This window comes from Streptomyces sp. NPDC018610, from assembly GCF_044391765.1.
GTDB lineage: Bacteria > Actinomycetota > Actinomycetes > Streptomycetales > Streptomycetaceae > Streptomyces.
Genome location: NZ_JBISAL010000002.1, coordinates 181,271 through 237,325, shown reverse-complemented (window position 1 = coordinate 237,325; position 56,055 = coordinate 181,271). Strand labels below are relative to the sequence as shown.

Genomic DNA, 56,055 nt, shown 5'->3' with positions numbered 1-56,055 from the left:
GACGTATTGGAGCTGGTCCTCGACAGGGGACTGGTGATCGACGCGTTCGTGAGGGTTTCCCTGGTTGGCATCGAGATCCTCAAGATCGACGTGCGCGTCGTCGTCGCCAGCGTCGACACGTATCTGCGCTTCGCCGAGGCGTGCAACCGGCTCGACCTGGAGTCCGGCCCGCACAAGAGCCCGGGCCTGCCCGACATCGTCGGCGAGGTCACCGAGTCCGGTGCCCGCGGCAAGTCCAAGGGGGCGCTGTCCGGCGCCGCCCAGACCGTCTCCGAGGCCTTCAAGCAGGCCCGCTCCGAGGGCGAGGGCGAGTCCCGGCCGCGGACGCGCAAGGCCACGGCGGCCCGCCGTAAGGAGGAGCAGGAGTGAGCACGTACGTCTACGGGATCACAGCCGCCTCGCACGCGTCGCTGCCCGACGGCACGAGCGGTGTCGGCGAGCCGCCGAGGCCGGTGCGGGTGCTGACGGCGGGAGACCTCGCGGCCGTGGTCAGTGACGCGCCCGAGGGGCTGCGCCCCAAGCGCAAGGACCTGCTCGCCCACCAGAACGTGCTCGCCGAGGCCGGGGCGGCCGGCTGCGTGCTGCCCATGCGGTTCGGCAGCGTCGCCCCGGACGACGACGCCGTCGTCGGTGTGCTCACCGAGCGTGCCGAGCACTACGCCGAGCGGCTGCGGGCGCTGGACGGCAAGGTCGAGTACAACGTCAAGGCGAGTCACGTCGAGGACGCGGTGCTGCACCGCGTGATGGCGGAGAATCCCGACATCCGGGCCCAGGCGGAGGCCAACCGCCGGGCAGGCGGCGGGAGTTACGACGACAAGATCAGGCTGGGCGAGCTGGTCGCCGCCGCCGTCAAGGCGCGCGAGGCCGACGACGCCGCCCAGGTGGTGCGGGCCGTGGAGGCGCAGGCCGCGGCGGTCAGCGAGGGGCCGGAGTCCACTGGCTGGCTGGTCAACGCCTCCTTCCTGGTCGACCGGGACGCGGCGGCCCGGTTCCTGGAGACCGTCGATCAGGCCCGCAAGGACCTGCCGCATCTGGAACTGCGCGTCAACGGGCCGCTGCCGCCCTACAGCTTCGTCGAGCCCGGTCCGGCCGAGCCGGCGGGCACCGCGGCGGGGGCCGACGCGGGAGCGGAGTGAGCCATGGGACTGATCTCGGAGGTGCTGCTGCTGCCGTTCGCACCGGTGCGCGGTGGCGCCTGGGCGATCAGACAGGTGCTGCACGAAGCGGAGCGCATCTACTACGACCCCGCCACCGTGCGGGCCGAACTCGCACAGCTGGAGGAGCGCTTGGAGGCGGGCGAGATCACCGAGGAGGAGTTCGACCGCCAGGAGGACGAGCTGCTGGACCGGCTGGAGATCGGCATGGGCGGCGGACCGGGGACGGGTGAGGGGACGGCACGATGAACCGAACGGCAATCGGCCTCGCGGTAGGGGCCGGCTATCTGCTGGGACGCACGAAGAAACTGAAGATGGCCGTCGCCGTCGGAAGTCTGGTCGCGGGCAAGAAGCTGAACCTCACCCCGCGCGGAGTGGCGGAGCTGGTCAGCAAGCAGCTCAAGGACAATCCCCAGTTCAAGGAGATCGGGGACCAGCTGCGCGAGGACATGAGGGGTGTCGGCAAGGCGGCCTCCGGGGCGATGGTCGAGCGGCAGATGACCGCGCTCGCCGACCGGCTGCAGGGCCGCACGGCGCAGGTCCGCGACGAACTGGCCGGCGTCGTGCGTGGCGGCGGCAAGGGGGCCGCCGGGAAGAAGGGCGGCGACGACGCCGAGGAGGACTACGAGGATGAGTACGACGACCGCGAGGGCCGGGAGGCCGAGGCGGAGTCGGACGACTCGGACGAGGAGGCGGAGGAGGAGTCCGCGGACGGCTCCGGGAAGGCCGGCGGCCGGCGCGAGGGCGGTCCGGCCCGCAGGGCGGCCGCCAAGGCGCCCGCGAAGAAGGCGCCGCCCGCGGGGCGCGCGGGCCGCCCGGACCAGGGCGCCGCACCGGCCAAGAAGACCGCGAAGAAGGCGGCGAAGAAGGCCCCCGCCAAGAAGGCGGTGGCGAAGAAGACGGCGGCCGGCCAGTCGGCCGCGAGGAAGACGGCCGCGGCCGGCGGCGCCGAGCGCGCCTCCCGGACCCGGTCGCCGAAGGGCGGTGGTGACCGATGACCGAGGCCCTCGGAACCGCGAAGTCGGCCGCGGGCAAGGCGGCCAAGGACAACCCGCTGTCCGCGCTGGCCCACAGCGAGGCCGCCGACCGGCTGAAGGAGGAAGCGCAGGAGTACCTGTCCGCGCAGGCCGAACGGCTGCTGGCCGGTCTCGGCCGCAAACTCGGCGAGACCACCGGGAAGCTCAATGACATCGCAGAGGGCAACAGCCCCGGCTTCGCCAAACTCGCGCTCGAAGGCGGTCGCAAGATCGCCGAGGGCAAGGGGCCGGTGCGCTCCGCGCTCGAGCTGGGAGCCTCCCACGCGAAGGACAGCGTCATGGGCGCGCTGAAGAACCTCGGCGGCGGCAAGGGCAAGCGCAAGCGCGGCGGGGGCAACAAGCCCACCGTCATCATCGAGGCCATCGACGTGGGCGTGCCCCAGCGCACCGCCTACGACCAGTGGACCCAGTTCCAGGACTTCAGCACCTTCGCCAAGGGCGTCAAGAGCGCGAGCCGCGCCGACGACACCACCTCGGACTGGCAGGCGAAGATCTGGTGGTCCAACCGCAGCTGGAAGGCCAAGACCACCGAGCAGATCCCCGACTACCGCATCCAGTGGTCGTCGGAGGGGGCCAAGGGCACCACGAAGGGGGTCGTCTCCTTCCACGAGCTGGAGGAGAACCTCACCCGCGTCCTGCTCGTCATCGAGTACTACCCGAGCGGTCTCTTCGAGAAGACCGGCAACATCTGGCGCGCCCAGGGCCGCCGCGCCCGGCTCGATCTGAAGAACTTCGCCCGCTTCATCACCCTCAAGGGAGAGGCGGAGGACGGCTGGCGCGGCGAGATCCGCGACGGCGAGGTCGTCCGAAGCCACGAGGACGCGGTCGCCGAGGAGGAAGAGGCCGCCGAACAGCCCGAGGAATCCGAGGAATCGGAGGAATCCGAGGAGTCTGACGAGTCCGAAGGGCCCGAGGAATCCGACGAGTCCGAAGGGTCCGAGGAATCCGACGAGTCCGCGGGCGCCTCCGCTGAGGAGGAGCAGCCGCAGGGCGAGGAGGCCGGCTACGAGGACGAGGAGGAGGAAGAGGAGGAGCCGTACGCGCAGGACGAGGAGGAGGGCGACTACGCCGAGGAGGACGACGGCGACTACGAGGAGGAGCCCGGCGACGAGGCCGAGGGCGAGTTCGAGGAAGAAGAGGAAGAAGAGGAGCCCGCTGAGGGCCACGAGTACGCCGAGGGCGGGAGCCGTCGATGACGACGCCGAGCCGGCTGCCCGATCCCTACGGCCCGAGCAGCGGCGCCAACCTCGCCGACATCCTTGAACGGGTGCTCGACAAGGGTGTCGTCATCGCCGGCGACATCCGCATCAACCTGCTCGACATCGAACTCCTCACGATCAAGCTCCGGCTCGTGGTCGCCTCGGTCGACAAGGCCAAGGAGATGGGCATCGACTGGTGGGAGAGCGACCCGGCGCTCTCCTCCCGGGCCCGCCGTGACGAACTCACCCGGGAGAACGCCGAGTTGCGCGAACGCCTGGCCCGGCTGGAGGAACTCGGCCTGGAGCGGGGCGCGGAGCGCACGGGACGTACGCTCCCCAAGGAGGCACCATGAGCGGACTGCGGTACGTCTACGCCATCTGCCGCCCCCTCGACGCGCCCCTGCAGGCGCAGCTGACCGGAGTGGCCGGCGCGCCGGCCAAGCCGCTGCACCACCACGGCCTGGTCGCCGTCGTCAGCGAGGTCCCCGAGCGGGACTTCGCCGAGGATGCGCTGCGTGCCCGTCTGGAGGACCTGGACTGGCTCGCCGCCACCGCCCGCGCCCACCAGGGCGTGATCGACGCGCTCACCGTCGTCACCACCCCGCTGCCGCTGCGGCTGGCGACCGTCTTCCGGGACGACAGCGGGGTGCGGTCGATGATCGAGTCCCGGGAGGAGCACTTCCAACGGACCCTGGACCGGCTCTCGGGACGGGTGGAATGGGGGGTCAAGGTCTATCTGGAGTCCGAGGGGGCGCAGGAGGGGACCGCGCCGGAGCAGACCGCTCCGAAGGCCGCGTCCGGCCGCGACTACCTGCGTCGGCGGCGGCAGCAGACGAGGGCGAGCGAGGACCTGTGGCAGAAGGCCGAGACGTTCGCGACCGGGCTGCACGAGCGGCTCGCCGCGTTCGCCGAGGACTCCCGGCTGCACGCACCGCAGAACGCCACACTGTCCGGGGCCGCAGGCCGCAACGTGCTCAACGCCGCCTATCTGGTGCCGCGCGCCCGCTCCGAGGAGTTCGTCGAACTCGTCGACCGCACGAAGGACGACGCGCCGGGGCTGCGCGTCGAACTCACCGGCCCCTGGGCGGCGTACTCCTTCGCGGGTGAACTCCCTCAGGAGGAGCGGGCATGACGGTAGTCGAACGCCGTGAGATCGCCCTGGTCGACCTGCTCGACCGGCTGCTGGCCGGGGGAGTCGTCATCACCGGGGACGTCACCTTGCGCATCGCGGACGTGGATCTGGTCCGCATCGACCTCAACGCGCTGATCAGCTCGGTGAACGCGCAGGTGCCCTCGCCGTTCGAGATGTCGGAGGAAGCGCCGTGAGCCGGCCCAGGCGGATGGAACTCGAACCCGACACGGTCGAGCGCGACCTCGTGAAACTCGTCCTCACGGTGGTGGAGTTGCTGCGCCAGCTCATGGAACGGCAGGCGCTGCGCCGTTTCGACGAGGGCGACCTGACCGAGGAGCAGGAGGAGCGGATCGGTCTCACGCTCATGCTCCTGGAGGACCGCATGGCCGAACTCCGGGACCGCTACGGGCTGCGGCCCGAGGATCTCAACCTGGACCTCGGACCGCTGGGACCGCTGCTTCCCCGGGACTGAGCCGGGGGCCCAGGGGCGCGCCGGCCCGGGAGGGCCGCCCCGCCCCACGGCCGGCGACTCCCGGCCCCGGGCGCGGCCGGGACTCGCCGGCCGTGCTCAGGCCTGCTTGCGGCAGAGGATCTCCCCGTGCAGGACGGCGAACCAGCCGTCCTCCCGCTCCCCCCACTCCCGCCACGCCTGTGAGACCGCCCGCAGCCGCGCGTCGGTCGCGTGCCCGCCGCCGGTGGCGCGCTCGGCGTAGGCGGAGGCCAGGGTGCGGTCGGCCCACAGGCCGCTCCACCACTCCCGCTCCTCGCGGGTCGCGTACGTCCAGGTGCTGGACGTGGCGGTGACGTCGGTGAAGCCCGCCGCCAGCGCCCAGGAACGCAGCCGGCGCCCGGCGTCCGGCTCACCGCCGTTGGCGCGCGCCACCCGCTCGTACAGGTCCAGCCAGTCGTCCAGTCCCGGCACCTCGGGGTACCAGGTCATCGCCGCGTAGTCGGCGTCCCGGACGGCGACGAACCCTCCGGGCCGCGTCACCCGGCGCATCTCGCGCAGCGCGCGCACCGGGTCGCCCACGTGCTGGAGCACCTGGTGGGCGTGGACGACGCAGAACGTGTCGTCCGGATAGTCCAGGGCGTGCACGTCGGCCACCGCGAACTCCACGTTGTCCAGGCCCCGTTCGGCCGCAGTGGCGCGGGCCCGGGCCAGGACGCCGGCCGCCTGGTCGACGCCCGTGACGTGCCCGTCCGGCACCAGCTCCGCCAGGTCGGCGGTGATGGTGCCCGGCCCGCAGCCGATGTCCAGGACCTTCATGTGGGGCTTCAGCGAACCGAGCAGGTAGGCAGCCGAGTTGGCGGCGGTGCGCCAGGTGTGCGAGCGCAGCACGGACTCGTGGTGCCCGTGCGTGTAGACGGCCGTCTCCCGCTGGTTCGGCATGGCTGTGCCCCTTCTCGTCACCTGCCCCCGCGAGGCCCGCGGCCCCGGGGCGGTGAGCTTCACGGTACGCGCGTGCGCCGAATGATGAGACCTGCGTATCGCCATATGGACTGACGCGATGTCAAGGGCACAGCGTCCGGCGTTGTTCGGTCACCGGTCGGGCAGCGGCCGGTACACCGTCAGCGCCTCGGGCAGCTTCTCCAGCCACACCTCGTCGTCCACCTCCGTGACCTCTCCGTCGTAGGCGAGGAGCGTGCCGGCCGCGACGCCGCTCAGCCGCAGCCGGCGCACCTGGACCGCCGCGTGCGCCGGCGAGCGGGTGAGCGGTCCCGCCAGGGCCGCCGACAGCAGTCGCAGCGCCGGCCTGCGGCCCCCGTGCACCACCCGGACGTCGAGCACCCCGTCGGCCAGGTCGAGCCGGCGGCCCGGGGCGAGGCCCATGCGGTGGTACGTGCCGTTGCCGGCGAACAGCAGCCACAGCGGGTGGCGCCGCCCCTGGAACTCCGCCTCCAGCGGATGACGGTCGGCGCGCAGCACTCGCAGCGCCGCCAGCACCCCGGCCGGCCAGCCGCCGATCCGGTCCGTCCAGCGTTCCCGCTCCCGCACCAGCTCCGGGTACACGCCCAGGCTGAAGGTGTTGAGGAAGATCCCCCGCCTGCGTCCCGAGCCGAAGCGGCCGACGTCCACGCGTACGCCGTCGCCCCGCTCCACCGCCCGGGCCAGGTCCCGCGCGTCCTCCACGCCGAGGTCGTAGGCGAAGTGGTTGAGCGTGCCGCCGGGCAGCACGGCGAGCGGCAGACCGTGCCGCAGGGCGGCCTCGGCCGCGGTGTTCACGGTGCCGTCGCCGCCGCACACCCCGAGCACCCGGGCGCGGCCCGCAGCCCGCTCCAACTCATCGGCCACGTCTTCCGCTTCGCACTCGACGACCTCCGCCTTCGGCAGCGCGTCGTGCAGCGCCCGAGCCCGGTCCGCGGTGCCGGAGGCCTTGTTGGCCACCAGCACCAGGCCCTCGCCCTCGGGCAGCGCCGGCACCTCGGCCCGCGGCCGGGCCGGGAGCGTGCTCTGCGCGCGCGTGGGCACCAGGCCGCGTACGGCGAACGCGGCGCCCGCGCCCAGTACGGCGCCCGCCAGCACGTCGCTCGGGAAGTGGACCCCGGTGTACACGCGGGACAGCGCCACCGAGGCGGCCACCGGAGCCACCGCCGCGCCCCAGGCCGGGGACTCCAGGGCGACGCCGGCCGCGAAGGCGGCGGCCGAGGCCGCGTGCCCGGAGGGGAAGGAGGTGGTGATGGGCTGGCGCCCCAGCCGGCGCACCAGGGGCACCGGGTCGATGACGGGCCGCGGCCTGCGCACCGAGCGCTTGCCGAGCGTGTTGACGGTCAGCGAGGCCAGGGAGAGGGAGGCGAGGCCCCGGACCGCGGCCCGGCGGGCGCGCGGGGTGCGGCTGGCGGCGATCGCCGCGGCCGTGGCGAACCACAGCACGCCGTGGTTGGCGCTGCGGCTCAGCCGCGGCAGCACGGGCTCGGCGCCGGGCCAGCGGCGCTCGGCCGCCACTTCGAACAGCCGGCAGTCCAGCGCGAGCAGCCGTTTCAGCACGGTGTGGGCGCCGGATTTCGGGACGGTGAGGTCGACGTCTGGGCTCATACAGGCACCGCTACCCTGAAGCGGCCGTTTCTTGTGCGCACCGTCCGCCGTACGCGGCCGACCGCCGCCCGCCGACCGCCGCGCGGGGCGCCGACCCCGCCGGGACCGCGCATCCACCCGGGGACCGAGCGAGGCCCGGGAACCGAGGAAGGCCGGGCGGCGGGGAAGGGCCCTGGGAACGGCGAGCGGCCGGTGACCGGCGAAAGCCGGGGGACGGGTGACGACCAGGGACGGGCGAAGGCCCGGTGGCCAGGACGGGCCCCGGAGCGGGGCAGAGACCGAGCCGGTACGGCCGGCCGGGGCGATAAGGGTTTGCCCGGGGCCCCGGGCGGCCCGCACAATGCGTGACCATGGGACATCTGGAAGCCGCGCACCTGGAGTACTGCCTGCCCGACGGGAGGACGCTCCTCGGCGACGTGTCGTTCCGGGTGGGCGAGGGAGCCGTGGTCGCCCTCGTCGGACCCAACGGCGCGGGCAAGACCACCCTGCTGCGGCTGATCTCCGGTGAACTGAAGCCGCACGGCGGCACCGTCACGGTGAGCGGCGGCCTGGGCGTGATGCGGCAGTTCGTCGGGTCCGTACGGGACGAGACGACCGTACGCGACCTGCTCGTGTCGGTCGCCCCGCCACGCATCCGGGAGGCCGCGCGGGCCGTGGACGCGGCCGAGCACGCCCTGATGACCGTCGACGACGAGGCCGCCCAGCTCCAGTACGCGCAGGCACTCTCCGACTGGGCCGAGGCGCGCGGCTACGAGGCCGAGACGCTGTGGGACATGTGCACCACGGCCGCGCTCGGCGTGCCGTACGACAAGGCGCAGTGGCGGCAGGTGCGCACCCTCTCCGGCGGCGAGCAGAAGCGGCTGGTGCTGGAGGCGCTGCTGCGCGGCACCGACGAGGTGCTGCTGCTCGACGAGCCCGACAACTACCTCGACGTACCCGGCAAGCGCTGGCTGGAGGAGCGTCTGAGGGAGACCCGCAAGACGGTCCTGTTCGTCTCCCACGACCGCGAACTCCTCGCCCGCGCCGCCGAGAGGATCGTCTCCGTCGAACCCGGCCCGGCCGGCGCCGACGCCTGGGTGCACGGCGGCGGTTTCGACACCTACCACGAGGCCCGGCGCGAACGCTTCGCCCGCTTCGAGGAACTGCGCCGGCGCTGGGACGAGAAGCACGCCCAGCTGAAGAAGCTCGTGCTGAACCTGCGCCAGGCCGCCACCGTCAGCCACGAGCTGGCCTCCCGCTACCAGGCGGCCCAGACCCGGCTGCGCAAGTTCGAGGAGGCCGGCCCGCCGCCCGAGCCGCCCCGCGAGCAGGACATCCGGATGCGCCTGAAGGGCGGCCGCACCGGCGTCCGCGCCGTCACCTGCGCCGGCCTGGAGCTGACCGGCCTGATGCAGCCCTTCGACCTGGAGGTCTTCTACGGCGAACGGGTCGCCGTCCTCGGCTCCAACGGCTCCGGCAAGTCGCACTTCCTACGGCTGCTGGCCGGCGAGGACGTGGCGCACACCGGCGCGTGGAAGCTCGGGGCGCGGGTGGTGCCCGGGCACTTCGCCCAGACCCACGCGCACCCCGAACTCCAGGGCCGCACCCTGCTGGACATCCTGTGGAAGGAGCACGCCAAGGACCGTGGCGCCGCCATGTCCCGGCTGCGCCGCTACGAGCTGACCGGCCAGGCCGAGCAGACCTTCGACCGGCTCTCCGGCGGCCAGCAGGCCCGCTTCCAGATCCTGCTGCTGGAGCTGGCGGGAGCGACGGCCCTGCTCCTGGACGAGCCGACCGACAACCTCGACCTGGAGTCGGCCGAGGCGCTCCAGGAGGGCCTGGAGGCGTTCGACGGGACCGTCCTGGCCGTCACGCACGACCGCTGGTTCGCCCGCTCCTTCGACCGCTTCCTGGTCTTCGGCAGCGACGGCAGGCTCCGCGAGACCCGGGGACCGGTCTGGGACGAACGGCGGGTGGAGCGGGCGCGGTAGGCGCGCCGCTCGCCCTCGCCCGCGCGCGGCGGGGCGCGCCGTTCAGCGGCGCGCCCCGCCGGGTGTTCCGGGCGTCTCACTTCCAGCGCAGGATCGCCCCCAGACCGCCGGCCGGCGCGTCCTCGCCGGTCGCCGAACCGGCCGGCGCCAGCGACAGCGCCGCCGCGTCCGTGGTGACCGCGGAACGGATCAGGGCGTCGTCGGCGCGGGCCGGCCAGGAGTTCTGCTCGCCGAGGATCTTCAGGTCCGTACGGCGCACCGCCACCTGGTCCGGGTCCTCGCCGATCCACACCTCGCGGTGGGCGTCGGCCCCCTCCGGGCTGATCAGCAGCTCCTCCAGCCGGTGCTCGCGGGCGGCCTCGACCAGCGCGGGCACACCCTCGACGGCGCCGGAGCGGCCCTCGTCGTCGGGGGCGCGGGCGGCCCGGAACCGGTCCAGCTCGCCGTCGAGCCGCCGGCGCGCGTGCTCCGCCCGGATCTCCTCCACGTCCTCGTCCAGCAGCCGGCTGCCGGCGCCGTGGACGGCCTCCACCACCTGGTCGTGCAGCCGCTTGGGCAGCCGCTCGCGCACCTCGTGCCGCTCCCGGTCGTCACCGACCATGATCAGCAGATCCGCCCCGGTCTCCTCCTGGCAGACACTGAGCGCGTCGGCGATCTCCGCCGCGTTGTGCTCCCAGGTGTTCTCCACCTTCAGCTGGAAGTGCCGCTCCGACCAGTCGACGCTGCTCGTGCGGTGGATGGGCCACTGCTGCCCGACGACCGTGCCGGCCTGCTCCCGGCCCAGCGCGCTGCGCAGCTCGAAGTCCGCGCCCTTGCGGTCCACGTACGCCACGATCGCGACCGGATCCTCGCCCGCCAGCTCCAGCAGCGGTCCCACCCGCGGCAGCGGCGCCCACTCCGCCCAGCTGCCGCCCCGCGGCGGCCGGGCCAGCCGCGGATCGAGGACCACCCGGCCGGCCCGTGCGAACAGGGCCCGGCCGTGCGGGTCGGGGGAGTGGCGCAGGTCCTCGATGGCGCTCTCCACGGCCCGGCAGGTGTCCTCGTCCGCGCCCTGCCGCGCCAGCTCCCGGGCCATCGCCTGGGCCGTCAGGTGCACCTCGTGGGCGGTGTCCTCCGCACGGCGGGAGGTGTCGACGTACACGGAGGCCCAGGGGCCCGGGTGTTCGTACAGTGGATGCAGAAAGGCGAGATCCATGGCTCCCTCCCGGAGGCCGCTCGGTGGTAGTGCACGCCGGGCGGGTACCCGGACCGCATGAACGAACACGACGAGCGGGGCAACACCATGACCGGAGTCGACCCGGGCCGGCTGGACGACCAACAGCTCATGAAGGAGCTGGAGACCATCCACCGCACACGTCACGACACGCTGCTGTACGGCTCGAACGACGCGCTGCGGGCCCACAACGAGCGGATGGCGCAGCTCGAGGGCGAGTACCTGCGCCGCAACCCGCGCCGTCCGGTCGCCGCGGGCCGCACCCGCGAGGGCGCCCGGGAACGCGGCGCGGGCGAGGCGACGGCGCCCCACGCCTGACGGCGTCCTGGTTCCGCCTGACGGCGTCCTGGTCCGGGGACCCGACGGCGCTCCACGCCCGACGGCGTCCTGGCCGGGGGAGGGGCCGTCAGGCGGACCGCTCCGACGGCCAGGCGGCCCGCTCCCACGATCGTGCCCGCCGGCGCGCTTCCTGCGGCGCGCCGACGGGCACCCTCATGCGATGCGGCCTGGCGTCAGCCGGCCTTCCGGTGCTCGGCGAACACGTCCAGGAACGTCTCGCAGAACGCCTTCAGGTCGTCCGGCTTACGGCTGGTGACCAGCTTGTTGGGGCCGTTCGAGCAGACCTTCACCTGCTCGTCCACCCAGGTGCCGCCCGCGTTGCGGATGTCGGTGCGCAGACTCGGCCACGAGGTGAGCGTCCGGTCGCGTACGACGTCCGCCTCGACCAGCGTCCACGGCGCGTGGCAGATCGCGGCCACCGGGCGCCCCTGCTCGAAGAAGTCCTTCACGAACGCGACGGCCTTCTCGTCGGTCCGCAGGAAATCGGGGTTGGCCACGCCGCCCGGCAGGACGAGCGCGTCGAAGGAGTCGGCGGAGGTGTCCCCGACGACCGCGTCGACGGGGAACGTGTCCGCCTTGTCCAGGTGGTCGAAGCCCTGGACCTCCCCGGGCTTCGTGGACACCAGCACGGTCTCGTGCCCGGCGTCCTCGGCCGCCTTCCGGGGCTCGGTGAGCTCCACCTGCTCGACGCCCTCGGGTGCGGTCAGAAATGCGATGCGCATGATGGTTCGAAATCCTTTCGTCGTCCGCCGGGGGTCACTCGTCCCCGGCGGCTCGTACCTGGCCGGCGGCGGCTGCCCACCGTGCGTTCCGGGGCGTGCCGTACGGCTGTCCGGCGCGCCGTAGGGCCGAGCGCGTCCCGCCTCACGGCGCCGCGCCGGCACCCCGACCGACGCCCGAGCCGGCACCCGGACCGCCGGCACCCGGACCGCCCGGGCCCGAGCCGGCACCCGGACCGCCCGGGCCCGAGCCGGCACCCGGACCGCCCGGGCCCGAGCCGGCACCCGGACCGCCCGGGCCCGGGCCGACGGCCCTGGTGGCGGCGACGTCCGGGCCGCGGTCCGTACCGTCGTCCGGCTCCGCCCGCCCGATGCCGGCGAGGGCCGAGTCCGGGTCCCGGGCCTCGGCGAGATCGCTCAGGCTCACCATGCCGACCGGCAGGCCGTCCTCCACGACGGGCAGCCGGCGCACGGCGTGCTCCCGCATCAGGGCGACCGCCGCCCGCAGCGGGTCGTGCGGTCCGACGACCAGGGGATCGGGCGTGCACACGGCCCGCGCGCTCACCGTCTGCGGGTCCAGGCCCTCGGCCACGGCCCGCACCGCGATGTCGCGGTCGGTGAGCACACCGACCACCTCCTGCCCGTCGGCCACCACGACGCCTCCGATGTCCTGGGCGCGCATCAGCCGGGCCGCCTCGACGAGCGAGGCGTCCGGACGCACCGCCACCACACCCGGTGTCATGACGTCCCTGACGAGTTCAGCCCTCACGTCGGGCCCCACCTGCCTTTCCGCCCCTCTGGGGGCTACGCGCGGTCCTCCCGCGGAGGCCGCTCGGTGTGGGTCAGTTCCTTCGCCAGTTCCTGGACGTTGGCGTACTGCGCCTTGCGCGGCAGCCGCTCCAGTGCCTCGATGAGCGCGTCGGGCGCGTTCTTGCGGCGCAGGGTGCGGGCCAGATCGGCCGGGCCCGCGGGGAACGCCGTACGGCCCAGGTTCCGGGCCAGCTCCAGGCGCACGGTCTCCAGGGACGCCCGGGAATCGCCCGGCGCCACCGGTCCGCCCCACACCTGCGGGTCGTCCTCGGCGGTCGGTTCCGGGTCGTGCCACTCCTCGCTCCGCGTGGGGTGGCCGGACCTGAGCAGGCCCTGCAGCTCGTGCTTCATCTCGTCGTCACGGTGGACACTCAGCCGGTCGCTGCCTCGCTGCATGTCTCCCTCCACATCGTCGGGGTGGCGACCGCGTACCCGTGCACGCGGAGCCGACACGGCCGGAAGAGGGGTGTTTGCCCGCGGTCGCGTGGGGCAGGGGCACCCCCAGTGCTTCGGGCCGGAGGCACGTCCGTGGGAGCGGCGCGGCAGGACCGCTCACACGCCGCGGTCGTCCGGTCCGGCGTCCGCGCTCCCGCGGTGACCGTCCACCCAGAGCACTTCTCAGGGAGCTGCGACGCACCATGGACACGCGACCGAGCGCGAGGCACCACCCGCACGACGACGCCCCCGAGACCGCCGACGCCTTCCGCAGGCTCTCGGAACTCGACCCGGGGCCCCCGCGCGACGCCCTCCGAGACGAGATCGTCGAGGCCTGGCTGCCCATGGCCGAACGGCTCGCCGCCCGGTTCCGCAACCGCGGCGAGAGCCTCGACGACCTGCGCCAGATCGCCGCCCTCGGTCTGGTCAAGGCGGTCGACCGCTACGACCCCGAGCGCGGGCACGCCTTCGAGAGCTACGCCGTGCCCACCATCAGCGGCGAGATCAAACGGCACTTCCGCGACCACATGTGGACCCTGCACGTCCCGCGCCGGGTGCAGGAACTGCGCAACCGCGTGCGCTCCGCCGACCAGGTCCTCTCCCGGACCATCTCCGGCCGCAGGCCCACCGTCGCCGAGATCGCCGAGCGCGCCGACCTGAGCGAGGACGACGTACGCGCCGGCCAGGAGGCGCTGGAGAGCTTCACCGCGCTCTCGCTGGACGCGGAGCTGCCGGGCGCCGAGGACGGCTACCGCCTGGGCGACTCCCTCGGTTCGCCCGACGCCGCGCTGGACACCGTCGTGGACCGCGAGGCCGTCAAGCCGTGGCTCGCGGCGCTGCCCGAACGCGAGCGGGCCATCCTGCGCATGCGGTTCTTCGACGACATGACGCAGAGCCGCATCGCCGAGCGGCTGGGCATCTCGCAGATGCACGTCTCCCGACTGATCAGCCGCTGCTGCGACCGGCTCCGCGAACAGGTGATGCGGGACGCGGCGTAAGCCTTGCGGGCCTCGCGGGCCTTGCGGGGCTTGCCGGGCCTGTCGGCCCTGTCGGCCCTGTCGGCCCTGTCGGGGCGGAGGGCCCTGGCCCTTCCCGCCTGCCGGGCCCGCCCGGCTGGGTCCGCCGGACCCGTGGACCTGGCTGACCGCGCGCCGGTGCGTCCGTGTCGTCCGACCGGCGGTGCGGGGGGCGACGGCTCGCCGTCCGGGGGTCCCGTCGTCGCGGCGGCGGGCGTCACCCGATAGGTCGTCGGTGTCCCGCGAATGGGGCTCGGCCGCGCGCGGCGCCGGGGGCGAGGGGCTGTGATGGCAGCGGAGAGCACGGAACTCCGTGCCGCCCGCGCCGCCGGTCCGAGGAGCCCAGCCCATGCGCCGAACCAGCCCCCGCGTCCTGCCCGCCGCCGTCCTGGCCGCCCTCATAGCGGGCTCCGCCGCGACGGCCGCGTACGCGGCCCCGGCCGCCGGACCCGCACCGCACCCGGACGTCCTGCGACAGCCGCTTGGCCCGGCCGGCGCCGTCGTCCGCGCCGGCTGCGCTCCCGGCGGTGACGCCATGGCCCGGGAGGCCCCGGCCCCGGTCCCGCTCGCCGCCCGAGGCGCCGCGCCCGCCCCCTGCCCGGCCGCGCCGAGGGGCGGGGGAGGCCAGGAACGCGCCGCCGTGCCGCGGGCCGCGCCCGACGGTCCCGGCGACGACGTCGCACAGGACGTCCCCGGGGATCCGGCCGGGGATCCGATCCTCCAGGACGCGCTCGCCCACGACCCGGCACGCGACGGCTCCGTACGCGAAGCCCCGGCCCCGGACGACTCCGCCGGCGAGGACCCCGCGCGTGAGGACTCCGCCGGCGAGGACCCCGCGCGTGAGGACTCCGCCGGCGAGGACCCCGCGCGTGAGGACTCCGCCGGCGACGCGGGCCGCGTCCCGTACGGCTACGACCCCGGTCGCGACCCGGCGACCGGGTCCGCCCCCACCCGTGCCCCGTCCCGCAGCGCCGCCCCGGCCGCCCCCGACGACCCCGCCCGGCCCACCGGGACGCCCTCCCGCGCCCCCGGCCGCGACGAGGGCTCCGGCTCCGTCCCGCACGACCAGGGGGCGTCGCGTACGCCGGGCCGCGACTCGACCTCCCACGACACCGACGACCCCGCGCGTCCTCCGGCCGGCCACGCCCCCGGATCCGACTGCGCCGACGCCGACATGGCCGACCCGTCCTGCGCGGGCGCCGCGGCCCAGCACGGTGTGCAGGCCGGCACGGGCGGCTCGTTCACCGCGTCCCTGCCCGCGCTGATCGGCGGCGGCGTGCTCATCGCGGTGTCCCTGTGCGGCGCGGCGCACCGCGTGTGGCGGCGCAGGGCGGGTGGCTGACCCGGCGCGGGGAGGTCGATGTCCGGACCGCTGCGGCGCCCGGTGACGTTCGCGTCCGCCCCGCGCGCCCCGTGCGACCCATGGGACCGCGTCCGAGTGGGTACCCGCACCGCCGAGGACGCGGCCCCGGCCGTATCGGCCTCGCCGTACGGACGGACGAAGGGAACCGACGAGACGGGCAGGACGGACGAGGCGGCCCCGACCGGCCCCGGTGGACGGACCCGCGCGGTGCCCGGGCGACCCGGGCGGGCCGCGCGGTCCACCTCACCGGGACCTCCCGGGACCCGGCCGCGACAGGACCCGGACACGGCATCGGCGACAGGACATGGCATCAGGGACTGTGCGGAGGTACCCATGCGGCGGACGGACCGGGAAGGCCAGGGCCCCGTCCGCTACGGGCCGTCGGCCCTCCCCGACGACGGACTGCCGGTCCTGCCCGAGCTGTCCGCCGTGCTCGCCGGGGCCGCCGGCCGGATTCGGGACAGGCCGATCGGCGGCTGCCCGGAGCTCCTGGACGCGGCCGGCGGCTACTGGCTGCGCCGCGGGCTCGCCACCCGGCCCGACCGCCTGGCGGCGGCCCCCGGCGCACCCGCACTGCTGCTCGCGCTGACCGCCGCGCTCGGCGGCGACGTCCTGGTGCCCCGGCCCTGCGCCGCCTGGTGGGCGCCGTACGCGCGCCTGCTGGGCAGACCCGCCTTCCCCGTGGCCACCCCGGCCGAGAGCGGCGGCGTCCCCGACCCGTACGCCCTGCTGGAGACCGTCCGCAGGGTCAGGGCGGAGGGCGGCGACCCGCGGCTGCTGGTCCTGTCCGTCGCCGACGACCCCACCGCCACCGTCGCGCCGCCGGAGGTGCTGCACGAGACCGTCGAGGCCGCCGCGGGCGAGGGACTGCACCTGGTCAGCGACGAGACCTGGCGCGACACCGTACACGCGCCGCACGAGACGGTGCTGGTCAGCCCCGCCGAGATGCTGCCCGAGCGGGTCACCGTCGTCACCGACCTCGCCGGCGCGCTCCTGCCCGGTGGCTGGCCCGCCGCCGTCGCCCGCTTCCCGGGCGGCGCGACCGGCGCCGCGCTGCACGCGCGCGTGCTGGACGTGCTCACCGCGCTGGACGCCCGGATCGCCGAACCCGTCGCCGCCGCGGCCGCCTGGGCCCTGGACGAACCCGACCCCGTGACCGCACGCCTGACCGCCACCGTCCGGCTGCACGCGCACCTGGCCCGCGCCGCGCACGCCGCGGTCGTCGCCGCGGGCGCCCTCGCCCGGCCCCCGCAGGCCGGCCGGCACCTCTACGCCGACCTCGGCCCGCTGCGCCCGGCCCTCACCGCCCGCGGGGTCGGCGACGCGCAGGAGCTGGAGGAATTCCTCGGCGCCCGGCTGGGCGCGCCCGCGCCCGGCGGCCAGCGCTTCGGCGACGACCTCGGCGCACTGCGCGTACGCCTGTCCACGGCGGCGCTGCTCGACGACGCCACGGACGAGGAGCGCACGCGGTGCCTCCAGTCGCCCGAGCCACTGGAACTGCCTTACGTGCGGGCCGCGTTGATCTCCATGAAGTCGGTCTTCGACGATCTTCGCGACGACGCTCAGCGATGGGAGCATCCCCGATGACGCAGCAGTCCGAGCCGACCACGTCCACGACCACGTCCCCCTTGACGGCCACGGCCGCGTCCGCGCCCCCGTCGGCGAGCCCCGGCGCGGCGGACGGGCCCGGCGCCCGGAGAGCGGACGAGCCGCCGGCCACGTCCTCCACCCTCGCGCCCCCGTTCGCGCCGCCGCCCGGGAGCGCCCCGTACCCGCCTCCCGCCGCCCCCCGGCCGCCGGGCGAGCGGCGGATGTGGCCGCGCACCTTCCACGACCGGCTCACCGCACCGCTGCCCGGGCTGAAGGCGCTGGCCAGGTTCGCCCGTGAGGGCGCCGTACGCCCCGGCAAGGAGGGCCTGGCCGACGTCCCGCTGCTGCCCTACGAACCCGGCCCGCTGCCCCGGGTGGACGCCCGCACCGTGGCCGTCACCTGGGCGGGGCACGCCAGTTGGGTGGTGCGGATCGGCGGGCTGACCGTGCTGACCGACCCGGTGTGGTCGCGCCGCATCATCGGCACCCCCGCCCGCATCACCCCGGTCGGCGTCCCGTGGAGCGCGCTGCCGCCCGTCGACGCGGTCGTCATCAGCCACAACCACTACGACCACCTGGACGCGCCCACGCTGCGCCGACTGCCGCGCGACACCCCGGTGTTCGTGCCCGCCGGGCTCGGCCGCTGGTTCCGCCGCCGCCGGTTCACCCGCATCACCGAGCTGGACTGGTGGGAGGCGGCCGAATTGTCCGGAGTCCGCGTCGACTTCGTGCCCGCCCACCATTGGTCCAAGCGCACCCTCACCGACACCTGCCGCAGCCTGTGGGGCGGTTGGGTGCTCACCGCCCCCGACGGGCAGCGCGTCTACTTCGCCGGCGACACCGGCTACGGCCACTGGTTCTCCCGCATCGGCGGCCGCTACCCCGGCATCGATCTCGCGCTGCTGCCCATCGGCGCCTACGACCCGCGCTGGTGGCTCAGCGACGTCCACTGCGACCCGGAGGAGGCCGTCCAGGCCGCCCAGGACCTCGGCGCCCGCCGGATGGCCCCCATGCACTGGGGCACGTTCGTCCTGTCCGCCGAACCGGTGCTGGAACCCCTCACCCGGGTCCGCGCCGCCTGGGAGAAGGCGGGCCTGCGCCGCGAGGACCTGTGGGACCTGCCGGTGGGGGCGTCCCGGGTGCTGGACTGACGTCCGGGGCGGGACCGTCCCGGCGGCCGACGGCACGAAGAGCGGCCACCGGCGCCCACGGCCGCCCCCGGTCAGTTCGAGGACCGGTGGGCCGGCGCGCCCGGTCAGTTCGAGGACCGGTGGGCCGGCGCGGACTGCCGTATCCGGCGCCAGACGCCGGGGGCCGCGCCCACCAGCACCGTCAGCAGGATCGCGGCGGCCACCCCCTCCCAGGGCTCCTCGAACAGGGCGCCGCCGAGGATCCCGATCACCTGGTACGTCACCGTCCAGGCCAGACAGGCCGGAAGGTTGCCGCGGGCGAAGCGGCGCAGCGGCCACTTCGCCAGCAGACAGGCCAGCATGACCGGTATGCGCCCGGCCGGCACCAGCCGGGACAGCACCAGCACCGCCACCCCGTGATCGGCGAGTTTGCGCTGCGCCTGCTCCAGCCGGTCCTGGGGCGCCCGGGAGCGGATCGCCTCCAGCCAGCGCGAGCCGTTCTTCGAGCCGAGCCCGCGCCGCCCCAGCCAGTACAGCGCCGCGTCCCCGCAGAACGCGGCCAGCGACGCCGTCACGAACACCAGCGCGAGCGACAGGGGTGCGGTCCGGTGCCAGGCGACCACCGCCGCCGAGGAGACCAGCGCGCCCGTGGGCACCACCGGCACCAGCGCCCCGATCAGCACCAGCAGGAACAACGACGGGTACCCGAAGGCCTGCTGGGTGGTCTCCGTCGGCACCACCGACGACACGGCGGCGGCCAGTCGTATCACCGTACGACCTCCAGGCGCACGCTCTCGCCGTGCGCCAGCCGGTGCACCGCCACGCCGGGCGCGCGCAGCGCGGCATGGCGCACGAACTCGTCACCCGGCGCATGGAACTCATGGGGGCGCACGGCGTCCATCCCGATCGGCCAGTACGTGCCGTAGTGCACCGGCACGGCGGTGCGCGGCGCGAGCCGGGCGAGCGCCTGCGCCGCGCGCCCCGCGTCCAGATGCCCTTCCCCGAGGTACGGCCCCCAGCCGCCCACCGGGAGCAGCGCGGCGTCCACCGGCCCCACCTCCTCGGCCATCGTCTCGAACAGGCCCGTGTCCCCGGCGAAATACGTCCGCGCCCGCCCCTCGACGACGTAGCCGAGCGCGGGGGAGCGGTGCGGGCCCAGCGGCAGGCGCCGTCCGTCGTGCGCCGCGGACACCACCCGTACCACCACCGGGCCGACCTCGACCCGGTCGCCCGGCGCCACCTCGGTGATCCTCAGCCGGCCGGGCCGCCCCAGCCGGCGCAGCCCCGGCACCGCCCTGGGCGCGCCCCGGGGCACCAGCAGGCGCGTGCCCGGCGCGAGCCGGGCCAGCGAGGGGAGGTGCAGATGGTCGGCGTGCAGATGGGAGACGAGCGCCACGTCCGCCTGCCAGGCGTCCGGCGGCGGCAGCGCGCCCTGGCGCCGGCGCAGGTGCGCGAACCGGCGGGCGAACAGAGGGTCGGTCAGCACGCGCACGTTCGAATCCTCGACCGTACAGGTGGCGTGACCCCACCAGGTGATCTCCACCGGCACCTTCTTTGCCTCCTTCGCGCGACTCCCCCCGACCCTACGCGCAGCGGTAGGGTCGGCGGCGAAAACCCGGAGGTGAGGGGGACGCCATGGGAGAAGTGCCCGATCCCCGCGGCGGGGCCGCCGCGACACCGGTCCGCGTCACGGCGATCGCCAGCCTGACGCCCCTGGAGGAGCTGAACGACGAGCCCTTCCTCGTGGACTCCCGCGGCCAGCACGCGATGTGCGCCCAGTGGGCCGCCGAGCACGGCTACGTGGTCGCGCGCGAACTGCTCGTACGCGGACTGCGCACCGACCACTGCGCGCTGTGGGACGGCGTGCGGCCCGGTGTCGACCTGTTCGTCGCCCCCAGCCGGCGCGTGCTGGAACGGGCGCTGTCCTCCGTGGAGGAGTTCACCGCCGAGTGCGCGCGCCGCGGGGTACGGGTGGAGACGGTCGGCCAGGCCGAGCCGTGCTACGACGCCCAGATGAAGGCCCGGGTGCACCGCCGCCTGTCGATGCCGACCGCCGGCTACGACGGGCGGTAGCGGCCGGGGGCGTGGGCCGCGGAGCCGGCTCCCGTGCGGCCTGCCGGCTCGGTGACCCGTCGGTGCGTGCGCCTCGCCGGCCCGTCCGGTCCGCTGTCGCCGCGCGTCCCGGGTCCGCGGGCTCAGGGCCGCCGCGGCCCACCACGGGTCCAGGGCGCCCTCGACACGTATGACAAGCTGGGGCGGGCCCGTGCGGACGACCGGGCCGGGACGTGAGGTGTGTCGTGCGTGGCGGGTGGTGGCGGCGGGCCGCCAGTCAGGTCGGGCGGAGCGTCGCGGTGTGGGCCGTCTCCACGGTCACCATGCTGGTGCTCGCCGGGATCCTGCCGGACTTCCAGCTCCAGTCGCCCGACGGCGACAGCGCGACCACCATCGCCATGACCGCCGCCCTCGGCGCCGGGGCCTTCGGCGTCCTGTCGGCCGTCGTCTGGCCGCTGCTGGTCCGGCTGCTGCTGCTCGTGCCCGCGCTCGTGCTCGGCCTGCTGGTCTTCTTCCTCAACGGCTCCCTGCTCCTGCTCGCCCTGCGCGTCAACCCCTCCGGCCGGCCCGAGGCGGCGCCCGAGACCGCCGTCATCGTGGCCGCCGTGATGTCCGCCGTCGCCTCCGCCACCGGCGCCGCCCTCGCCGTCCGCGACGACGACGCCTACCGCAGCCGGCTCCACCGGCTCGCCGACCGCCGGCGCAGAAGGCTGCCGCCGTGCTCCACCACGCCCGGCACCGTCGTCATCCAGCTCGACGGCGTCGGCCACGACGTGCTGCGGGACGCCGTGGACGAGGGCCTGATGCCGACCGTGGCGCGCTGGCTGGGCGTCCGGACCGGCCAGGAGCCCGCCCGGCCCACGCACCGGCTCACTCCCTGGCGCACCGACTGGTCCAGCCAGACCGGCGCCAGCCAGCTCGCCATCCTGCACGGCACCAACCACGACGTCCCCGCCTTCCGCTGGTACGAGAAGGACACCGGCGAGGTGATGGTCTGCAACCGCCCGAGCAGCGCCGTCGAACTCCAGCGCCGCGCCGTCGCCCGCACCGGCCACGGCGGACTGCTCGCCGACGACGGCGCCAGCCGCGGCAACCTGTTCAGCGGCGGCGCCGGAGAATCCGCCCTGGTCCTCACCGTCTCGGCGCGCCGCGGCCCCGGCACCCGCTCCCGCGCGGGCTACTTCGCCTACTTCTCCGACCCCGCGGGCGCCGTCCGCACCGCCCTGTCCTTCGTCGCCGAGACCGGCCGCGAGATCGGCCAGTCCGTGCGCGCCCGGCTGCGGGGACAGCGCCCCCGCGTCTCACGCGGCGGCCTCTACCCGCTGATCCGCGCCTTCGCGACCGTCGTCGAACGGGACGTCGTCGTCGCCGCCGTCATGGGCGACCTGCTCGCCGGACGCACCGCCGTCTACGCCGACCTGGTCGCCTACGACGAGGTGGCCCACCACTCCGGACCGCGCAGCCGGGACGCGGCGAAGGTGCTGCGACGCCTGGACCGCGCCCTCGCGCTGATCGAGAACGTCGCCGAGCACGCCCCGCGCCCGTACCGGATCGTCGTCCTGTCCGACCACGGACAGAGCCCCGGCGAGACGTTCCGCGCCCGCTACGGCCTCACCCTGGGCGACCTGGTCCGGGCCGGCTGCGGACTGCCCGTGCCGCGCCGCGCGCGCAGGACCCGCAGCGGCGCCGAGGCCCGGGCCGCCGTTCGGGCCGCGCTGCGCCGCCCGGTGGAGGAGGACGGCGAGCACCACCGGCCCGCCCGCCGCCCGGAGCCGGTCGTGCTGGCCTCCGGCAACCTCGGCCTGGTCTCCTTCCCGGACGTGCCGCATCGCATGAGCGAGGAGGAGATCGCCGCCCGGCACCCCGCGCTGCTGCCCACCCTCGCCGACCATCCCGGCATAGGCTTCCTGCTCGTGCGCAGCGAGGAACACGGCGGCGTGGTGCTCGGCGCGCGCGGCGCCCGCATACCGCTGGCCGACCTCGACGCCGATCCCGGCCCGCTCGCCGTGTTCGGTCCGGGCGCCGCCGAGGCCGTCCGGCGCACCCACTCCTTCCCGCACACCGCCGACATCATGGTCAACTCCAGCCATGACCCGGCCGACGGCGAGGTGCTGGCCTTCGAGGAGCAGATCGGCTCCCACGGCGGCCTCGGCGGCGCGCAGTCCCGCCCCTTCCTGCTGTCCCCGCTGCTGTGCTCGGCGCCCGTCCCCGAGGACACGGAACTCGTCGGCGCCGAGCAGGTCCACCGCGTCCTGCGCCGCTGGCTCGGCGAGGCCGCCGGCCCGCAGGTGCCGCTCCAGGCCCGGCCGGACGAGCGGGCCGCCTGAGGGATCCCCGCCGGACCCCGCCCGCGCCCGGCCTTCCCGACCGGCTCCGCCTGCGCCGCCCTGCCCCGGACCTTTCCCGCCCGCCCTGCTCGCCTCCGCCCGCCCCGCTCGTACCAGCTCCCGAAACGCGCCCGCCTCCCGGCCCGTTCGCCGCGTGCACGCGCCACGGATGTGATCGGATGGAGGCAACGGAACCCAGGCAACGGGTCCCCAGTCGAAAGGTATGGATCACACCGTGGCAACAACGCGCACCGCTCACACCGTCTGGGAAGGCAACCTGCTCGAGGGCAACGGCGTCGTCACCTTCGACTCCTCCGGCATCGGTGAGCAGCCGGTGTCGTGGCCGTCGCGCGCCGAGCAGGCGAACGGCAAAACCAGCCCCGAGGAACTGATCGCCGCCGCCCACTCCAGCTGCTTCTCCATGGCCCTCTCGCACGGCCTGGCCGGCGCCGGCACCCCGCCCACCAAGATCGAGACCAAGGCCGACGTGACCTTCCAGCCGGGCACCGGCATCACCGGCATCCACCTCACCGTCGAGGGCACCGTCCCCGGCATCGACAACGACGCGTTCGTCGCCGCCGCCGAGGACGCCAAGAAGAACTGCCCGGTCAGCCAGGCCCTCACCGGCACGACCATCACCCTGGACGCCAAGCTAGCCTGACACGGGGCGACGCGCCCGACAGGGTTCGCCGCTCCCCGATGCCGCGCCCCCGACCCCGGGTGCGCGGCATCGTCGTCCGCGCCCGCCGGGGTACCCGGCATTGACAACGGCTCGCTCTCGTCCTGGGCTGGAACAGGGGGCGGTGCCCCGGCGACGAACGGCGGAAGGGGACGACGATGGCACGTGCGGTCGGGATCGATCTCGGGACGACGAACTCGGTGGTGGCCCTTCTGGAGGGCGGCGAGCCCACGGTCGTCGCCAACGCCGAGGGCGCGCGGACGACGCCGTCGGTCGTGGCCTTCGCCAAGAACGGCGAGGTGCTCGTCGGCGAGGTCGCCAAGCGGCAGGCGGTCACGAACGTCGAACGCACCGCCCGCTCCGTCAAACGGCACATGGGCGACGCGCACTGGCGCTTCCCCGAGCAGGGCTCCGTCGACGGCACCCGGTACCGGGCGCAGGAGCTGTCCGCGCGGGTGCTGCAGAAGCTGAAGCGGGACACCGAGGCCTACCTCGGCGAGGACGTCACCGACGCCGTGATCACCGTGCCGGCGTACTTCGACGACGCGCAGCGCCAGGCGACCAAGGAGGCCGGGGAGATCGCCGGCCTGAAGGTGCTCAGGATCATCAACGAGCCCACGGCCGCCGCGCTCGCCTACGGCCTGGACCGGGGCGAGGAGCAGACCGTCCTCGTCTTCGACCTCGGCGGCGGCACCTTCGACGTGTCCCTGCTGGAGATCGGCGACGGCGTCATCGAGGTCAAGGCCACCAACGGCGACACCCGCCTCGGCGGCGACGACTGGGACCAGCGGATCGTGGAGCACCTGGTCAAGACGTTCAAGGGGCAGTACGGCATCGATCTCGGCACCGACAAGATGGCGCTGCAACGGCTGCGCGAGGCCGGCGAGAAGGCGAAGATCGAACTGTCCTCGTCCACCGAGACGAACATCAACCTGCCCTACATCACCGCCTCCGCCGAGGGCCCGCTGCACCTGGACGAGAAGCTCACCCGCGCCCGGTTCCAGGAGCTCACCGCCGACCTGCTGGACCGCTGCAGGAAGCCGTTCCACCAGGCGGTCGAGGACGCGAGGATCGAGCTGTCCGCGATCGACCACGTGATCCTGGTCGGCGGCTCCACCCGGATGCCCGCCGTCACCGACCTGGTGCGCGACCTCACCGGCAAGGACCCGCACAAGGGCGTCAACCCGGACGAGGTGGTGGCCGTGGGCGCCGCCCTCCAGGCCGGCGTGATCCGCGGCGACGTCAAGGACGTCCTGCTCCTCGACGTCACCCCGCTGTCCCTCGGCATCGAGACCAAGGGCGGCATCATGACCAAGCTGATCGAGCGCAACACCACGATCCCCACCCGGCGTTCGGAGATCTTCACCACCGCCGCCGACAACCAGCCCTCGGTCGGCATCCAGGTCTACCAGGGCGAACGCGAGATCGCCGCCTACAACAAGAAGCTGGGCGTCTTCGACCTCACGGGCCTGCCGCCGGCCCCGCGCGGAGTGCCGCAGATCGAGGTCGCCTTCGACATCGACGCCGACGGGATCATGCACGTGTCCGCCAAGGACCTGGCCACCGGCCGCGAACAGAAGATGACCGTCACCGGCGGCTCCGCCCTCCCCAAGGACGACATCGACCGCATGGTGCGCGACGCCGAACAGTACGCCGAGGAGGACCGGGGGCGCCGCGAGGCCGCCGAGACCCGCAACCAGGCCGAACAACTCGTGTACCAGACCGAGAACTTCCTGCGCGAGAACGGCGACCGCGTCCCCCCGGACACCAAGGGCGAGGTGGAGTCGGCGGCCGCCGAGGTGAAGACCCTGTTGGAACAGAACGCCGACACCGCCGCGCTGCGCACCGGCGTGGAGAAACTCGCCTCCGTCAGCCAGCGGATGGGCCAGGCCATGTACGCCCAGGCACAGCGGAACCCGGCAGAGGGCGCCGAAGGACAGCGCACCGAGGGGCCCGAGCAGGGCGACGAGGGCGTGGTGGACGCCGAGATCGTCGACGACGAGCGCGACACCCGGGGCGGAGCGGCATAGGGCCTGTCCGGCCGTTCCCGTCAGGCGTCGCGGGCCCGGCGGGAACGACAGGACAGGCCCCGGCGGCCGCCCGGGACGGGCTCAGCACCCCGCGCGGCACTCCAGCAGCAGGGCGCGGGTGCGTTCCGCCGAGGCGGCGCGTGTCGTCATGTGGTCCAGCACCTCCAGATGCGTGGCCACCTCCTGCCGGGAGTCCAGATAGAGCGCGCCGGTCAGGTACTCCGTGTAGACGAGGTCCGGCAACTCCGGCTCGGCGAAGCGGAACAGCGAGAACGGCGCGTACGTCCCCGGGTGCGGGCCGGCCGCGAACTCGGCGACCTGCACCGTCACCCGGTCCCGCTCGGTGAGCTCCAGCAGCTTGTCCAGCTGCCCGCGCATCACCCCGCTCCGGGCGCTCACCGGCCGGCGCAGCACCGTCTCCTCGACGACGACCCACAGGTGCGGCGGGTCCGGCCGCTCCAGCAGCTCCTGCCGGGCCATCCGCAGCGACACGTGCCGCTCCGTCGCCTCCCGGCCGGCCTGCCCGACCGTACCGGCCTCCAGCACGGCGCGCGCGTAGTCCTCGGTCTGCAGCAGCCCCGGCACGAAGTGCGGCTCGTAGCAGCGGATCAGCCGGGCGGCGCCCTCCAGGCTCACGTACAGGCTGAACCAGTCCGGCAGCACGTCGCTGAACCGCTGCCACCAGCCCGGCTGGTTGGCCTCCTCGGCCAGCCGCACGAACGCGTCCGCCTCCTGCTCGCCCACCCCGTACGCCGTCAGCAGCACCTGCACGTACGGGATCTTCAGGGCGACCTCGGCCAGTTCCATGCGCCGCACGGTCGCGGGGGCGACCCGCAGCACCCGCGCGGCCTCCTCGCGGGTCAGCCCCGCCGCCTCCCGCAGCTCCTGCAGTCTCCTGCCCAGCACCACCTGGCCCACCGTGGGCGCGGGCCGCCGCTCACTCACGCCACGCCTCCCCGAACGCGCCGAAGTACGCCCAGCAGTCTGTCACAGCATCTCAAGGCATCATCGAACGAAGGTACTTGACGGTCGCCGGGTCGGCCGGCAGGAACGTCTCGATCGCCAGCTCGGCCACCGTCACGTCCATGGGGGTGTTGAAGGTGGAGATGGAGGAGACGAACGACAGCAGCCGGCCGTCGTGCTCGATCACCATCGGCAGCGCGAAGTACGGCACGTCACCGGCCGGCTCCTCCGCGAGGCCGAAGCCGCTCTCCGTCACCGGGTACGCCGCCACCTCCTCGTACAGCTTCCGCAGCCGCGGCGAGCGGTGCAGCGCGATCTGCCGCTCCATCTGCGCGAGCAGGTGCCCGCGCCACTCGCGCAGGTTGCGGATGCGCGGCGCGAGGCCCTCGGGGTGCAGGGTCAGCCGCATCGCGTTCAGCGGCGGCACGAGCAGCGACTCGGGCACGCCCTCCAGCAGCATCGTGATGCCCCGGTTCGCCGTCACCACGTCGTAGTGGGCGTCGACGACCAGCGCCGGATACGGCTCGTAGCCGACGATCAGCCGCTCCAGGCCCTCCCGCAGCGCGCCCAGCGCGGGGGCGTCCAGCGGCGTCTCCGGGTAGTGCGGGGCGTAACCGGCGGCCAGCAGCAGCGCGTTGCGTTCGCGCACCGGCACGTCCAGGCGCTCGGCCAGCCGCAGCACCATCTCCTCACTGGGCCGGGACCGGCCGGTCTCGATGAAGCTGATGTGCCGGGCCGAGGAGTCCGCGTGCAGCGCCAGCTCCAGCTGACTGACCCGCCGCCGCTCCCGCCAGGCCCGCAACAGCGGGCCGACGCCCCGGCCGGCGGGGGCGGTGGGAAGCACGGCGGCATCGATCGCGACAGTGGTCATGGCGACGACCGTAGCCGAACCGCCGCCGGGCGAGGGCGCCCTCACCGGCCGCGGCCCCCCGGACCCCGGCCGAGCAGGGACGCGACGGCGCTCCTGTGGCAGGCTGAACACGTGCGCTCCGCACCGCCCGCGCGGCGGCCGGGCGCCACAGGCACGCCGCCACGCGTACGCGCCCGTCGGGCGACGCACCGGAAAGGGAGTGGTCCCATGCCCGTCGAACCCCTGTCGCAGAAGGAGATCGAGGACCGGCTCGCCGAGCTGCCCGGCTGGTCGCTCGACGGGGACCGGCTCACCCGCTCCTTCCGGCTCGGCTCGCACTTCGCCGCGACGGCGATGGTGGTGCACATCGCCCAGGTGCAGGAGGAGCTGAACCACCACTCCGACCTCACCCTCGGCTACGACACCGTCGGGGTCAGCGTGCACACGCACAGCGCGGGCGGCGCCGTCACCGAGAAGGACGTCGAGCTCGCCGGCCGCATCCAGGACCTCGCGCCGGGCCACGGCGCGCACTGAACCGCGCGGAACGGGGGGGACATGCTGGACTACGACAAGGAAGCCGAGCTCTACGACGCCTCACGCGGCGGCGAGCCGCGTGCCGGGGCGGCGGCCGAGGCGGTCCTCGGCCTGCTGCCCGAGGGGGCGCGGGACCTGCTGGACGTGGGCTGCGGCACCGGGATGGTGAGCCGCCGCCTCGCCGCGGGCCGCGCCCGACTGCGGGTGACCGGAGCCGACCGGGCGCCCGAGATGACCCGCCGGGCCGCCGCGCGGCTGCCGGGCGCCGTCGTCCGCGCCGACTGCCGCCGCCTGCCCTTCCTCGGCGGGCGGTTCGACGCGGTCACCAGCGTCTGGCTGTTGCATCTGCTGCCGCCCGAGGACGTCGGGGCCGTCGTCGCCGAGTGCGCCCGGGTGCTGCGGCCCGGCGGCCTCTACATCACCACCGTCGACAAGGCCGCCGCCCACAACGTGGGCAGCGACATCGACGCGGTGCTCGCCGACCGGCCGCACCGCCCCGCCCACGACGCCGAGGACGTCGTCGTCCGGCACGCCGCCGAGCACGGCCTGCTGCCGGCCGGCCGGGCCGGCTTCCCGGGCCGCGGCCAGGGCCGCAGCCCCCGCAGCGCCATCGCCGACCTGCGGCGCGGCTGGTTCGTCACGCTGCCGCCCGGCGAACCGCTCGCCGAGGAGTTCGCCGCCCGGCTGGGCGCCCTTCCGGACCAGGACCGTTCCCGCCCGGACCCGGTCTTCACCCTGCGGGCCTTCCGCAGGCCGGCCGGCGGCTGAGCGGCGCACGACGACCGGGTGGACCCCAGCAGCAATGGAGTCCACCCGGCGCGCGGTACGCGGAGCCTTAGCGGGGACTTATTCGAGGAGCTCCGCGTACGAACCCATGGCGAGGGCTATGTCCGCCTGGGCCCAGAACCGGTGGTACGTGAAGGTGGGAGCGGCCCCGCCCTTCAGATAGGCCTCGATCTTCGACCAGGCCGGGTCGTTCTTGTAGAAGGACCGGAGCGAGGAGAACGTGGACGACGAGTCGATCTTGTCGCCGTTCGGCATCGTGCCCGTCCAGCCGCTGGGCACGTACACGCTGTCGCCGAACCGGCTGTAGTCGGTGCGGGTCTCCGGGACGGCGACGCCCAGGCTGTCCTGGTCGTTGTCCCACATGCCGTCCAGCAGCGCCTTCGCCGTCGACTTGGCCTTGGCGTCACCGGACTTGGCGGCGTAGTACGTCAGGGTCTTGGCGTACGCGGCGGCCACGCCCACGTCGTTCGTGTAGTCGGCGATGGTGACGTGCAGGGAACTGTTGGCGCCGGGCGAGGAGGCGTTCCAGGTGTCCGGCTTGCCGGACCACTTGAGCGTGGAGGGGATCAGGAAGGTGCCGTCCGGGTTGACCGTGGTGTTGGCCAGCGCCCACTTGACCCACTTGTCGAGGACGGTCTTCGCCTTGATGTCACCGGTCTGCTGGTAGTACTCGGCGACGCGCTCCATCGACCAGGCCTGGAAGCCGAACCACTGGTTGGACGGCGGGTCGTGGTAGACGGGCGCCTCGTCGTAGTACATGCCGTAGAAGGTCGGCGTGCCGGCCGGCGGGGTGGCGTAGCGACCCTGCCAGCTGTTGGTCGCGCCGCCCGCGATGGCGCCCTCGGAGGACTGGAGCCACTGGTAGAACTCCAGCTGCCGCTGGAGCGACTTGCTCCAGTCGGTCGCGCCCGTCGCCGACTTGGGCTTGAGGTCGGCGTAGGAGCTGAGCGCGTACGCGGCCAGCGGGTTCTGGTAGCCGCCGTGGACGTGGCTGGAGCCGATGCGCCAGGCCCAGCCCGCGCTGGTGTCGGTGGCGCCGCCCCAGGCGTAGTACCAGGACAGCAGGTAGTGGGAGGCGTCCTTGCCGGTGCCGGCCGCGCAGGTCGACGGACCGGTGCAGTTGCCGATCTTCTTGAAGTACTTGTCGTACATCGCGTAGCGCAGGTAGTCGCCCATCTTCGCGGCCTTGCCCACGGTCGCGGAGACGTCACCGCCCTTGCCCTGCTCCTTGGCCCACACATCGGCCCAGTACGCGGCCTGCACGGCGCGTGCGTCGGCGTCCGGGGCGTCGGTGTACTTCCACTGCCTGGCGTAGGAGGAGTCGCCGGTGAACAGGTCCAGATAGCCGTTCCTGCCGCCGTACTTGAAGGCGTCGCAGGTCGGCTGCGGGACCGTCTCCCAGACCGACTCCTGAGGTCCGCGCTGGAAGGTGTTGATGTAGGAGGGGCCGGTGGCCGTCGGGCCGGCCTCGCACTTGCCGGGCTCGTCGCCGTAGCCGTAGACGTTGTCGACGTCCTGGATCCAGTGCATGCCGTAGACGTCGTCCGTGCCGTACGCGGACTTCAGCTCGCCCGCGATCGGGTCCGTGCCCACGGACACGGAGGTGTCCAGCTTGGCGGGGTACTCGTTCGGGGTGTCCGCCTCGGGCGCGTAGGTGGCCGGCTTGGAGGCGTTGTAGAAGGAGTTGGTCGGCTGGTCGGCGTGGGTGGGGATCATGTACTTCTCCATGATCTCCCAGGCGCCGTTGAACTTGGACCAGTCGCCCGTCACCTTGCCGTACATCGCCTGCAGCCAGATGAGGTAGCTGTAGGCCTCCGACGTGGTCTCGTGGCCGTAGTCGGGCGCCTCCACGATCAGTGTCTCCACCGAGTGGTAGGGGATGCCCTCGGGCGAGAAGTAGCCGTTGGCCGGGTTGGTGATCTTCCCGTAGAGGTCCAGGAACCGCGCGTCGTAGGCGTTGGCGGCGGCCAGCTCGGTCACGGTGACCGTGGCCTTGGCGTGGCCGGCGGCCGAGGCGGTGAAGGTCGCCGCGCCGGTCCCGGAGGAGTCGGCCGTGACGGTCACCTTCTGCGCGGTGTTCCAGTTCGCCGGGGTGAAGGTGAGCGAGGAACCGCCGGTCACCGACAGCCCGGTGTTGCCGTCCGTGCGGGCGACGCTCACGGTCACGTTCGCGCTCGGCTGCGTCGACAGCTTCACGTCGAAGGTGCCCGACTTGCCTTGCTGAACGCCGAGTTGGGCCGGTGATGCCACCACGGCGGGGCCCGAGGCGACGGTGACGCCGACCGGTGTGGACTCCGCGGACGCGCCGAGGCTGTCGTAGGCCTTCGCCAGCAGGGAGTGGCTGCCCACGCTGAGCGCGGAGGCCGAGAGGGTGTACGGGGCGGTGGTGTCCGTGCCCAGCAGGGTCGTGTCGTCGTAGAACTCGACCTTGGTGATCTTGGCGCCGTCGGCCGCCGCCGCGGTCGCCGCGAGCGGCACCGCGTCGCCCTGCGAGTAGGTGGCGCCCGGGGCCGGGCTGGTCAGCACGGTGATCGGCGGCTGGTGCGCGCCCGCGCAGGTGGTGCCGTTGACCGTGAAGCTCGTCGGCGCGGTGTTGGTGCCGCTGTAGGTGAACTGGGCGCCGGTGCTGACGGCGGCCCCGGCGGCGATCGTCCCGTTGTACGAGGCGTTCTTCACGGTGACCGACTGTCCGGACTGCGACCAGCTGCCGTTCCAGCCGTTGGTCAGCTTCTGGTTGCCCGAGTAGCCGTAGGCGAGGGTCCAGCCGTTGACGGAGTCCGTGCCGCGGTTGGTGATCGTCAGGTCCGCGGTGAAGCCGGAGCCCCAGTCGTTGGTCTTGTAGTCCACGCTGCACGCGAGTCCTGCCGCGTGCGCCGTGCCCGAACCGGTGGCCAGCATGGTCGTGGGGAGTGCCAGGGCCGCCACAACGGCGGTCCACAGCCGCCGGGCCGTCCGGCGTCCGGGTCTGTGTGCGGGATACATGTGCTGGTCCCTCCTTGCGGCTCGGAAAGAGGTGTGGGGGAGGAGCAACAAGCCCTGACCAGTGGGAGCGCTCCCATAGTGCGTATGTGTCAGGGCACGGTCAAGTACTTGAAGAACCGAAAAGATTCGGCACCCCTCCGACCGGCCCGGTCGTGGAAAAGTCGGTCGAAAGTCTGTGGCCCCTCTGTTCTTCATCCGAACTTGCCGCTACCTTCACTCGCACCAGTGGGAGCGATTCCATCAGTCGACGCGCCGGCCCCGGCGCGCCAGATCTGCAAGGAGTCGCTCATGCGACACCCCCCGCGTCCCTTACCCCTGGCCGTCGCCGGAGCGGTCGCGCTCCTCGGGAGCGTGGTCGTACCGGCCGTCACGGCTCAGGGAGCCACACCCGCCTGCACGGTGGCGTACTCCGTCGCCAACCAGTGGGGCACCGGCTTCCAGGGCGCCGTCCAGATCACCAACAACCGTGCGGCGCTCACCGGTTGGAGTCTCACCTTCGACTTCGCCGGTGGCCAGGAGGTCACCCAGGGCTGGAACGCCAAGTGGTCCCAGTCCGGCACCGCGGTGACCGCGGTCAACGAGAGCTACAACGGGGCGCTCGGCACGGGTGCGAGCGTCAGCGCCGGGTTCCTCGCCTCGGGGGCCGGGAACACGGCCGTGCCCACGACGTTCAAGCTCAACGGCACCACGTGCAACGTCGATTCGGAGCCCACCACGCCTCCGACCGACCCGCCGCCCACCGGCGGCGGCGGAGGCAAGGCGCCCGCCCTGCACGTCGCGGGCGACAGGATCGTCGACGCCGACGGCAAGGACCGCCGGCTGCTCGGCGTGAACCGCTCCGGCGGAGAGTTCATGTGCGTCCAGGGCTACGGCTTCTTCGACGGCCCCGTGGACGACGCGGCGATCCAGGCGATCGCCGACTGGAAGGCGAACACCGTCCGTATCCCCGTCAACGAGGAGTGCTGGCTGGGTCTTTCCAACATCGAACCCGAATACGCGGGCGCGAACTACGTCGGCGCCGTCAAGGACCTGGTGACCCGGATCGAGGCGCACGGCATGACCCCGGTCATCGACCTGCACTGGACCTGGGGCCAGTACACCGGCAACTCGGCGGGCTGCTCCGACGTGCACGCCACCTGCCAGAAACCCATGCCCGACGCCCAGTACACGCCGGCGTTCTGGTCCTCGGTCGCCGACACCTTCAAGGGCGACCAGGCCGTCGCGTTCGACCTGTTCAACGAGCCGTATCCGGACCGGGCCACGTCCAGCACCGCCGACGCGTGGAAGTGCTGGCGCGACGGCGGCACCTGCCCGGGCATCGGCTACGAGGTCGCCGGCATGCAGGATCTCGTCGACACCGTCCGGGCCACCGGCGCCCGCAACCTCATCCTGGCCGGCGGGCTCGCCTACTCCAACGACCTCAGCCAGTGGCTGACGTACCGGCCCACCGACCCGGCGGGCAATCTCGTCGCCGCCTACCACGTGTACAACTTCAACACCTGCGCCAGTGAGAGCTGCTGGAACTCCACGCTCGCCCCGGTCGCCGCCCAGGTGCCGCTGGTGGCGGGGGAGATCGGCGAGAACACCTGCTCGCACGGCTTCACCGACCAGGTCATGAAGTGGTTCGACGACCACGACCTGTCCTACCTCGGCTGGACCTGGAACACCTGGGACTGTTCCTCCGGCCCCTCCCTGATCTCCGCCTACGACGGCACACCCACCGCGTACGGCGCCGGGCTGCGCGACCACCTGCGCGCCCTCAACCCGTGACTCCCCTCTTCCGGAAGTCCCGCACACCCCTTTCAACAGGAGGAATTCCCCACTCATGAGCCGCACCAGAACAGCGATGCTCGCCGCCCTGACCCTCGTCGCCGGGGGCACGGGCATGGCGCTCACCGCCGTACCCGCCACCGCGGGCGCCACGGCCGCGCCCTGCACCGTCGACTACAAGCTGAACCAGTGGAGCACCGGCTTCACCGCCGACGTCACCGTCACCAACAACGGCGCCGCCAAGTCCTCGTGGACGCTGAAGTGGACGTACGCCGGCAACCAGAAGGTCACCAGCGGCTGGAACGCCAAGATCACCCAGTCCGGGGCGAACGTCACCGCCGCCAACGAGAGCTACAACGGATCGCTCGGCACGGGCGGTTCGGCCAGCTTCGGCTTCCAGGGCACCTACAGCGGCACCAACGCGGTCCCGGCCGCCTTCACCCTCGACGGCGTGACCTGCAACGTCGACAACGGCGGCGGCACGGGCGGCGGGACCGGAGGGACGGGCGGGGACACCGGCGGCACCGGTGGCACGGGCGGCACCGGCGGTGACACCGGCGGGACCGGCGGGACCGGCGGCAGCACCGGAGGCGGCGGCACCGACCCGAGCGGCAGGGTCGACAACCCGTACGTCGGTGCCAAGGTCTACGTGGACCCGGAGTGGTCCAAGCTGGCCGCCGCCGAGCCGGGCGGCAGCCGCATCTCCAACCAGCCCACCGCCGTCTGGCTGGACCGGATCGCCGCCATCAACGGCGTCAACGGCGGCATGGGCCTGCGCGCCCACCTCGACGAGGCCCTCAAGCAGAAGGGCTCCGGCGACCTCGTCGTCCAGCTGGTCATCTACGACCTGCCCGGCCGTGACTGCTCCGCCCTCGCCTCCAACGGCGAGATCGCGGCCACCGACCTCGCCAAGTACCAGACCCAGTACATCGACCCGATCGCCTCGATCCTGGCCGACTCCAAGTACGCGGGCCTGCGCATCGCCACCGTCATCGAGCCGGACTCGCTGCCCAACCTGGTCACCAACGCAGGCGGCACCAACACCACCACCGACGCCTGCGTGACCATGAAGGCCAACGGCAACTACGAGAAGGGTGTCAGCTACGCCCTGGACAAGCTCGGCGCGATCCCGAACGTCTACAACTACATCGACGCCGGCCACCACGGCTGGCTGGGCTGGGACACCAACCTCGACCCGTCGGTCCAGGAGTTCCACAAGGTCGCGACCAGCAACGGCGCGAGCGTGAACGACGTGGCCGGCTTCATCGTCAACACGGCCAACTACGGTGCCACCAAGGAGCCCTACTTCAAGGTCACCGACAGCGTCAACGGGCAGACCGTGCGCCAGTCCAAGTGGGTGGACTGGAACCAGTACGTGGACGAGCAGTCCTTCGCGCAGGGGCTGCGCGACAAGCTCGTCGCGGCGGGCTTCAACTCCAACCTCGGCATGTTGATCGACACCTCCCGCAACGGCTGGGGCGGCTCCGCCCGGCCCACCGGGGCCGGCCCGCTGACCTCGGTGGACGCCTACGTCAACGGCGGCCGCATCGACCGCCGCATCCACACCGGCAACTGGTGCAACCAGAGCGGCGCGGGCCTCGGCGAACGGCCGACCGCGGCTCCCGCCGCCGGGATCGACGCCTACGTCTGGGTGAAGCCCCCGGGCCAGTCCGACGGGTCCAGCTCGGCCATCGCCAACGACGAGGGCAAGGGCTTCGACCGGATGTGCGACCCGACGTACGGCGGCAACGCGCGCAACGGCAACAGCCCCACGGGAGCGCTCGCGAACGCTCCGGTGGCCGGCCACTGGTTCTCCGCGCAGTTCCAGGAGCTGATGAAGAACGCGTACCCGCCCCTGCCGTAGGGCGGTGACGCGGGGGTGATCCTCCGGGGCGGCCCGGGCCGGTCGGGTCCGGGCCGGCCCAGCCGACCGGTCGTCCGGGCCGGTCGGCCCTCATGGGCCAGTCGGTTCTCGTGGGCCCCCGGCCCCGGTGGATCGCCCTCTCGACGCACGGGCAAGTCGCCGTCCGGGCGCTCCGGTTCGTACGGCACCGTCAGGTGCGGCGGCGGCCGCACCACCCCGGTACCGGGGCGCGTGCCGCGGTGCGGCTGGGCGGCGTGCACCGGAGACGAGTGACACGGACACACGTCACCGGGACGGCCGGTGGCGAGGCGAGCGGGCGTGCCGAGGCCCCGACCGGCTTGGGGGCGGTCCCGGGCCCGGACACACCCTCCTCGCCGTACGGTTCGAGCCGCAGGGTCCCGTCCAGGTGTGAGCCCGCCCGTTTCCGGACGGGCTCACACCTGGACGGGACCCTGTGGAAATCCCTCACCTGTTTTTTGCCGTCCCGGCAACGCGAGTGGCCTCCGCGCGGTGCGTCGGCGCACGCTGGCGTCATCCACAGGAGAGGCTGACCGACATGGCGCAGGAACACCGGGGCCACCACGGCCCGCACGACGACGGGCACGACCACGTCCGTCACGGCCACGACCCTCACGGCCACGACAAGGACCATGGCGGCCACACCCACGCCCATCACGGCGGCGCCGACCTCGACTGGGCCGTCCTGGCCCCGCTGCTGGAGTCCCAGGCGGAACTTTTCGCACCCCTGTATGAGCAGGTCATGGCCTGGCTGGCCCGGGAGGTCGCCGGAGAGCCCGGTCTGATCGTCGACGCGGGCAGCGGACCCGGGGTCGTCACCTGCCAGTTCGCCGAGGCCTTTCCGGCCTCCAGGGTCGTCGCGGTGGACAGCTCAAAGCCGCTCCTGGAGCGCGCCCGCGCCCGCGCCGACCGGCTGGGCCACACTGGTCGCCTCACCACCGTCCACGGCGAACTCCCCGAAGCACTGGCCCAGTTGGAGTACCCGGCCGACCTGTTGTGGGCGAGCAACAGCCTGCACCACCTCGGCGACCAGCGCGCCGCCGTGGCGGCCTTCGCCGGGCACCTCGCGCCCGGCGGGACCCTCGCCCTGCTGGAGGGCGGCCTGCCCGCCCGCTTCCTGCCCCGGGACATCGGCATCGGCCGCCCCGGCCTGCAGGCCCGTATGGACGCGATCGAGGCCGGCTCGTTCCACCGCATGCGCGAGGAACTGCCCGGCTCCGTCGCCGAGGCCGAGGACTGGCTGGCACTCATGGCGGCCGCCGGGCTGAAGCCCACCGGCACCCGCAGCTTCCTGCTCGACCTGCCCGCCCCCGTCTCCGACCCGGTCCGCGCCTACGTCGCCGCCACCCTCACCCGCCTGTACGACGGGATGCGCGAGGACCTCTCGGCCGAGGACCGCGCCACTCTCGAACGGCTCCTCGACCCGGAGGACGGGGCGAGCGTGCACCGCAGGAACGACGTCTTCGTCCTGAAGGCCCACACCGTCCACACGGCGGTCCGCCCCTCCTGAACCGACCGGCCACCGGGGACACGGGGCACCGGGGACACGGGACGACGGGACACGGGGACGCGAGGACGGGACGGGCCCGGACCGCGAGCGACTCGCGCGGTCCGGGCCCGTCCCGTCGTCCTGCCCGTCAGCCCACGTCGAAGGTGGCCGGGTCCGGGCCGAGGCGCCGGTCCTCGTTCAGCGCGCTGATCGCCGCGAGGTCCTCCTCGTCCAGGCTGAAGTCGAACACCGCGATGTTCTCCTCGATCCGGGACGGCGTCACCGACTTGGGGATCACGACGTTGCCGAGCTGGATGTGCCAGCGCAGCACGACCTGGGCCGGGGTGCGGCCGTGCTTGCGCGCGATCGCCACGATCGCCGGCACCTCCAGCAGGCCCTTGCCCTGGCCGAGCGGCGACCAGGCCTCGGTGGCGATGCCCTGCTCCGCGTGCAGCTCGCGGGCGGCGTGCTGCTGCAGGTGCGGGTGCAGCTCGATCTGGTTGACCGCCGGGACCACCGAGGTCTCGGAGATCAGGTGCGTCAGGTACTCCGGCAGGAAGTTGGAGACGCCGATCGCACGGACCCGGCCGTCGGCGTACAGCTTCTCGAACGCCTTGTACGTGTCGACATAGGTGCCCCTGGCCGGCAGCGGCCAGTGGATCAGGTAGAGGTCCACGTACTCCAGGCCCAGCTTGGCCAGGGAGGTGTCGAACGCGCGCAGGGTGGCGTCGTACCCCTGATCGCTGTTCCACAGCTTGGTGGTGACGAAGACCTCCTCGCGCGGGAGGCCGGAGGCGGCGATCGCCTTGCCGGTGCCCTCCTCGTTGCCGTAGATCGCCGCTGTGTCGATGCTGCGGTACCCGGCCTCAAGGGCGGTGGCGACGGCGCGCTCCGCCTCGTCGTCCGGCACCTGCCAGACGCCGAAGCCCAGCTGGGGCATCTCGACGCCGTTGTTGAGGATGATCGGGGGGACCTTGCTGCTCACGAGCTCTTGATCCTTCGGTTGTCGTCAGGTGGTACTCACATCGTCAACGATCACGGGCCCCGTCGCATTCCTGACCGCCGGATCCGTCCGGAACCCGCCGTCGGCCCGCGCCCGGCCGGCCGACCGGACTCGTCTCCGGGTCGGTGTCAGGGCCCCGGCGCGTTCCGGCACCGAGCCCTGAGCCCCGGGCGTCGATCCCCGGGGTCCGACGCCCGGCTCCGCGTCCGGGCCCGCGCGGGTCCCTTGCCCGCTCCGGCCGGTCTCATGCCCGGTACAGCGCCTCGACCTCGTCGGCGTACGCGTTCTCGATCGCCCTGCGCTTCAGCTTCAGGGACGGGGTGAGCAGGCCGTGTTCCTCGGTGAACGGCTGGGCGAGGATGCGGAAGGTGCGGATCGACTCGGCCTGGGAGACCAGGGTGTTGGCGGCGACCACCGCGCGCCGCACCTCGGTCTCCAGATCGGGGTCGCGCACCAGCCGGGCGAGGGTCTGCTTCGGCTTGTTGCGCATCTGCAGCCAGTGCTCGACCGCCTCCTGGTCGAGGGTGACCAGGGCGGCGACGTAGGGGCGGTCGTTCCCGACGACGATGCACTGGGAGACCAGGGGATGGTCGCGCACCCGCTCCTCCAGCACGCCCGGCGCCACGCTCTTGCCGCCGGAGGTCACCAGGATCTCCTTCTTGCGGCCGGTGATGGTGAGGTAGCCGTCCTCGTCCAGGGAGCCCAGATCGCCGGTGGCCAGCCAGCCGTCGTGCAGCGTCGCGTCGGTGGCCTTCTGGTTGTTCAGGTAGCCCTGGAAGACGTTGCCGCCGCGCAGCCACACCTCTCCGTCGTCGGCGATGTGCACGCTCACACCCGGGATCGCCTGGCCGACCGTGCCGTACCGGGTGCGCTCGGGCGGGTTGGCGGTCGCGGCGGCGGTGGACTCGGTCAGCCCGTAACCCTCGTAGATCTGCACGCCGGCGCCCGCGAAGAACAGGCCGAGCCGGCGGTCCATGCCCGAGCCGCCGGACATCGCGTTGCGGATCCGGCCGCCCATCGCCGCACGCACCTTGGCGTACACGACCTTGTCGAAGAACTGGTGCTGCACGCGCAGGGCGGCCGACGGGCCGGGTCCGATGCCCCACGCCTTCGCCTCGATCGCGTCCGCGTACTTCACGGCGACCTCGACGGCCTTCTCGAAGGGCCCGTCGCGGCCCTCCCGCTCCGCCTTGCGGCGGGCCGCGTTGAACACCTTCTCGAAGATGTACGGCACCGCCAGGATGAACGTCGGCCGGAACGCCTGGAGGTCGGGCAGCAGCGCGGCGGCGTGCAGCTGCGGCTGGTGGCCGAGGCGCACCCGGCCGCGGACGGCGGCCACCTCCACCATCCGCCCGAAGACGTGGGCGAGCGGCAGGAACAGCAGGGTCGACGCCTCGTCGCCCTTCTTGGAGTGGAACACCGGCTCCCAGCGGCCGAGGACGGTGTCCGCCTCGAACATGAAGTTGCCGTGGGTCAGGACGCAGCCCTTGGGGCGTCCGGTGGTGCCGGAGGTGTAGATGACCGTCGCGACCGAGTCCGGGGTGACCGCCTCGCGGTGCCGGTGCACCACGTCGTCATCGATGTGCGCGCCCGCGTCGTACAGCTCGGAGACGGCGCCCGCGTCCAGCTGCCAGAGCCGGCGCAGGTTCGGCAGTCGGCCGATGACGGTGGCGATGGTCATGGCGTGGTCCTCGTGCTCCACGACCGCCGCCGACACCTCCGCGTCGTACAGCGTCCAGAAGCACTGCTCGGCCGAGGAGGTGGGGTAGATCGGCACCACCTGGGCGCCGATGGTCCACAGCGCGAAGTCGAACAGCGTCCACTCGTAGCGGGTGCGGGACATGATCGCGACCCGGTCGCCGAACCGGACTCCCTCGGCGAGCAGCCCCTTGGCCAGGGCGAGCACCTCGTCGCGGAACTCCGCCGAGGTCACGTCCCGCCACGTCCCGTCCTCGTCCTTGCGGCCGAGGGCGATGTGCGGCGGGTCGTCCTGGGCGTACTGGAACACGACGTCGGCCAGCCCGCCCACCGGCGGTGCCGACGTGGACGGAGGGGTGGTGAACTCGCGCAAACCCCGCTCCCGCTCCTCGGTCTTCGGTCCGTCCCGAGGCGCCATTGCCTCCGGAAGCCTGTGACGCCCCGCACAGCGCGGTGAAAGCTACCCCACGGGACCACCCGGCGGGAGGGGGTCCGAAGGCGAGCAGTGCTCACATACACACAGGTCACCGCCGGAAAATGTGCGCACAACGGGCGCGGCCGGACAGAAATTCCTACGGTTCGGTAAGTTTCGCTGCCGTAATCTCCACCGAATCTGTACGAGGCGAGACGCCGCCCTCACGTCGGGCGCACCCGTCGCGAGCGCCGCGCGGCCGGAACCCGGACGCCCTTCTCACCGGGGGTTCAGGCGGGCGCCGCCCGTGAGGATGGCGGTGGCCAGGGCGTCGGCGGCGGGCTGGGCGGAGGGGCGGTGACGGCCGTGCACCAGGACGAAGTCGACCTGCCCCAGTTCGGGCAGGCCGGCCCGCTCCGGCACCTGGACCAGGCCCGGCGGGATCAGGCCGCGTGAGTGGGCCATCACGCCGAGGCCCGCGCGGGCGGCGGCGATCAGCCCGTTGAGACTGCCGCTGGTGCACGCCACGCGCCACGGCCGCCCCTGCCGCTCCAGCGCCTCGAAGGCGAGCGCCCGGCTGATCCCCGGCGGCGGATAGACGATCAACGGCACCGGGCGGTCCGGGTCCAGGCGCAGCCGCTCCGCGCCGATCCACACCAGCCGGTCCTGCCGCACGGGTTCGCCGCGCGGATCCTGTGGGCGCCGCTTGGCCAGCACCAGGTCGAGCTTCCCTGCGGCCAGCTGCTCGTGGAGCGTGCCCGACAGCTCGACCGTCAGTTCGAGATCGACCTCGGGGTGCTCGTAGCGGAAGCCCTCCAGGATCTCCGGCAGCCGGGTCAGCACGAAGTCCTCGGACGCGCCGAACCGCAGCCGGCCCCGCACCCGGGTGCCGGTGAAGAACGCCGTCGCCTGCTCGTGCACCTCCAGGATCCGCCGCGCGAAACCCAGCATGGCCTCGCCGTCCTCGGTCAGTTCCACCGAGTGGGTGTCGCGGGTGAACAGCGGCCGCCCGGTGGCCTCCTCCAGACGGCGTACGTGCTGGCTCACCGTCGACTGCCGCAGCCCCAGCCGCCGCGCAGCCCGCGTGAAGCCGAGCGTCTGGGCGACGGCGAGGAAACTGCGCAACTGGGCCGGGTCGTACACACCGCGAGTCTACGCGCCTATCACGGAACACGATGACAGTCAGAACGGTGGCACGGTTTCCCGATGGCCGCGGTGAGAGGACCATGGGAGCGGGAACCCGTCGGTCCCGTGACCCCACGGGCGCGGACGGGCGTACGCCCCCGGACCGCCGAAGAGCACGAGCAAGTGGAGCCCCGTGAAACGCCTGCGCTGGCCGAGCTGGATGCCGGTCGACCCGTACATCGTGCTGCTGATCGGCACCGTGGGCCTGGCCGCGCTGCTGCCGGCCCGCGGCCCGGGCGCCGATGTCGCCTCCGGCGCCTCCACGGCCGCGATCGCCTTCCTGTTCTTCCTCTACGGCGCCCGCCTCTCCACCCGCGAAGCACTGGACGGGCTCAGACACTGGCGGCTGCACGTCACGGTGCTGGCCTGCACCTTCGTGGTCTTCCCGCTGCTCGGCATCGCCGCCCGCGGCCTGGTCCCCGTCCTGCTCGACCAGCCGCTCTACCAGGGACTGCTCTTCCTCACCCTGGTCCCCTCCACCATCCAGTCGTCGATCGCCTTCACCTCCATCGCGCGGGGCAACGTGCCCGCCGCGATCTGCGCCGGCTCCTTCTCCTCGCTGGTCGGCATCGTGCTGACCCCGCTGCTCGCCGCCGCCCTCCTGGGCAGCGGCGGCGGGGGCTTCTCCGCGCACTCCCTGGTCACGATCGTGCTGCAGCTGCTCGTGCCGTTCGTCGCCGGACAGCTGCTGCGGCCATGGGTGGGCGGCTTCGTCGCCCGGCACAAGAAGGTTCTCGGGCTGGTCGACCGCGGCTCCATCCTGCTCGTCGTCTACACCGCGTTCAGCGAAGGCATGGTGCGGGGCATATGGCACCAGGTCAGCGCCGCGCGCCTCGGCGGACTGCTCGCCGTGGAGGCCGTACTGCTCGCCGTGATGCTCGCCCTGACCTGGTACGGCGCCAAGGCGCTGCGCTTCGGCCGGGCGGACCGTATCGCCATCCAGTTCGCCGGTTCGAAGAAGTCGCTGGCCTCGGGGCTGCCCATGGCGAGCGTCCTGTTCGGCGTGCACGCCTCCCTCGCCGTGCTGCCGCTGATGCTCTTCCACCAGATGCAGCTCATGGTGTGCGCGGTCATCGCCAAGCGCCGGGCGCACGACCCGGAGGCCCGTGAGGAGCCCGCAGCCGCCCCGCCGACCGCGGAGTCACGGACGGCGGTCGGCACGGGGTCGCGCTCCCGCTGACGGCGGCACGGGGCCGTGTTCCCGCTGACGTCGGCCCGGGGCCGTGTCCCGCTGACGTGGATACGGGGCGCTGCCCCCGCTGACGTCGGCACGGGCGCTGGCCCCGCTGGCGTCGGCACAGGGCCGTGCCCCCGCTGACGTCGGCGCGCGTCAGCCCCTCGCCGCGTCAGGGGCGCAGGACCACCTTGCCGAGGTTGCCGCGCGACTCGATCACCGCATGTGCCTTCGCCACGTCCTCCAACGCGAACTCCCCGTGCACGGCGGGCCGCACCGCGCCCTCGCCGAACAGCCGCCACAGCTCCCGCCGCCACCGCTCATAGCGCTCCGGCTCGCCCCGCGCGATACGGGCCATCTGGAAGCCGATCACCGACTTGGCGCCGACGAGCAGGTCGTACGCCTGTACCGTCCCGCCGCCCGAGCTGTACGCCACCAGCCGTCCGCCGGGGGCGAGGGCGGCGAGGGCCGGGGTGAGGAGGTCGCCGCCGACCGCGTCCAGGACGTAGTCGACCGGCTCGCCCCAGTCGCCGTCGTCGTAGCGGAACACCTCGTCGGCGCCCAGGGACCGTACGAAGCCGGTCTTGGCCGCGCACGACACCGCGCCCACCACCCGGCCCGCGTCCCGGACGCGCGCGAGCTGCACCGCGAGGTGACCGACGCCGCTCGCCGCGGCCGTCACGAGCACCGCCTCGCCCGGCGCGGGCCGGGCGGCTTCCAGCGCCCCGAGGGCGACGAGCCCGCTGCGGACCAGGGCGACCGCGTCGACGGCCGACACCCCGTCGGGGACGGGCGAGGCCATCGCCTCGTGCAGCGGGGCGAAGTCGGCGTAGCCGTGCCCGAAGCACAGCCCGGTCACCCGGTCGCCGGCCCGGAAGCGGGTGACGCCCGCCCCGACGGCCGTGACCTCGCCGGCGATCTCACCGCCCAGCGCGATCGGCTCGGCGGCCTCGGTGACCTTGCGGACGACGGGCAGGGTGACGCCGACGGCCTCGCAGCGCACCAGGAGCTCGCCCGGACCCGGCTCGGGCACGGGCGCCTCCTCCACGAACAGCGGACCACCGGTGTGCTCGTACCGGACGCGTCGCATGACACGCATTCGACCCCCAGGATTCTCGAAAACTCAGGCCAGTGCTGACGGTGCTGTCAGCGCTGTCGGTGCGCAGGGCTCCGATCCACTCGGTACGGGGCGAGCGTGCCCCCCAATTCATTGGGAGACCCAACGAGTCTTACCGTAGCGCCGATTTCATGGGGAAGTCCAATGACTTTTTGGATAGGCTGCCGCCATGGCCGAAGCCCCCCTCGCCGAGATCCGTTCCCTGCCCAGCTGGCTCCTCGGCCGGGCCGCCGACCGGGGCCGCGCCCTGGTCGCCGCGGCGCTGGCGGAGCAGGGCCTGAAGATGTGGCACCACGTGGTGCTCTCCGCCGTCCGCGACCTGGCCCCCGTCGCGCAGGCCGACCTCGGCCGCGGCGTCGGACTGGACCCCAAGGATCTCGTCGGCGTCCTCAACGACCTCCAGGCCGCCGGCCTGGTCCTGCGCGAGCCCGACCCGCGGGACCGGCGCAAGAACGCGGTCTCCCTCACCGCCGAGGGCGGGCGGCTGCTGACGCGCTGCGAGCGCGCGGCCCGCGAGGCCAACGACACGCTGCTGGAGCCGCTGTCACCGTCCGAACGGGAGCGGTTCGTGGAACTGCTGGTCCGGGTCTCCGGCACGCGGGGGTGACGCGTCGGCGGCGGCTGCCGGTGCCCGATACGTCCGCTCCCGGCCGGACCGCCGCCCGTCGGCCGTGAGGGGTCCGTCACGAGACGTGAGCCCCCATGGGCTTCCTCGGCCGCGAGGCGTCCGCGTCCCTCAGCCCTGAGGCGTCGCCGTCCGCAGGACGACGCGGTCCTCGCCCGCGTACACGTTCATGGACCTGCCCCGCAGGAAGCCCACCAGGGTCAGCCCGGTCTCCGAGGCCAGGTCCACGGCCAGGGAGGACGGCGCCGAGACCGCCGCCAGCACCGGGATGCCCGCCATCACGGCCTTCTGGGCCAGCTCGAAGGAGGCCCGGCCGGAGACCAGCAGGATCGTGCGGGACAACGGCAGATCGCCGCTCTGCAGGGCGCGGCCGACCAGCTTGTCGACCGCGTTGTGCCGGCCCACGTCCTCCCGTATGTCCAGCAGCTCGCCGTCCTCGGTGAACAGGGCCGCCGCGTGCAGCCCGCCGGTCCGGTCGAAGACCCGCTGGGCCGCGCGCAACCGGTCGGGCAGGTCCGCGAGCAGTTCCGGATCGACGCGGAGCGCAGGCGTGTCCGCGATCGGCCAGCGGGCCGTCGTACGGACGGCGTCCAGGCTGGCCTTGCCGCACAGGCCGCACGAGGAGGTGGTGTAGACGTTGCGCTCCAGAGTGATGTCCGGCAGGGCGACGCCCGGGGCGGTGCGCACGTCCACCACGTTGTAAGTATTCGAACCGTCCACCCCGGCTCCCGCGCAGTACACGATGTTCAGCAGGTCCGACGCCTCGGCCAGCACCCCCTCGCTGACCAGGAAGCCGGCCGCCAGCGCGAAGTCGTCGCCCGGGGTGCGCATGGTGATGGCGAGCGGTTTGCCGTTCAGCCGGATCTCCAGCGGCTCCTCGGCGACGAGCGTATCGGGCCGGGCGGAGACCGCGCCGTCCCGGATCCGGATGACCTTGCGTCGTTCCGTCACTCGTCCCATGTCCTGATCAGCCCCGGTTCCGTGCGTACTGGCGGCCATGACGGCCCTTGTGCAGAGGTTGCCACGAGTCACCGGCCCGGCGTGCGGCGAGGTGACCTCGGTGATCTCGTCGTAGTGGACGGGTGGGGTGTGCGCGCCGTGCGTGGACCCACGCGACCGGGGACACGACCCCCCGGCGTGAGGGGCGCGCCCCCGTGGCCGCACCGGTCCGCGCCGCCCCCTCCCACGTACCCGCCCGACACCGGTCGAACGCCGATCACCCGTAAGCGCGGCGCCGAGCCGCCGCCCTGGCACCGCGCCGCTCCTCTGACGGGAGCCGACAAGCCGGGCACGTGTTTCCTGTGACTTCACCTGCCGCCGTACTCGCGAGTCACTGAACAGACTGAGGTCCCGCTACCCACGGCAACGAGGGGGACCACTCATGAACGGCTCGCGCATCAGCGCCGTCGGCCACTACCAGCCCGCCAAGGTGCTGACCAACGACGACCTCGCGGCCCTGGTCGACACCAGCGACGAGTGGATCCGCAGCCGGGTGGGGATCCGCACCCGGCACATCGCCGCGCCCGACGAACCGGTCGACGAACTCGCCGCGCACGCCGCCGCCAAGGCGCTCGCCGCGGCCGGCCTCACCCCTGCCGACATCGACCTGGTCCTGGTCGCCACCTCCACGGCCGTGGACCGCTCGCCGAACACCGCCGCCCGCGTCGCCGCCCGCCTGGGCGTCCCGTCGCCGGCCGCGATGGACGTCAACGTCGTGTGCGCGGGCTTCACCCACGCCCTGGCCACCGCCGACCACACCGTGCGCGCGGGGGCCGCGACGCGCGCCCTCGTCATCGGCGCCGACAAGATGTCCGACGTCGCCGACTGGACCGACCGGAGCACGTGTGTGCTCGTCGGCGACGGCGCGGGCGCCGCCGTGGTCGAGGCCTGCCGGCCGGGGGAGAGCGCCGGGATCGGGCCGGTCCTGTGGGGGTCGGTGCCGGAGATGGGGCACGCGGTACGGATCGAGGGCACGCCCCCGCGGTTCGCCCAGGAGGGACAGAGCGTCTACCGGTGGGCCACCACGCAACTGCCGCCGCTGGCCCGGCAGGCCTGCGAACGGGCGGGCGTCGCACCCGAGGAACTCGCCGCGGTGGTCCTGCACCAGGCGAACCTGCGCATCGTCGAGCCGCTCGCCGGGAAGATCGGCGCCGTCAACGCGGTCGTCGCCCGTGACGTCACCGATTCCGGCAACACGTCGGCGGCCAGCATCCCGCTGGCCCTGTCCAAGCTGGTCGAGCGCGGCGAGCTGACGACGGGCGCGCCGGCACTGCTGTTCGGCTTCGGCGGGAACCTGTCCTACGCCGGACAGGTCGTCCGCTGTCCGTGAGCGGCGACGAGGCCTCGGCGCCGTCGCTCGTACGGCCCGGTCGGCCCGTACGACGCCGGAGCGCGACGAAACGTGACGCGTCCGCCACGGTCGGTGCGCACCCCCGCTGAGCTGCGACGCCCTGGCTCCCCGCCGTCACGTGCGGGACGGATACGCAGGTGAAGGGCACCCCGAAAGCTTGGTATTGTTGTCCATGTCGCCGCGGGGAACACCCCGCAGGGCGGCAGACACCTGGTCCGGGTGGCGGAATGGCAGACGCGCTAGCTTGAGGTGCTAGTGCCCTTTATCGGGCGTGGGGGTTCAAGTCCCCCCTCGGACACCAGAATGACCCCGCAGGCTCGTTTTCGGGCAGGGGTGATCGGCACCCGCTTCCGGCTCATGGCCGGAAGCGGGTGCTTTTCTTTCCCGCGCTCTCCCTGGGTGTGCAGGGCATCATCCCGGTGCCGGGGGATGCGGAGTCATCGGTTCGAAGGCTCCGCCTGCGTGGGCCGGGGTGCGGCCCGCGGCGGCTCGGCTCGTCGAGGCCTGCGTCGACGGTCGTCGACTCCGATGTGGCCGACGGTCTGCCCCCTACGGCTCACAAGGGGCTGAAGATCCGGTCCGTGCCTGCCAGAGCTGCCGGCGGCCAAGGTGGGCTTCACAAGGACCTTTCGCTCAAGGCGGGTGCCGAGACCGTCGACGACAGGACAGACGGAGTCGGTATCGCCGCTGGGGGGAAGGGAGGGGCGGTGTGGTCCGGCGGGGCTCCGTACGCGCGCCGGTGCAGTGCACGCATCACCGCCGTCGCCCTGTTGTTCCGACATCGGGACGGGGATAATGACCGCCTGCTTGGCAGTGACCTTACTCGGAGGGTTTGTGAGTGCTGGTGCGCAGCCGGATCCCGCATCCGTGCCCGGACAGAACTTAGATCGCAACGCCGCCCGTCAGTGGCTGAAGCTTCAGATCGACAAAGAACCGCCGATCCTCAAACAGATCGCGGCCCTGCACAAGGAAGCGCAGCTCAACGCCTTCAAAGCGCGGGACGCCAAGAAGAAGCGAAGCGCTCAGGACAGGTTGAGCGGCACCCCGGTGACCGGCCTCCTGCGCAAGCAGGCCGACGTCAACCCCATGGTGCTCCTCGCCGCGGGGGTGGCCACCGCCGATCACATTCTCGAACTGGGCGCGAGCCGACTGGCGGCGCGGGCCGACATAGACGCCAACGCCGCCTCGAAGTGGATGAACGCGGCGAGGGACGTGAAGCGGGCCCAGCCCGGTGACGACCTGCCCGCCCTCTCACCGTCCGACTGGTGCGAGGAGGACGTGAGCCTGGTGCGGTCCCTGCTGATCCTCGAGTCCGCCGGTCTCCTCCGGTACGGCTCGCACACCCAGGGTCTCTCCTACGCCAGTGACCGTGCTCGGGCCGTGCTCAAGGGGACGAACTGGCTGCGGTGGAAGTTCAAGGCGAGTGCGAGCGACGACCTGGCCGCGAACGTCGCGGAGCTGTCCGAGTGGATCTCCTCGGGGAACGGCGAGGCCAACCGGGCCGATGTCGAAAGCCACCTGGCCAGGCATCTGGCGCTGGTCGACGGGCTGGGTGATCCGAACGAGGTCGCCCGCCTCTGGGGCTACAAGCATGAGGAGCTTGTGACCCTCCTGCGGGAAGAGATCCCTTGACGCGGAAGGGGCCGCACGCATCAGGATCACTCCGACGCGGTCCGTGGGGCCCCGACTCGCGCTGTGGTACAGACCTCAAGACAGAGACCGCGAGCAAGACCATCGACCGAGGGGGCGCGTTGACGGCCAGGGACTTGGAACTCGCCGAAGCGGTGGAAGCCATTCGCAACGAGTTGCTGAATGCGGCCGCACGAGGAGCAGGGAACGACGTCACTTTCCAAGTCGGACCCATCCAGATGGAATTCACCGTCGAATTGCGCAGAGATGTCCGGGCGCGGGGCGGAATCAAGGCGTACGTCCTCTCGGGGGAGGTGGACGCGGGCAGAAGCAGGACGCGCACCCATCGCGTGTCGTTCACCTTGGAACCTAGGCGGGCAGACGGTGATCCGCTGCTCGTCGCCGCGGAGGGCGAAGGCGGCACCGCCGGTTTCACCACGGCAGGGCCCCTGTGAACAGCCCCCTGCCTGGAGGGCTTTCGCTCGGCCCCAGCCATGAGCGTGTCGCCGCCGTGCTGTGCGACGGCCGGACGGGCAGCGGCTATCTGCTGGCGGCCCGGTTGGTGCTCACGGCCGCGCACGTCGTCGGCGACAACGGCAGCGCACGCGCGATGGTGGTGCGGGGCAGCGGTGCTCAGCAGTGCGAAGTCGTCTGGCGGCGGCATGACGGGGAGTGCGACGCCGCGTTGCTCGCTTCGCGCCGAGCCCTGGTCCGACCGGAAACGGCGACCCGTCTGCGGCCGGTGACCTGGGCGCGGCTCACGGACGAGTCGCCGGTCCGCTGCCAGGCGATGGGGTTTCCCCGGGCCCAGTGGGGGCAGGGCCGGAACCTGGACATCGAACACATCGAGTGCGCGTTACGCCCGGCGTCCGGCATCGTGCGCGGTCGATATGTGCTGGACGTCAAGGACGTCTCACCCGAGTTGGCGAGCGGAAGATCACCGTGGGAGGGCATGTCAGGAGCCGCCTTGTTCGCCCGGGGTGGGATTCTGGGCCTCGTCGTCGAGGCGCCGCACAACTGGCGCCATCAGCGATTGGAAGCGATCAAGAGCAGAGCGCTTCTCGATGACGCGTCGTTCGCTTCGGCGCTGAAGCGGTATACCGGGGACCGCCCGTTCACCGTCGACCTCTCGTCCGTTCCCCGCCGGCCGAAGCCGTACCGACTGGCTGGTGTACCCCACACGACCCCGCGGGATCTGGCGGTGACCCTGCGAGCCGGCTGGGACGTCGCCCGCGAGCAGCTCTTCGAGGGCGGGGCAGCGGCCCGAGGCGGCTCGGACAAGGTCCAGGAACTGTCCGATTGGTTACGCCAGTTCGACGATCCGGTCGGCGGCGTCGAGACCCACCGAGAGGCGACCGACCAAGCGCTCGCGGATCCGCAGGTGGGGGACGACCTGAAGGTGCTGCGCCTGCTGTGCCGACTCGATCCGGAAGGGGAGCCGGTCTGGCGGGGGACCGCCGTCACCGGGGAGATGCTGGCGCGTGCGTGTCTGCGGGGATTCGAGAACAGCGGTCCGGAGCTGGAGCTGTTCGAGGCTCTCCGCGAGGGAGGCCTCTTGGAGACCTTGGCGGGTTTCACCCGGCTGCGCTGGATGGCTGGGATGCAGGACGCCTGGACCGAGGCGCAGGCGGCCTGGCTGCGGATGATCGAACGTGCGCCCGATCTGCCCAGCGGAGTGAGCGAGTGGGCGCGCGGCGAGGCGAAAGTACTGTTGCTGGTGGGTCTCCTCACCCGTCACAGTTCCGTGGCCCGGCTGCGCGCCTTCGATGAGAGGGCGACGCCTCCCCCCGCTGGACGGGTCGGGTGGTACGACTGGATGCGCTCGCGGGACGGTGGCCCGGAGACGGCCATCGGGTGGGTGGTGCGTACCGCCCTCGCCGCGTACGCGACCGCCGAGTTCGATGACGCCGAAGCCGCCGAGCGCACCGCGAAGGAGGCGGCGGAAGCCAGGATGGCCCGGGTCCTGGAGCATGCGCGAGAGGGGCGGGACCGGGACTGGGCCCGGCTCGAGGCGGAGCGGTGTTCGTCCAGGGCCCAGCTGGGTGCGGTGACCCGCGCGGCGGCATGGATGGGCGTGTGGGGCGTGGTCCTGGTCTCGGTCTCCTGGCTCATGTGGGGATGGGCGCGGCCAGACGTCGCCTGGAGGGTCGCCGGGGAGTTCGGCGCGCTTTCGCTGGCCGCCTTCCTGGGCCGACTGCGCACGGTTCTCAGACTGGGAGCGGCCTATCGTCCGCCGGTGGAAGACCTCGGCCGCTGGCTGCGCGATGAGGGCTTCGCGGCCGGAGTGGGCAGGGTGTGTGTCATCGCGGCACTCTCCCTGGTCGCCGGAGTGATCGCGCACAGTGGTTTCTGGTTCGTGGCCTGTCTCGTCCTTGCGCTGACGGGGGTGCTCGTCACTGCTCGGGTCGGGATCGTCCAGGATTGGGACGAGGACTATCAGAAGCGTTTGAAGGAGTTCAGGTCCAGGCAGGACGGCACGGTATGGAGCGACATCACGCGTGACGCCCAGTCACCCTCACCCGCCGATCGGGCGAAGGCCTACCAGAAGTTCACCGAGCAGTTCGGTGGGCTGTCTCCGGGCTCCAAGGACGTGGCCAAGTGATCGGGTGGGGTTTGCGGAGGGGGGCACGGTCCTGCCGGGGCCGGCGGCGGTCGGTGACGCCCCGGTCGTCGGCCGGCCCTGTCGTCCGGACCCCGGCGACCGGGGGACGTCAGCCCCTGCCCACCGCGTCGACGAGTCGCGCCACCGCCTCGGCGAGCGCGTCCAGCCCCGGGCCCGCCGGGCCGCCCGGCTCGCTCATGTAGACGTCCCGGCGTATCTCGATCATCAGCGCGCTGACCCGCGGGTCCTTCCCGTAGTACCTCAGAGGTACGTACGCGCCCTCGAAGGGGCTGTTCACCCCGGTGCCGCCGAAGCCCGCGAACGCCTTCTCCGCGTGGGCCAGCAGCTCCGGCGGGGTGTGGAAGGCGTCGTGGCCGAGGCAGATCGGGGGGCGCGGTCCGTCGCCGTGCAGTTCGTAGGGGAGCGGCGCGGTCGGGTACGAGTGCACGTCCACGATCACCGCCCGGCCCACGGCCGCCAGCCGTTCGCCGACCGCGTCGGTCATGGCGGCGGCGTACGGGTGGAAGTACCGCTCGATCAGCGGCTGTCCGTCGTGGTCGGCCGGACGCAGCGGCGCGCGGTGCGTGGTCCGCGTGTACACCGCGCCCATGCCCACCGCCAGCATCTCCTCCCGCTCGTCGGGGAACCGCTCGGGGTCGATCACCAGCCGCGAGAGGCCGTTCACGAACCGCCAGGGCGCGACCGGGCAGCGGGCGGCGGCCGCCGCGGCGATCCGCGCGGTGTGCGAGTCGGTGATGTGGTCCAGTTCGCGTTCGAGCGCGGCGTCGTCGAGGGTGATCCCGCCGCGCACGTCCTCGGGAATCGTCCGCGAGGAGTGCGGGACGTGAAGGATCACGGGGGAGTCGGGCGAGCCGGGAAGGACCTCGAAGGAGGGCGAGGTGTCGTTCATCTGCGGTGTCCTCATTACGCGTTGCCGTGGATCGTACGTCGAGAGGCAAGCACGCCTCCCGCCTGCCTGACCGGGCGGTGCGCGGCACCGCGTGATCAAGTGCGGTGATCATAGGACAGGCCTGTGACATTCGCGGGCGCGGGCCTACCTCTACCGGGCCGACGGAGCCTGGCAGCCGCCGTCGCTCACCGGGCGCGCCCGGCGCGGGCGCTCGGCCGGTGAGCCGTCGGCGGCCGCCAGGCTGTTGCGAGGACCGGTGGCCGGTGCGGGAGGCGGCGGTATGCCCTGACACGTTCCGCCAGCGCTTTCCAGCCAACTTCGCACGCCCTGTTGACCGTGCGCCACTCCTGTGATTCCGGCGTCTAACAGCTGATATGCCGTAAGATCCGGCATCCGTCCGGTGGCCGAATCCTGTCGTCGCCCGCGCACGCGCGACGGCGTGACTCGGCTTCCCCCGCCCAGGTACGGATACTCAGGGGCCGATTGAGTGATCGAACGGACGCCGTACGGCGCGCGCGCCCCGTACCGTCGGCCGTGGTGACCTCGACGGACACATGGAAGCAGGACGGCACTTCCGGGGAGCACCCGGGCCACGGGGGAGGAGACCACGCATGGCGTGGGACGAATGGGAGCGGCTGAAGCAGGACGCCGCCGAGCGGCACGCGACGCACATGCAGCTCAACCAGTATCCGGCCGGTGACGGTCCCGGCCCGTCGGTCAGCTCCGTCACCGGTGGGGTGAAGTCCACCCAGGCGGCCTGGAACAAGGCGGCGGAAGGCGTGGACGGGCTCAAGACGAACGTGGACAAGGCGCTGAGCCGCCTGGACGACGGCCAGAAGGGGACCGACGTCGGCTCGGGATGCCTGTCCGCCGCCGCCCAGAAGGACGTGTACGACTCCTGGACCCGTTACGTCAAGAGCGTCAAGGAGCGCTGCGGCAGCGTCAAGGACGTCCTCGAGAAAGTCGGCCACGACCTGCTGATGACGGACGACTCCGTCAGGTCGGCGTTCGGCGTCATCAAGACCAAGTACGCCGACACGCCCGCGGTCGGCGGCCAGGACGCCGGACGGTAGCGGCGGCCATGGACCTCGCGACACTCAAGAAGCTGAAGCCCTCCGAGTTCGAGGAGGCGGCCGACGGTTACCGTGCCACCAGTGACATGGCGAGCGCGGCCAAGGACCACCTGGACAACGTCGTCGCCGCCGGCATGCGCAAGTCCCTCGAGGGCCAGGCCCTCGAAGCCGCGCTCGGCGAACTGAAGAACCTGGCGGCCGACTTCCACTACACGCAGATCGAGTGCGGTCTGGTCAGCACGGCGCTGGGCGGCTTCGCCCACGACATCGACGCCGCGCGCAAGAAGCTCCTGTCCGCCCTCGACGACGCACAGGCACAGAAGCTGACGGTCAACGCGGACGGCAGCGTCACCTACCCGGACGGCCCGGCGAAGGACGGCTCCGAGACGCCCGCCAAGGGCGGCACGGTCAGCGGGGCGACCGACCCGGCGGTGCAGGGCATCGCCCGCCAGTCGGCCCACTTCGACCCCAACCCGCACCACGCCGAGGCCCTCGACGTCGCCGACCGGATCACCGCGGCGCTGAAGGAGGCCACGGAGGCGGACGCCAAGTGGGCGCCGAAGATCAGGGCGCTGAAGGCGGACGACGACCTCACCGTGTCCAACCAGGACCTCAAGGACGCGCAGTCGGACATGGCCGGCGTCCGGGACGCGGCCAAGAACTACCTGGACTCCATCGCCGCGCCTCCCCACGACGGCAGCCCGCAGCAGAACGCCGACTGGTGGAAGGGGCTCACCCCGGAGGAGCGGGAGGCCTACCTCTCCCTCCACCCCGATGTGGTCGGGCGGCTGGACGGGCTCCCGTCCGAGACCCGCGACGAGGCCAACCGCATCGTCCTCGACGAGAAGCAGGCCGAGTACCAGCTGCGGATCGACTCCATCCCGAAACCGCCCGCCAACGAGTGGACGTGGATCAGCGCGGGCGGCTGGGCGTCCAAGGTGCACACCGACGAATGGATGGAGTGGGACAAGAAGTACGGCGACGAGTACCGGCACCTGCAGTCGTCGCTCAAGGGCATGAACGCCATCCGGACCAGGTTCGACCAGACGGGCGAGGGCGGACTGCCCGAGGCCTACCTGCTCGCCTTCAGCCCGGAGGGCCACGGCAGGGCCGTCGTGGCCACGGGCAACCCCGACACCGCGCAGAACCAGGCGGTGTACGTGCCCGGCACGACGTCGAACCTCGGCAAGATCGGCGGCGACATCGACCGGATGACCGAACTGTGGCGCCAGACGCAGCAGGCCACTCCGAACGCGTCCGTGTCCACCATCACCTGGCTCGGTTACGACGCGCCCCAGGACATCGTCAAGGACTCCCCGTTCGAGCACTACGCCTACGACGGGGCGCCCGCCTACCGGCAGTTCATGGACGGCCTCGACGTCTCGCACAGCGGCGCCGGCGATCCGCACCGCACGGCGATCGGGCACTCCTACGGCACCACGCTCATCGGCGCCGCGGCCCAGACCGGCCATCTCAACGCGGACGACGTGATCTTCGCGGGCAGCCCGGGCGTCAAGGTCGGCTCGGCCGATGAGATGGACGTCCCCAAGGGGCACGTGTGGAACGAGGAGGCGGACGGGGACCCGGTTCCCGACATCGGCCGCTGGGGCCACGGCGGCAGCCAGTGGAAGCTGGGCGGCGGCACGTTCATCATCCCCAGCGACGACATCTTCGGCGCCAACCAGATGAACACGGGCGCCGAGGGCAGCGGTCCCACGGCGACCTCGGGGGCGGAGGGCCACAGCCAGTACTGGAACAAGGGCTCGACGGCGCTGAAGAACCAGGCGCTGGTGGTGGTCGGCGAGTACGGCGACGTCACCGCACCGAAGTGAAGCAGGCCCCTGCTCGTAGAGTCGCACCCGCACCCTCACGGACCCGCCGAACGACACCTAGGACCCACATGTTCCGCGCACCGTTCCCCACCCCCCACCGGCATCGCCTGCGCGGCGCCTCCCTCGCTCTCCCCCTCGTACTGACCGGACTCCTCCTCAGCGGATGTGGCATGACGGACGACGACAACACCAAGCCCCCGACCGCCGGCGCCGGCACGTCGGACGACGCCGGCGCGAAGATCCCCGACGCGGGCACCGCCTCGACCGACGACGCGGTCGCCAAGGTGAAATCGGTCTCCAGCCAGATCTACGACTTCCTCGGTGTCCCCGGCAGCGCCTCCGAGCCCGGACCGGGTGTGAGGGCGTGCGAGGGCAAGGACCCCGACACGTATTTCCAGGTCTACCACCCGTGGAACTTCAAACCCACCTCCGGCGCCGACGTGGACGAGGCCGTGAGGAACCTGAAGGGGAAGCTGGCCACGGGCGGCTGGGTGATCAAGAGCTCCTACCAGGACAACAGCGCCAACAAGAACCTCAACATCATCGCCGACAACGACTCCGCGAAGGCGAGCGTGTGGATCGTCGCCTACAGCAAGCGGACCACCCCGAGCATCGGCATCGAGGTCACCTCGGGCTGCTACCGGGCGCCCGAGGGGGAGACGGTACGGCACTCCTGACATCGGCCTGACCGACGGGCCGGCGACCGGGCGTGCCGGGTGGTCCGGAGGCGACGCGGACGTGCCGGGCGGCCCGGGGCGCGCCCGGCGGGCGGCAGGCGGTCGTCGTGGCATCGGCGTGCAGGTGCAGGTGCTGGCGCCGACCGGGCCCGGTCACGCACGGTCCCAGTCTGTGGACACCGCGTCGCGGGTGGCCCACCGGAGGTACGTGGCCTTCGGCACAGTATGCCCATTTTGGCCTAGTCGGTGTGTAAAAGTGGGTCGAAAGGTGGCTGCACTCCTTCAGCGGCCGGCTTTCAGCACTCACACACCAAGGGCATGGGAGAAGCGTTTGATCACGGCACGTAAACGGCACACCAGGCTGGCGACCGCCGCCGGCGTACTCGGAGGCGTGCTCGCGGTCTCGGCCCTCGGTGGTACCGCCATGGCCGCCACCGGGAACGACGGCACCGGGAACGACGGCACCCGGAACCAGGCGCAGACGCAGGCTCCGGCGGATCCGGCGCAGACGTCGGCCCCGGCGGGCCAGACGCAGACGTCGGCCCCGGCGGACCGGGCCGCCGCCCAGGACGTCTCCGACGCCCGAATAAAGATCACGCCCGGCCAGGGCGCCCACAACGTAGCGGTCGACGCGCCCGTCAAGGTCACCGTCGGCGACGGCAAGCTCACCAAGGTGACCATGACCGCCCTCGCGACCGGCACCGTGCTTCCTGGCACCCTGTCCGCGGACGGCACCTCGTGGACGCCGGACGGCGGCCTGCAGCGGGCCACCAAGTACCAGATCGCCGCGGAGGCCGCGGACGCCCAGGGCCGCTCCGCGACCGAGAACGCCACGATCACCACGGTCTCCCCGGGCAACGACTTCATCGGGCATCTGTCCCCCGAGAACGGTTCGACCGTCGGCGTGGGCATGCCGGTGACGGTCACCTTCGACAAGGCGGTCGCCGACAAGGCCGCCGTGCAGTCGAAGATCCAGGTGAGCTCCAGCAGCGGCCAGCGGGTCGTCGGCCACTGGCTCAACGACGGCCGCCTGGACTTCCGCCCCCAGAGCTACTGGAAGCCCGGCTCCACCGTCACCGTGAACCTGACCTCCCAGGGCGTGCGGAAGACGGTCACGTTCAAGATCGGCCGGAGCCAGATCAGCACGGTCGACGCCGGGACGAAGCAGATGACCGTCGTGCGGAACGGCAAGACGATCAAGACCATCCCGATCTCGTCCGGCAGCTCCGAGCACCCGACGTACAACGGCCAGATGGTCGTCTCCGAGAAGTTCCGGCACATCC

General features: G+C 72.9%; 50 protein-coding genes, 1 tRNA gene and 1 pseudogene (2 of these 52 only partly in view). 35 read left to right on the top strand and 17 right to left on the bottom strand.

Going from position 1 to position 56,055, the window contains the following annotated elements; genetic code table 11:
• The 9 genes in view from ACH5A8_RS06505 to ACH5A8_RS06465 are tightly spaced (at most 14 nt apart) and all read left to right on the top strand, a layout consistent with a single transcriptional unit that may run on beyond the window.
• Nucleotides 1-369, top strand: the 3' portion of a protein-coding gene (locus ACH5A8_RS06505) for a gas vesicle structural protein GvpA (RefSeq protein ID WP_398998637.1). It extends 57 nt beyond the left edge of the window; the window shows 369 of its 426 coding nt (coding positions 58-426); its start codon lies off the left edge, out of view; the stop codon is at nucleotides 367-369.
• Nucleotides 366-1,136, top strand: a complete 771-nt coding sequence (locus tag ACH5A8_RS06500; RefSeq protein ID WP_398998635.1) for a GvpL/GvpF family gas vesicle protein — start codon at nucleotides 366-368, stop codon at nucleotides 1,134-1,136. Before ACH5A8_RS06505 ends, ACH5A8_RS06500 begins: the two co-directional genes overlap by 4 nt.
• 3 nt (nucleotides 1,137-1,139) lie before the next feature.
• Nucleotides 1,140-1,403 carry a gas vesicle protein GvpG gene (locus ACH5A8_RS06495; protein ID WP_398998633.1) on the top strand — a complete coding sequence of 88 codons (264 nt, stop codon included), beginning with the start codon at nucleotides 1,140-1,142 and terminating at the stop codon, nucleotides 1,401-1,403.
• A complete protein-coding gene (locus ACH5A8_RS06490; protein ID WP_398998631.1) occupies nucleotides 1,400-2,152 on the top strand; it encodes a PE-PGRS family protein in 753 nt (250 codons plus the stop codon). The genes ACH5A8_RS06495 and ACH5A8_RS06490 overlap by 4 nt, the downstream gene beginning before the upstream one ends.
• Nucleotides 2,149-3,387 carry an SRPBCC family protein gene (locus ACH5A8_RS06485; protein WP_398998628.1) on the top strand — a complete coding sequence of 413 codons (1,239 nt, stop codon included), beginning with the start codon at nucleotides 2,149-2,151 and terminating at the stop codon, nucleotides 3,385-3,387. Before ACH5A8_RS06490 ends, ACH5A8_RS06485 begins: the two co-directional genes overlap by 4 nt.
• Entirely contained in the window at nucleotides 3,384-3,743 is a 360-nt protein-coding gene (locus ACH5A8_RS06480) for a gas vesicle protein (RefSeq protein ID WP_398998626.1), read from the top strand. The genes ACH5A8_RS06485 and ACH5A8_RS06480 overlap by 4 nt, the downstream gene beginning before the upstream one ends.
• Complete coding sequence (locus ACH5A8_RS06475) at nucleotides 3,740-4,522, top strand: GvpL/GvpF family gas vesicle protein (protein ID WP_398998624.1); 783 nt, start codon at nucleotides 3,740-3,742, stop codon at nucleotides 4,520-4,522. Before ACH5A8_RS06480 ends, ACH5A8_RS06475 begins: the two co-directional genes overlap by 4 nt.
• Entirely contained in the window at nucleotides 4,519-4,716 is a 198-nt protein-coding gene (locus ACH5A8_RS06470; protein WP_398998622.1) for a gas vesicle protein, read from the top strand. Before ACH5A8_RS06475 ends, ACH5A8_RS06470 begins: the two co-directional genes overlap by 4 nt.
• 14 nt (nucleotides 4,717-4,730) lie before the next feature.
• Nucleotides 4,731-4,994 (top strand): gas vesicle protein K, encoded by a 264-nt coding sequence (locus ACH5A8_RS06465; RefSeq protein WP_398999754.1) that lies wholly within the window; start codon nucleotides 4,731-4,733, stop codon nucleotides 4,992-4,994.
• A gap of 96 nt (nucleotides 4,995-5,090) precedes the next feature.
• On the opposite strand, the gene ACH5A8_RS06460 is transcribed toward ACH5A8_RS06465, so the two are convergent.
• The gene (locus tag ACH5A8_RS06460) at nucleotides 5,091-5,912 is read right to left on the bottom strand and encodes a class I SAM-dependent methyltransferase (protein WP_398998620.1); all 822 of its coding nucleotides are present in this window, start codon (nucleotides 5,910-5,912) and stop codon (nucleotides 5,091-5,093) included.
• Nucleotides 5,913-6,062: 150 nt separating this feature from the next.
• Entirely contained in the window at nucleotides 6,063-7,556 is a 1,494-nt protein-coding gene (locus ACH5A8_RS06455; RefSeq protein ID WP_398998618.1) for a bifunctional phosphatase PAP2/diacylglycerol kinase family protein, read from the bottom strand.
• Between the two features lie 350 nt (nucleotides 7,557-7,906).
• Here ACH5A8_RS06455 and ACH5A8_RS06450 point away from each other — a divergent pair, with 350 nt between their 5' ends.
• Complete coding sequence (locus tag ACH5A8_RS06450) at nucleotides 7,907-9,526, top strand: ABC-F family ATP-binding cassette domain-containing protein (protein WP_398998616.1); 1,620 nt, start codon at nucleotides 7,907-7,909, stop codon at nucleotides 9,524-9,526.
• A 76-nt stretch (nucleotides 9,527-9,602) separates the two neighbouring features.
• Here ACH5A8_RS06450 and ACH5A8_RS06445 read toward each other — a convergent pair whose 3' ends face one another.
• Nucleotides 9,603-10,721: a Vms1/Ankzf1 family peptidyl-tRNA hydrolase gene (locus ACH5A8_RS06445; RefSeq protein WP_398998615.1), complete on the bottom strand. Its 1,119-nt coding sequence runs from the start codon at nucleotides 10,719-10,721 to the stop codon at nucleotides 9,603-9,605.
• A 57-nt stretch (nucleotides 10,722-10,778) separates the two neighbouring features.
• On the opposite strand from ACH5A8_RS06445, the gene ACH5A8_RS06440 reads away from it, so the two are divergent.
• Entirely contained in the window at nucleotides 10,779-11,057 is a 279-nt protein-coding gene (locus ACH5A8_RS06440; RefSeq protein WP_398998613.1) for a DUF6158 family protein, read from the top strand.
• A gap of 194 nt (nucleotides 11,058-11,251) precedes the next feature.
• Here ACH5A8_RS06440 and ACH5A8_RS06435 read toward each other — a convergent pair whose 3' ends face one another.
• From ACH5A8_RS06435 to ACH5A8_RS06425, 3 genes and pseudogenes are all read right to left on the bottom strand, one after another.
• Nucleotides 11,252-11,800: a type 1 glutamine amidotransferase domain-containing protein gene (locus ACH5A8_RS06435; protein ID WP_398998611.1), complete on the bottom strand. Its 549-nt coding sequence runs from the start codon at nucleotides 11,798-11,800 to the stop codon at nucleotides 11,252-11,254.
• 349 nt (nucleotides 11,801-12,149) lie between these two features.
• A pseudogene (locus ACH5A8_RS06430) lies at nucleotides 12,150-12,539 on the bottom strand (CBS domain-containing protein); the annotation flags it as partial.
• 62 nt (nucleotides 12,540-12,601) lie between these two features.
• Nucleotides 12,602-13,003, bottom strand: a complete 402-nt coding sequence (locus tag ACH5A8_RS06425) for a DUF2795 domain-containing protein (protein ID WP_398998610.1) — start codon at nucleotides 13,001-13,003, stop codon at nucleotides 12,602-12,604.
• A gap of 242 nt (nucleotides 13,004-13,245) precedes the next feature.
• Between ACH5A8_RS06425 and ACH5A8_RS06420 the strand changes: the two genes are divergently transcribed.
• The 4 genes from ACH5A8_RS06420 (at nucleotide 13,246) to ACH5A8_RS06405 (ending at nucleotide 18,162) form a co-directional block, all read left to right on the top strand.
• Nucleotides 13,246-14,040: an RNA polymerase sigma factor SigF gene (locus ACH5A8_RS06420; protein ID WP_398998608.1), complete on the top strand. Its 795-nt coding sequence runs from the start codon at nucleotides 13,246-13,248 to the stop codon at nucleotides 14,038-14,040.
• A 367-nt stretch (nucleotides 14,041-14,407) separates the two neighbouring features.
• On the top strand, nucleotides 14,408-15,400 hold the full coding sequence (locus tag ACH5A8_RS06415; protein ID WP_398998606.1) for a hypothetical protein: 993 nt from the start codon (nucleotides 14,408-14,410) through the stop codon (nucleotides 15,398-15,400).
• Between the two features lie 354 nt (nucleotides 15,401-15,754).
• Nucleotides 15,755-17,008 (top strand): aminotransferase class I/II-fold pyridoxal phosphate-dependent enzyme, encoded by a 1,254-nt coding sequence (locus ACH5A8_RS06410; RefSeq protein ID WP_398998604.1) that lies wholly within the window; start codon nucleotides 15,755-15,757, stop codon nucleotides 17,006-17,008.
• The gene (locus ACH5A8_RS06405) at nucleotides 17,005-18,162 is read left to right on the top strand and encodes an MBL fold metallo-hydrolase (protein ID WP_398998602.1); all 1,158 of its coding nucleotides are present in this window, start codon (nucleotides 17,005-17,007) and stop codon (nucleotides 18,160-18,162) included. Before ACH5A8_RS06410 ends, ACH5A8_RS06405 begins: the two co-directional genes overlap by 4 nt.
• A 104-nt stretch (nucleotides 18,163-18,266) precedes the next feature.
• Here the strand turns inward: ACH5A8_RS06405 and ACH5A8_RS06400 are convergent, their stop codons facing one another.
• Both ACH5A8_RS06400 and ACH5A8_RS06395 read right to left on the bottom strand, forming a co-directional pair.
• Nucleotides 18,267-18,911 carry a DedA family protein gene (locus ACH5A8_RS06400; protein WP_398998600.1) on the bottom strand — a complete coding sequence of 215 codons (645 nt, stop codon included), beginning with the start codon at nucleotides 18,909-18,911 and terminating at the stop codon, nucleotides 18,267-18,269.
• A complete protein-coding gene (locus tag ACH5A8_RS06395) occupies nucleotides 18,908-19,690 on the bottom strand; it encodes an MBL fold metallo-hydrolase (RefSeq protein ID WP_398998598.1) in 783 nt (260 codons plus the stop codon). The genes ACH5A8_RS06400 and ACH5A8_RS06395 overlap by 4 nt, the downstream gene beginning before the upstream one ends.
• A gap of 86 nt (nucleotides 19,691-19,776) precedes the next feature.
• Here ACH5A8_RS06395 and ACH5A8_RS06390 point away from each other — a divergent pair, with 86 nt between their 5' ends.
• The 4 genes from ACH5A8_RS06390 (at nucleotide 19,777) to dnaK (ending at nucleotide 25,229) form a co-directional block, all read left to right on the top strand.
• Complete coding sequence (locus tag ACH5A8_RS06390; RefSeq protein ID WP_398998596.1) at nucleotides 19,777-20,214, top strand: hypothetical protein; 438 nt, start codon at nucleotides 19,777-19,779, stop codon at nucleotides 20,212-20,214.
• Nucleotides 20,215-20,438: 224 nt separating this feature from the next.
• On the top strand, nucleotides 20,439-22,520 hold the full coding sequence (locus ACH5A8_RS06385) for a phage holin family protein (RefSeq protein ID WP_398998594.1): 2,082 nt from the start codon (nucleotides 20,439-20,441) through the stop codon (nucleotides 22,518-22,520).
• Nucleotides 22,521-22,755: 235 nt separating this feature from the next.
• Entirely contained in the window at nucleotides 22,756-23,181 is a 426-nt protein-coding gene (locus ACH5A8_RS06380) for an OsmC family protein (RefSeq protein WP_009191504.1), read from the top strand.
• Nucleotides 23,182-23,357: 176 nt separating this feature from the next.
• Nucleotides 23,358-25,229: a molecular chaperone DnaK gene (dnaK, locus tag ACH5A8_RS06375; RefSeq protein ID WP_398998592.1), complete on the top strand. Its 1,872-nt coding sequence runs from the start codon at nucleotides 23,358-23,360 to the stop codon at nucleotides 25,227-25,229.
• A gap of 81 nt (nucleotides 25,230-25,310) precedes the next feature.
• On the opposite strand, the gene ACH5A8_RS06370 is transcribed toward dnaK, so the two are convergent.
• Entirely contained in the window at nucleotides 25,311-26,174 is an 864-nt protein-coding gene (locus ACH5A8_RS06370; RefSeq protein ID WP_398998590.1) for a helix-turn-helix domain-containing protein, read from the bottom strand.
• Between the two features lie 52 nt (nucleotides 26,175-26,226).
• A complete protein-coding gene (locus ACH5A8_RS06365; RefSeq protein WP_398998589.1) occupies nucleotides 26,227-27,063 on the bottom strand; it encodes a helix-turn-helix domain-containing protein in 837 nt (278 codons plus the stop codon).
• A 207-nt stretch (nucleotides 27,064-27,270) separates the two neighbouring features.
• On the opposite strand from ACH5A8_RS06365, the gene ACH5A8_RS06360 reads away from it, so the two are divergent.
• Nucleotides 27,271-27,576, top strand: a complete 306-nt coding sequence (locus ACH5A8_RS06360) for a 4a-hydroxytetrahydrobiopterin dehydratase (RefSeq protein WP_398998587.1) — start codon at nucleotides 27,271-27,273, stop codon at nucleotides 27,574-27,576.
• A gap of 21 nt (nucleotides 27,577-27,597) precedes the next feature.
• The gene (locus tag ACH5A8_RS06355) at nucleotides 27,598-28,344 is read left to right on the top strand and encodes a class I SAM-dependent methyltransferase (RefSeq protein WP_398998585.1); all 747 of its coding nucleotides are present in this window, start codon (nucleotides 27,598-27,600) and stop codon (nucleotides 28,342-28,344) included.
• A gap of 78 nt (nucleotides 28,345-28,422) precedes the next feature.
• Here the strand turns inward: ACH5A8_RS06355 and ACH5A8_RS06350 are convergent, their stop codons facing one another.
• Complete coding sequence (locus ACH5A8_RS06350) at nucleotides 28,423-31,344, bottom strand: glycoside hydrolase family 48 protein (protein WP_398998583.1); 2,922 nt, start codon at nucleotides 31,342-31,344, stop codon at nucleotides 28,423-28,425.
• 288 nt (nucleotides 31,345-31,632) lie between these two features.
• Between ACH5A8_RS06350 and ACH5A8_RS06345 the strand changes: the two genes are divergently transcribed.
• The 3 genes from ACH5A8_RS06345 (at nucleotide 31,633) to ACH5A8_RS06335 (ending at nucleotide 36,506) form a co-directional block, all read left to right on the top strand.
• Nucleotides 31,633-33,114 carry a cellulase family glycosylhydrolase gene (locus tag ACH5A8_RS06345; protein ID WP_398998581.1) on the top strand — a complete coding sequence of 494 codons (1,482 nt, stop codon included), beginning with the start codon at nucleotides 31,633-31,635 and terminating at the stop codon, nucleotides 33,112-33,114.
• A 55-nt stretch (nucleotides 33,115-33,169) separates the two neighbouring features.
• Nucleotides 33,170-34,978 carry a glycoside hydrolase family 6 protein gene (locus ACH5A8_RS06340; RefSeq protein ID WP_398998579.1) on the top strand — a complete coding sequence of 603 codons (1,809 nt, stop codon included), beginning with the start codon at nucleotides 33,170-33,172 and terminating at the stop codon, nucleotides 34,976-34,978.
• 556 nt (nucleotides 34,979-35,534) lie between these two features.
• Nucleotides 35,535-36,506, top strand: coding sequence for a class I SAM-dependent methyltransferase (locus ACH5A8_RS06335; protein WP_398998577.1), 972 nt, complete (start codon nucleotides 35,535-35,537; stop codon nucleotides 36,504-36,506).
• Between the two features lie 127 nt (nucleotides 36,507-36,633).
• On the opposite strand, the gene ACH5A8_RS06330 is transcribed toward ACH5A8_RS06335, so the two are convergent.
• From ACH5A8_RS06330 to ACH5A8_RS06320, 3 genes are all read right to left on the bottom strand, one after another.
• A complete protein-coding gene (locus ACH5A8_RS06330; protein ID WP_398998575.1) occupies nucleotides 36,634-37,470 on the bottom strand; it encodes an aldo/keto reductase in 837 nt (278 codons plus the stop codon).
• 262 nt (nucleotides 37,471-37,732) lie between these two features.
• Nucleotides 37,733-39,559, bottom strand: coding sequence for an AMP-dependent synthetase/ligase (locus tag ACH5A8_RS06325; protein ID WP_398999752.1), 1,827 nt, complete (start codon nucleotides 39,557-39,559; stop codon nucleotides 37,733-37,735).
• A gap of 318 nt (nucleotides 39,560-39,877) precedes the next feature.
• A complete protein-coding gene (locus ACH5A8_RS06320) occupies nucleotides 39,878-40,741 on the bottom strand; it encodes a LysR substrate-binding domain-containing protein (protein ID WP_398998573.1) in 864 nt (287 codons plus the stop codon).
• Nucleotides 40,742-40,916: 175 nt separating this feature from the next.
• Between ACH5A8_RS06320 and ACH5A8_RS06315 the strand changes: the two genes are divergently transcribed.
• Complete coding sequence (locus tag ACH5A8_RS06315; RefSeq protein ID WP_398998571.1) at nucleotides 40,917-41,963, top strand: bile acid:sodium symporter family protein; 1,047 nt, start codon at nucleotides 40,917-40,919, stop codon at nucleotides 41,961-41,963.
• Nucleotides 41,964-42,129: 166 nt separating this feature from the next.
• Here the strand turns inward: ACH5A8_RS06315 and ACH5A8_RS06310 are convergent, their stop codons facing one another.
• Complete coding sequence (locus tag ACH5A8_RS06310) at nucleotides 42,130-43,047, bottom strand: zinc-binding alcohol dehydrogenase family protein (protein ID WP_398998568.1); 918 nt, start codon at nucleotides 43,045-43,047, stop codon at nucleotides 42,130-42,132.
• Nucleotides 43,048-43,243: 196 nt separating this feature from the next.
• On the opposite strand from ACH5A8_RS06310, the gene ACH5A8_RS06305 reads away from it, so the two are divergent.
• Nucleotides 43,244-43,681 carry a MarR family winged helix-turn-helix transcriptional regulator gene (locus ACH5A8_RS06305; RefSeq protein ID WP_398998566.1) on the top strand — a complete coding sequence of 146 codons (438 nt, stop codon included), beginning with the start codon at nucleotides 43,244-43,246 and terminating at the stop codon, nucleotides 43,679-43,681.
• 129 nt (nucleotides 43,682-43,810) lie between these two features.
• Here ACH5A8_RS06305 and fdhD read toward each other — a convergent pair whose 3' ends face one another.
• Nucleotides 43,811-44,659, bottom strand: coding sequence for a formate dehydrogenase accessory sulfurtransferase FdhD (fdhD, locus tag ACH5A8_RS06300; protein WP_398998564.1), 849 nt, complete (start codon nucleotides 44,657-44,659; stop codon nucleotides 43,811-43,813).
• A gap of 421 nt (nucleotides 44,660-45,080) precedes the next feature.
• Between fdhD and ACH5A8_RS06295 the strand changes: the two genes are divergently transcribed.
• The 5 genes from ACH5A8_RS06295 (at nucleotide 45,081) to ACH5A8_RS06275 (ending at nucleotide 50,280) form a co-directional block, all read left to right on the top strand.
• Nucleotides 45,081-46,028 (top strand): beta-ketoacyl-ACP synthase III, encoded by a 948-nt coding sequence (locus ACH5A8_RS06295; RefSeq protein WP_398998562.1) that lies wholly within the window; start codon nucleotides 45,081-45,083, stop codon nucleotides 46,026-46,028.
• A 234-nt stretch (nucleotides 46,029-46,262) separates the two neighbouring features.
• A tRNA-Leu gene (locus tag ACH5A8_RS06290) sits at nucleotides 46,263-46,350 on the top strand.
• A 566-nt stretch (nucleotides 46,351-46,916) separates the two neighbouring features.
• On the top strand, nucleotides 46,917-47,681 hold the full coding sequence (locus ACH5A8_RS06285; protein ID WP_398998560.1) for a hypothetical protein: 765 nt from the start codon (nucleotides 46,917-46,919) through the stop codon (nucleotides 47,679-47,681).
• 134 nt (nucleotides 47,682-47,815) lie between these two features.
• Nucleotides 47,816-48,133, top strand: coding sequence for a trypco2 family protein (locus ACH5A8_RS06280; RefSeq protein ID WP_398998558.1), 318 nt, complete (start codon nucleotides 47,816-47,818; stop codon nucleotides 48,131-48,133).
• Nucleotides 48,130-50,280, top strand: coding sequence for a serine protease (locus ACH5A8_RS06275; RefSeq protein ID WP_398998556.1), 2,151 nt, complete (start codon nucleotides 48,130-48,132; stop codon nucleotides 50,278-50,280). Before ACH5A8_RS06280 ends, ACH5A8_RS06275 begins: the two co-directional genes overlap by 4 nt.
• Nucleotides 50,281-50,389: 109 nt before the next feature.
• Here ACH5A8_RS06275 and ACH5A8_RS06270 read toward each other — a convergent pair whose 3' ends face one another.
• The gene (locus ACH5A8_RS06270; protein WP_398998554.1) at nucleotides 50,390-51,190 is read right to left on the bottom strand and encodes an N-formylglutamate amidohydrolase; all 801 of its coding nucleotides are present in this window, start codon (nucleotides 51,188-51,190) and stop codon (nucleotides 50,390-50,392) included.
• Between the two features lie 611 nt (nucleotides 51,191-51,801).
• Here ACH5A8_RS06270 and ACH5A8_RS06265 point away from each other — a divergent pair.
• From ACH5A8_RS06265 to ACH5A8_RS06250, 4 genes are all read left to right on the top strand, one after another.
• A complete protein-coding gene (locus ACH5A8_RS06265) occupies nucleotides 51,802-52,263 on the top strand; it encodes a hypothetical protein (RefSeq protein WP_398998552.1) in 462 nt (153 codons plus the stop codon).
• An 8-nt stretch (nucleotides 52,264-52,271) separates the two neighbouring features.
• Nucleotides 52,272-54,095, top strand: coding sequence for an alpha/beta hydrolase (locus ACH5A8_RS06260; protein WP_398998550.1), 1,824 nt, complete (start codon nucleotides 52,272-52,274; stop codon nucleotides 54,093-54,095).
• Nucleotides 54,096-54,265: 170 nt separating this feature from the next.
• Nucleotides 54,266-54,772 carry a hypothetical protein gene (locus tag ACH5A8_RS06255; protein ID WP_398998548.1) on the top strand — a complete coding sequence of 169 codons (507 nt, stop codon included), beginning with the start codon at nucleotides 54,266-54,268 and terminating at the stop codon, nucleotides 54,770-54,772.
• A gap of 331 nt (nucleotides 54,773-55,103) precedes the next feature.
• Nucleotides 55,104-56,055, top strand: the 5' portion of a protein-coding gene (locus tag ACH5A8_RS06250) for an Ig-like domain-containing protein (RefSeq protein ID WP_398998546.1). 359 nt of this gene lie beyond the right edge of the window; 952 of the gene's 1,311 nt are visible here — the first part of the coding sequence; it begins with the start codon at nucleotides 55,104-55,106; its stop codon lies off the right edge, out of view.

Bases quoted from the DNA above. Each gene is read 5' to 3' on its own strand.
- ACH5A8_RS06475 (WP_398998624.1), top strand. From the start codon at position 3,740: ATGAGCGGACTGCGGTACGTCTACGCCATCTGCCGCCCCCTCGACGCG.
- ACH5A8_RS06495 (WP_398998633.1), top strand. From the start codon at position 1,140: ATGGGACTGATCTCGGAGGTGCTGCTGCTGCCGTTCGCACCGGTGCGC.
- ACH5A8_RS06270 (WP_398998554.1), bottom strand. From the start codon at position 51,190: ATGAACGACACCTCGCCCTCCTTCGAGGTCCTTCCCGGCTCGCCCGAC.
- ACH5A8_RS06390 (WP_398998596.1), top strand. From the start codon at position 19,777: ATGGGAGAAGTGCCCGATCCCCGCGGCGGGGCCGCCGCGACACCGGTC.
- ACH5A8_RS06360 (WP_398998587.1), top strand. From the start codon at position 27,271: ATGCCCGTCGAACCCCTGTCGCAGAAGGAGATCGAGGACCGGCTCGCC.
- ACH5A8_RS06460 (WP_398998620.1), bottom strand. From the start codon at position 5,912: ATGCCGAACCAGCGGGAGACGGCCGTCTACACGCACGGGCACCACGAG.
- ACH5A8_RS06405 (WP_398998602.1), top strand. From the start codon at position 17,005: ATGACGCAGCAGTCCGAGCCGACCACGTCCACGACCACGTCCCCCTTG.
- ACH5A8_RS06465 (WP_398999754.1), top strand. From the start codon at position 4,731: ATGGAACTCGAACCCGACACGGTCGAGCGCGACCTCGTGAAACTCGTC.
- ACH5A8_RS06255 (WP_398998548.1), top strand. From the start codon at position 54,266: ATGACGGACGACGACAACACCAAGCCCCCGACCGCCGGCGCCGGCACG.
- ACH5A8_RS06435 (WP_398998611.1), bottom strand. From the start codon at position 11,800: ATGCGCATCGCATTTCTGACCGCACCCGAGGGCGTCGAGCAGGTGGAG.
- ACH5A8_RS06345 (WP_398998581.1), top strand. From the start codon at position 31,633: ATGCGACACCCCCCGCGTCCCTTACCCCTGGCCGTCGCCGGAGCGGTC.
- ACH5A8_RS06335 (WP_398998577.1), top strand. From the start codon at position 35,535: ATGGCGCAGGAACACCGGGGCCACCACGGCCCGCACGACGACGGGCAC.
- ACH5A8_RS06355 (WP_398998585.1), top strand. From the start codon at position 27,598: ATGCTGGACTACGACAAGGAAGCCGAGCTCTACGACGCCTCACGCGGC.
- ACH5A8_RS06295 (WP_398998562.1), top strand. From the start codon at position 45,081: ATGAACGGCTCGCGCATCAGCGCCGTCGGCCACTACCAGCCCGCCAAG.
- ACH5A8_RS06415 (WP_398998606.1), top strand. From the start codon at position 14,408: ATGCGCCGAACCAGCCCCCGCGTCCTGCCCGCCGCCGTCCTGGCCGCC.
- dnaK (WP_398998592.1), top strand. From the start codon at position 23,358: ATGGCACGTGCGGTCGGGATCGATCTCGGGACGACGAACTCGGTGGTG.
- ACH5A8_RS06305 (WP_398998566.1), top strand. From the start codon at position 43,244: ATGGCCGAAGCCCCCCTCGCCGAGATCCGTTCCCTGCCCAGCTGGCTC.
- ACH5A8_RS06470 (WP_398998622.1), top strand. From the start codon at position 4,519: ATGACGGTAGTCGAACGCCGTGAGATCGCCCTGGTCGACCTGCTCGAC.
- ACH5A8_RS06445 (WP_398998615.1), bottom strand. From the start codon at position 10,721: ATGGATCTCGCCTTTCTGCATCCACTGTACGAACACCCGGGCCCCTGG.
- fdhD (WP_398998564.1), bottom strand. From the start codon at position 44,659: ATGGGACGAGTGACGGAACGACGCAAGGTCATCCGGATCCGGGACGGC.
- ACH5A8_RS06365 (WP_398998589.1), bottom strand. From the start codon at position 27,063: ATGACCACTGTCGCGATCGATGCCGCCGTGCTTCCCACCGCCCCCGCC.
- ACH5A8_RS06485 (WP_398998628.1), top strand. From the start codon at position 2,149: ATGACCGAGGCCCTCGGAACCGCGAAGTCGGCCGCGGGCAAGGCGGCC.
- ACH5A8_RS06410 (WP_398998604.1), top strand. From the start codon at position 15,755: ATGCGGCGGACGGACCGGGAAGGCCAGGGCCCCGTCCGCTACGGGCCG.
- ACH5A8_RS06350 (WP_398998583.1), bottom strand. From the start codon at position 31,344: ATGTATCCCGCACACAGACCCGGACGCCGGACGGCCCGGCGGCTGTGG.
- ACH5A8_RS06260 (WP_398998550.1), top strand. From the start codon at position 52,272: ATGGACCTCGCGACACTCAAGAAGCTGAAGCCCTCCGAGTTCGAGGAG.
- ACH5A8_RS06310 (WP_398998568.1), bottom strand. From the start codon at position 43,047: ATGCGACGCGTCCGGTACGAGCACACCGGTGGTCCGCTGTTCGTGGAG.
- ACH5A8_RS06450 (WP_398998616.1), top strand. From the start codon at position 7,907: ATGGGACATCTGGAAGCCGCGCACCTGGAGTACTGCCTGCCCGACGGG.
- ACH5A8_RS06340 (WP_398998579.1), top strand. From the start codon at position 33,170: ATGAGCCGCACCAGAACAGCGATGCTCGCCGCCCTGACCCTCGTCGCC.
- ACH5A8_RS06420 (WP_398998608.1), top strand. From the start codon at position 13,246: ATGGACACGCGACCGAGCGCGAGGCACCACCCGCACGACGACGCCCCC.
- ACH5A8_RS06490 (WP_398998631.1), top strand. From the start codon at position 1,400: ATGAACCGAACGGCAATCGGCCTCGCGGTAGGGGCCGGCTATCTGCTG.
- ACH5A8_RS06265 (WP_398998552.1), top strand. From the start codon at position 51,802: ATGGCGTGGGACGAATGGGAGCGGCTGAAGCAGGACGCCGCCGAGCGG.
- ACH5A8_RS06440 (WP_398998613.1), top strand. From the start codon at position 10,779: ATGAACGAACACGACGAGCGGGGCAACACCATGACCGGAGTCGACCCG.
- ACH5A8_RS06455 (WP_398998618.1), bottom strand. From the start codon at position 7,556: ATGAGCCCAGACGTCGACCTCACCGTCCCGAAATCCGGCGCCCACACC.
- ACH5A8_RS06425 (WP_398998610.1), bottom strand. From the start codon at position 13,003: ATGCAGCGAGGCAGCGACCGGCTGAGTGTCCACCGTGACGACGAGATG.
- ACH5A8_RS06480 (WP_398998626.1), top strand. From the start codon at position 3,384: ATGACGACGCCGAGCCGGCTGCCCGATCCCTACGGCCCGAGCAGCGGC.